This window comes from Trichocoleus sp. FACHB-90 (assembly GCF_014695505.1).
Taxonomy (GTDB): Bacteria; Cyanobacteriota; Cyanobacteriia; order Cyanobacteriales; family FACHB-T130; genus Funiculus; species Funiculus sociatus.
The window spans coordinates 1-57,671 of record NZ_JACJOK010000057.1 but is presented as its reverse complement, the minus strand read 5'-3'; the positions used below and the strand labels follow the sequence as shown (position 1 = coordinate 57,671).

56 protein-coding genes and 4 pseudogenes (1 of these 60 running past the window's edge) are annotated in these 57,671 nt (G+C 44.4%); 39 read left to right on the top strand and 21 right to left on the bottom strand.

The features are described from left to right. A protein-coding gene (locus H6F74_RS16735) for a chlorophyll a/b-binding protein (RefSeq protein ID WP_190443067.1) crosses the window boundary here: on the bottom strand, positions 1–140 show its 5' portion. 52 nt of this gene lie to the left of the window's left edge; the window shows 140 of its 192 coding nt (coding positions 1–140); it begins with the start codon at positions 138–140; the stop codon falls past the left edge of the window. Positions 141–150: 10 nt separating this feature from the next. After that, complete coding sequence (locus H6F74_RS16730; protein WP_190443065.1) at positions 151–1,191, bottom strand: succinate dehydrogenase/fumarate reductase iron-sulfur subunit; 1,041 nt, start codon at positions 1,189–1,191, stop codon at positions 151–153. 451 nt (positions 1,192–1,642) lie between these two features. On the opposite strand from H6F74_RS16730, the gene H6F74_RS16725 reads away from it, so the two are divergent. The 3 genes from H6F74_RS16725 (at position 1,643) to H6F74_RS16715 (ending at position 4,264) form a co-directional block, all read left to right on the top strand. Next, positions 1,643–2,074: an AbrB family transcriptional regulator gene (locus tag H6F74_RS16725; protein WP_190443063.1), complete on the top strand. Its 432-nt coding sequence runs from the start codon at positions 1,643–1,645 to the stop codon at positions 2,072–2,074. A gap of 210 nt (positions 2,075–2,284) precedes the next feature. Continuing rightward, positions 2,285–3,184, top strand: coding sequence for a type II CAAX endopeptidase family protein (locus H6F74_RS16720; protein WP_199301306.1), 900 nt, complete (start codon positions 2,285–2,287; stop codon positions 3,182–3,184). 123 nt (positions 3,185–3,307) lie between these two features. Then, positions 3,308–4,264 carry a transposase gene (locus H6F74_RS16715; protein ID WP_190443061.1) on the top strand — a complete coding sequence of 319 codons (957 nt, stop codon included), beginning with the start codon at positions 3,308–3,310 and terminating at the stop codon, positions 4,262–4,264. A 12-nt stretch (positions 4,265–4,276) separates the two neighbouring features. Here H6F74_RS16715 and cbiE read toward each other — a convergent pair whose 3' ends face one another. The 3 genes from cbiE to H6F74_RS16700 all read right to left on the bottom strand — a co-directional run bounded on the left by cbiE (position 4,277) and on the right by H6F74_RS16700 (position 7,100). Further along, positions 4,277–5,515 (bottom strand): precorrin-6y C5,15-methyltransferase (decarboxylating) subunit CbiE, encoded by a 1,239-nt coding sequence (gene cbiE / locus H6F74_RS16710; RefSeq protein WP_190443059.1) that lies wholly within the window; start codon positions 5,513–5,515, stop codon positions 4,277–4,279. A 114-nt stretch (positions 5,516–5,629) separates the two neighbouring features. Next, positions 5,630–6,247: a cobalt-precorrin-8X methylmutase gene (locus H6F74_RS16705; RefSeq protein ID WP_190443058.1), complete on the bottom strand. Its 618-nt coding sequence runs from the start codon at positions 6,245–6,247 to the stop codon at positions 5,630–5,632. A 70-nt stretch (positions 6,248–6,317) separates the two neighbouring features. After that, positions 6,318–7,100: a DUF1868 domain-containing protein gene (locus tag H6F74_RS16700; protein ID WP_190443056.1), complete on the bottom strand. Its 783-nt coding sequence runs from the start codon at positions 7,098–7,100 to the stop codon at positions 6,318–6,320. A gap of 34 nt (positions 7,101–7,134) precedes the next feature. On the opposite strand from H6F74_RS16700, the gene holA reads away from it, so the two are divergent. The 4 genes from holA (at position 7,135) to H6F74_RS16680 (ending at position 10,108) form a co-directional block, all read left to right on the top strand. Then, complete coding sequence (gene holA, locus H6F74_RS16695) at positions 7,135–8,115, top strand: DNA polymerase III subunit delta (RefSeq protein ID WP_190443054.1); 981 nt, start codon at positions 7,135–7,137, stop codon at positions 8,113–8,115. Between the two features lie 218 nt (positions 8,116–8,333). Next, positions 8,334–8,816 (top strand): DUF4168 domain-containing protein, encoded by a 483-nt coding sequence (locus H6F74_RS16690; RefSeq protein ID WP_190443052.1) that lies wholly within the window; start codon positions 8,334–8,336, stop codon positions 8,814–8,816. A gap of 47 nt (positions 8,817–8,863) precedes the next feature. Then, positions 8,864–9,295, top strand: coding sequence for an urease accessory protein UreE (gene ureE / locus H6F74_RS16685; RefSeq protein WP_190443050.1), 432 nt, complete (start codon positions 8,864–8,866; stop codon positions 9,293–9,295). Positions 9,296–9,442: 147 nt separating this feature from the next. After that, positions 9,443–10,108 (top strand): urease accessory protein UreF, encoded by a 666-nt coding sequence (locus H6F74_RS16680; RefSeq protein WP_190443048.1) that lies wholly within the window; start codon positions 9,443–9,445, stop codon positions 10,106–10,108. A gap of 363 nt (positions 10,109–10,471) precedes the next feature. Here H6F74_RS16680 and H6F74_RS16675 read toward each other — a convergent pair whose 3' ends face one another. Next, entirely contained in the window at positions 10,472–11,602 is a 1,131-nt protein-coding gene (locus tag H6F74_RS16675) for a transposase (protein ID WP_242022150.1), read from the bottom strand. 121 nt (positions 11,603–11,723) lie between these two features. Between H6F74_RS16675 and ureG the strand changes: the two genes are divergently transcribed. The 12 genes and pseudogenes from ureG to H6F74_RS16625 all read left to right on the top strand — a co-directional run bounded on the left by ureG (position 11,724) and on the right by H6F74_RS16625 (position 20,972). Next, a complete protein-coding gene (gene ureG, locus H6F74_RS16670) occupies positions 11,724–12,341 on the top strand; it encodes an urease accessory protein UreG (RefSeq protein ID WP_190443046.1) in 618 nt (205 codons plus the stop codon). Between the two features lie 141 nt (positions 12,342–12,482). Then, positions 12,483–13,811: an urea ABC transporter substrate-binding protein gene (gene urtA, locus H6F74_RS16665; RefSeq protein WP_190443044.1), complete on the top strand. Its 1,329-nt coding sequence runs from the start codon at positions 12,483–12,485 to the stop codon at positions 13,809–13,811. Between the two features lie 410 nt (positions 13,812–14,221). Beyond that, the gene (gene urtB / locus H6F74_RS16660) at positions 14,222–15,382 is read left to right on the top strand and encodes an urea ABC transporter permease subunit UrtB (RefSeq protein WP_190443042.1); all 1,161 of its coding nucleotides are present in this window, start codon (positions 14,222–14,224) and stop codon (positions 15,380–15,382) included. Positions 15,383–15,422: 40 nt separating this feature from the next. Next, entirely contained in the window at positions 15,423–16,541 is a 1,119-nt protein-coding gene (urtC, locus tag H6F74_RS16655) for an urea ABC transporter permease subunit UrtC (protein ID WP_190443040.1), read from the top strand. 98 nt (positions 16,542–16,639) lie between these two features. Then, positions 16,640–17,389 carry an urea ABC transporter ATP-binding protein UrtD gene (gene urtD, locus H6F74_RS16650; RefSeq protein WP_190443039.1) on the top strand — a complete coding sequence of 250 codons (750 nt, stop codon included), beginning with the start codon at positions 16,640–16,642 and terminating at the stop codon, positions 17,387–17,389. A gap of 18 nt (positions 17,390–17,407) precedes the next feature. Then, positions 17,408–18,106, top strand: a complete 699-nt coding sequence (gene urtE, locus H6F74_RS16645; protein WP_190443037.1) for an urea ABC transporter ATP-binding subunit UrtE — start codon at positions 17,408–17,410, stop codon at positions 18,104–18,106. A gap of 346 nt (positions 18,107–18,452) precedes the next feature. Then, a complete protein-coding gene (locus tag H6F74_RS16640) occupies positions 18,453–18,956 on the top strand; it encodes a hypothetical protein (protein ID WP_190443035.1) in 504 nt (167 codons plus the stop codon). Between the two features lie 304 nt (positions 18,957–19,260). Then, positions 19,261–19,414, top strand: a pseudogene (locus H6F74_RS31085) (addiction module protein); the annotation flags it as partial. Then, positions 19,410–19,508: pseudogene (locus H6F74_RS31080) on the top strand (type II toxin-antitoxin system RelE/ParE family toxin); the annotation flags it as partial. The pseudogenes H6F74_RS31085 and H6F74_RS31080, both read left to right, overlap by 5 nt. 180 nt (positions 19,509–19,688) lie before the next feature. Continuing rightward, positions 19,689–20,258, top strand: a complete 570-nt coding sequence (locus H6F74_RS16635; RefSeq protein WP_190443034.1) for an HdeD family acid-resistance protein — start codon at positions 19,689–19,691, stop codon at positions 20,256–20,258. Positions 20,259–20,292: 34 nt separating this feature from the next. Next, on the top strand, positions 20,293–20,508 hold the full coding sequence (locus H6F74_RS16630) for a hypothetical protein (protein ID WP_190443032.1): 216 nt from the start codon (positions 20,293–20,295) through the stop codon (positions 20,506–20,508). A gap of 50 nt (positions 20,509–20,558) precedes the next feature. Continuing rightward, positions 20,559–20,972 (top strand): hypothetical protein, encoded by a 414-nt coding sequence (locus H6F74_RS16625; RefSeq protein ID WP_190443030.1) that lies wholly within the window; start codon positions 20,559–20,561, stop codon positions 20,970–20,972. A gap of 25 nt (positions 20,973–20,997) precedes the next feature. On the opposite strand, the gene H6F74_RS16620 is transcribed toward H6F74_RS16625, so the two are convergent. Together H6F74_RS16620 and fmdA are read right to left on the bottom strand one after the other, a co-directional pair. After that, positions 20,998–21,273 carry a zinc ribbon domain-containing protein gene (locus tag H6F74_RS16620; protein WP_190443027.1) on the bottom strand — a complete coding sequence of 92 codons (276 nt, stop codon included), beginning with the start codon at positions 21,271–21,273 and terminating at the stop codon, positions 20,998–21,000. A gap of 104 nt (positions 21,274–21,377) precedes the next feature. Further along, positions 21,378–22,565 (bottom strand): formamidase, encoded by a 1,188-nt coding sequence (gene fmdA, locus H6F74_RS16615; RefSeq protein WP_190443025.1) that lies wholly within the window; start codon positions 22,563–22,565, stop codon positions 21,378–21,380. 626 nt (positions 22,566–23,191) lie between these two features. Between fmdA and H6F74_RS16610 the strand changes: the two genes are divergently transcribed. From H6F74_RS16610 to ureC, 7 genes are all read left to right on the top strand, one after another. Next, positions 23,192–25,303 carry an ATP-binding protein gene (locus H6F74_RS16610; RefSeq protein ID WP_199301304.1) on the top strand — a complete coding sequence of 704 codons (2,112 nt, stop codon included), beginning with the start codon at positions 23,192–23,194 and terminating at the stop codon, positions 25,301–25,303. 34 nt (positions 25,304–25,337) lie between these two features. Further along, the gene (locus tag H6F74_RS16605; protein ID WP_190443023.1) at positions 25,338–26,162 is read left to right on the top strand and encodes an urease accessory protein UreD; all 825 of its coding nucleotides are present in this window, start codon (positions 25,338–25,340) and stop codon (positions 26,160–26,162) included. Positions 26,163–26,209: 47 nt separating this feature from the next. Beyond that, positions 26,210–26,512, top strand: coding sequence for an urease subunit gamma (gene ureA, locus H6F74_RS16600; protein WP_190443021.1), 303 nt, complete (start codon positions 26,210–26,212; stop codon positions 26,510–26,512). 9 nt (positions 26,513–26,521) lie between these two features. Continuing rightward, positions 26,522–27,304: a class I SAM-dependent methyltransferase gene (locus tag H6F74_RS16595; RefSeq protein WP_206756326.1), complete on the top strand. Its 783-nt coding sequence runs from the start codon at positions 26,522–26,524 to the stop codon at positions 27,302–27,304. A gap of 644 nt (positions 27,305–27,948) precedes the next feature. Beyond that, the gene (locus H6F74_RS16590; RefSeq protein ID WP_242022147.1) at positions 27,949–29,640 is read left to right on the top strand and encodes a CHASE3 domain-containing protein; all 1,692 of its coding nucleotides are present in this window, start codon (positions 27,949–27,951) and stop codon (positions 29,638–29,640) included. A 38-nt stretch (positions 29,641–29,678) separates the two neighbouring features. After that, on the top strand, positions 29,679–29,984 hold the full coding sequence (locus H6F74_RS16585; protein WP_190443018.1) for an urease subunit beta: 306 nt from the start codon (positions 29,679–29,681) through the stop codon (positions 29,982–29,984). A 105-nt stretch (positions 29,985–30,089) separates the two neighbouring features. Then, the gene (gene ureC, locus H6F74_RS16580; protein ID WP_190443010.1) at positions 30,090–31,820 is read left to right on the top strand and encodes an urease subunit alpha; all 1,731 of its coding nucleotides are present in this window, start codon (positions 30,090–30,092) and stop codon (positions 31,818–31,820) included. A 52-nt stretch (positions 31,821–31,872) separates the two neighbouring features. Here ureC and H6F74_RS16575 read toward each other — a convergent pair whose 3' ends face one another. Continuing rightward, entirely contained in the window at positions 31,873–32,304 is a 432-nt protein-coding gene (locus H6F74_RS16575) for a hypothetical protein (protein WP_190443008.1), read from the bottom strand. A 695-nt stretch (positions 32,305–32,999) separates the two neighbouring features. On the opposite strand from H6F74_RS16575, the gene H6F74_RS16570 reads away from it, so the two are divergent. The 3 genes from H6F74_RS16570 (at position 33,000) to H6F74_RS16560 (ending at position 36,113) form a co-directional block, all read left to right on the top strand. Then, the gene (locus tag H6F74_RS16570) at positions 33,000–34,139 is read left to right on the top strand and encodes a hybrid sensor histidine kinase/response regulator (protein WP_190443007.1); all 1,140 of its coding nucleotides are present in this window, start codon (positions 33,000–33,002) and stop codon (positions 34,137–34,139) included. Positions 34,140–34,292: 153 nt separating this feature from the next. Continuing rightward, positions 34,293–35,672, top strand: a complete 1,380-nt coding sequence (locus tag H6F74_RS16565) for an aldehyde dehydrogenase (RefSeq protein WP_190443005.1) — start codon at positions 34,293–34,295, stop codon at positions 35,670–35,672. 234 nt (positions 35,673–35,906) lie between these two features. Beyond that, positions 35,907–36,113: a hypothetical protein gene (locus H6F74_RS16560; protein ID WP_190443003.1), complete on the top strand. Its 207-nt coding sequence runs from the start codon at positions 35,907–35,909 to the stop codon at positions 36,111–36,113. 247 nt (positions 36,114–36,360) lie between these two features. Here H6F74_RS16560 and H6F74_RS16555 read toward each other — a convergent pair whose 3' ends face one another. From H6F74_RS16555 to H6F74_RS16545, 3 genes are all read right to left on the bottom strand, one after another. Further along, complete coding sequence (locus H6F74_RS16555) at positions 36,361–36,978, bottom strand: sulfite oxidase-like oxidoreductase (protein WP_190443001.1); 618 nt, start codon at positions 36,976–36,978, stop codon at positions 36,361–36,363. A 96-nt stretch (positions 36,979–37,074) separates the two neighbouring features. Continuing rightward, entirely contained in the window at positions 37,075–37,248 is a 174-nt protein-coding gene (gene rpmF, locus H6F74_RS16550) for a 50S ribosomal protein L32 (RefSeq protein ID WP_190421102.1), read from the bottom strand. A gap of 140 nt (positions 37,249–37,388) precedes the next feature. Then, positions 37,389–38,354: a hypothetical protein gene (locus tag H6F74_RS16545; protein WP_190442999.1), complete on the bottom strand. Its 966-nt coding sequence runs from the start codon at positions 38,352–38,354 to the stop codon at positions 37,389–37,391. Between the two features lie 194 nt (positions 38,355–38,548). Here H6F74_RS16545 and H6F74_RS16540 point away from each other — a divergent pair, with 194 nt between their 5' ends. From H6F74_RS16540 to H6F74_RS16520, 5 genes are all read left to right on the top strand, one after another. Continuing rightward, positions 38,549–39,097: a DUF2808 domain-containing protein gene (locus H6F74_RS16540; protein WP_190442997.1), complete on the top strand. Its 549-nt coding sequence runs from the start codon at positions 38,549–38,551 to the stop codon at positions 39,095–39,097. Between the two features lie 193 nt (positions 39,098–39,290). Further along, positions 39,291–40,865: a DUF1565 domain-containing protein gene (locus tag H6F74_RS16535; protein WP_190442996.1), complete on the top strand. Its 1,575-nt coding sequence runs from the start codon at positions 39,291–39,293 to the stop codon at positions 40,863–40,865. A 191-nt stretch (positions 40,866–41,056) separates the two neighbouring features. Continuing rightward, positions 41,057–42,259 carry a GNAT family N-acetyltransferase gene (locus H6F74_RS16530; RefSeq protein WP_190442994.1) on the top strand — a complete coding sequence of 401 codons (1,203 nt, stop codon included), beginning with the start codon at positions 41,057–41,059 and terminating at the stop codon, positions 42,257–42,259. Positions 42,260–42,380: 121 nt separating this feature from the next. After that, positions 42,381–42,983, top strand: coding sequence for a Uma2 family endonuclease (locus H6F74_RS16525; RefSeq protein WP_190442993.1), 603 nt, complete (start codon positions 42,381–42,383; stop codon positions 42,981–42,983). A gap of 238 nt (positions 42,984–43,221) precedes the next feature. Further along, on the top strand, positions 43,222–43,605 hold the full coding sequence (locus H6F74_RS16520; protein WP_190442991.1) for a DUF4346 domain-containing protein: 384 nt from the start codon (positions 43,222–43,224) through the stop codon (positions 43,603–43,605). Here the strand turns inward: H6F74_RS16520 and H6F74_RS16515 are convergent. Next, positions 43,602–44,306, bottom strand: coding sequence for a TPM domain-containing protein (locus H6F74_RS16515; RefSeq protein ID WP_190442989.1), 705 nt, complete (start codon positions 44,304–44,306; stop codon positions 43,602–43,604). The two genes, H6F74_RS16520 and H6F74_RS16515, sit on opposite strands and share 4 nt — an antisense overlap. Before the next feature lie 174 nt (positions 44,307–44,480). On the opposite strand from H6F74_RS16515, the gene H6F74_RS16510 reads away from it, so the two are divergent. Then, positions 44,481–44,720 (top strand): hypothetical protein, encoded by a 240-nt coding sequence (locus H6F74_RS16510; RefSeq protein ID WP_190421086.1) that lies wholly within the window; start codon positions 44,481–44,483, stop codon positions 44,718–44,720. Position 44,721: 1 nt separating this feature from the next. Here the strand turns inward: H6F74_RS16510 and H6F74_RS16505 are convergent, their stop codons facing one another. Further along, positions 44,722–44,871, bottom strand: coding sequence for a hypothetical protein (locus H6F74_RS16505; protein ID WP_190442987.1), 150 nt, complete (start codon positions 44,869–44,871; stop codon positions 44,722–44,724). A 107-nt stretch (positions 44,872–44,978) separates the two neighbouring features. On the opposite strand from H6F74_RS16505, the gene H6F74_RS16500 reads away from it, so the two are divergent. Next, entirely contained in the window at positions 44,979–45,968 is a 990-nt protein-coding gene (locus H6F74_RS16500; protein ID WP_190442985.1) for a pentapeptide repeat-containing protein, read from the top strand. Positions 45,969–46,222: 254 nt separating this feature from the next. On the opposite strand, the gene H6F74_RS16495 is transcribed toward H6F74_RS16500, so the two are convergent. From H6F74_RS16495 to H6F74_RS16475, 5 genes and pseudogenes are all read right to left on the bottom strand, one after another. Next, entirely contained in the window at positions 46,223–46,546 is a 324-nt protein-coding gene (locus H6F74_RS16495) for a DUF3140 domain-containing protein (protein ID WP_190442983.1), read from the bottom strand. An 8-nt stretch (positions 46,547–46,554) separates the two neighbouring features. Further along, positions 46,555–46,770 carry a DUF2945 domain-containing protein gene (locus tag H6F74_RS16490; RefSeq protein ID WP_190442981.1) on the bottom strand — a complete coding sequence of 72 codons (216 nt, stop codon included), beginning with the start codon at positions 46,768–46,770 and terminating at the stop codon, positions 46,555–46,557. 357 nt (positions 46,771–47,127) lie between these two features. After that, positions 47,128–47,379, bottom strand: a complete 252-nt coding sequence (locus H6F74_RS16485; protein ID WP_199301302.1) for a hypothetical protein — start codon at positions 47,377–47,379, stop codon at positions 47,128–47,130. Next, positions 47,376–47,692, bottom strand: a pseudogene (locus H6F74_RS31075) (hypothetical protein). Before H6F74_RS31075 ends, H6F74_RS16485 begins: the two are co-directional and overlap by 4 nt. Positions 47,693–47,748: 56 nt before the next feature. Beyond that, entirely contained in the window at positions 47,749–51,489 is a 3,741-nt protein-coding gene (locus tag H6F74_RS16475) for a hydantoinase B/oxoprolinase family protein (protein ID WP_190442979.1), read from the bottom strand. Between the two features lie 162 nt (positions 51,490–51,651). Between H6F74_RS16475 and H6F74_RS16470 the strand changes: the two are divergent. The 3 genes and pseudogenes from H6F74_RS16470 to H6F74_RS16460 all read left to right on the top strand — a co-directional run. Continuing rightward, positions 51,652–51,876: pseudogene (locus tag H6F74_RS16470) on the top strand (sodium-independent anion transporter); the annotation flags it as partial. A 442-nt stretch (positions 51,877–52,318) separates the two neighbouring features. Beyond that, positions 52,319–53,248, top strand: a complete 930-nt coding sequence (locus H6F74_RS16465) for a ribonuclease D (protein WP_190442977.1) — start codon at positions 52,319–52,321, stop codon at positions 53,246–53,248. Positions 53,249–53,527: 279 nt separating this feature from the next. Next, complete coding sequence (locus H6F74_RS16460) at positions 53,528–55,519, top strand: alpha-amylase family glycosyl hydrolase (protein WP_190442975.1); 1,992 nt, start codon at positions 53,528–53,530, stop codon at positions 55,517–55,519. 79 nt (positions 55,520–55,598) lie between these two features. Here H6F74_RS16460 and H6F74_RS16455 read toward each other — a convergent pair whose 3' ends face one another. Together H6F74_RS16455 and H6F74_RS16450 are read right to left on the bottom strand one after the other, a co-directional pair. Next, positions 55,599–56,438 carry a M20/M25/M40 family metallo-hydrolase gene (locus H6F74_RS16455; RefSeq protein ID WP_190442973.1) on the bottom strand — a complete coding sequence of 280 codons (840 nt, stop codon included), beginning with the start codon at positions 56,436–56,438 and terminating at the stop codon, positions 55,599–55,601. Between the two features lie 58 nt (positions 56,439–56,496). Then, positions 56,497–57,354 carry an Rpn family recombination-promoting nuclease/putative transposase gene (locus H6F74_RS16450; protein WP_190442972.1) on the bottom strand — a complete coding sequence of 286 codons (858 nt, stop codon included), beginning with the start codon at positions 57,352–57,354 and terminating at the stop codon, positions 56,497–56,499. Positions 57,355–57,671 lie beyond the last annotated feature (317 nt).

Here is a 57,671-nt window from a genome sequence, read left to right as displayed (position 1 = left end):
ATTAACAAAGCAACAAACCCAATCATAGCGAAGCGTCCGTTAAGTTGCTCGGCGTAGGGTGAAAAGCCAAAAGCAGGTTCTGGACTGTTATAATCTTCTGCTGGCGTTTGTTTTGGTGTCGGAGTAGTTTCAGGATTCATCACTTTTAGTTTAATATTGGTCAGATGTTGGTTGAGATTCCAGACTTTGAACAGATTCAATAAGCGATCGCACTACCAACGCCCCCTCGGACGGCTCAAATCCCAAAGGGAATTTACCCCGAACTAGCATTCTTAAACCCAGTGGCCCCAAGCTGATTAACCCCTTAATATCTCGAAAAGAGTTACCCACCACTTGCAGGCCAAATCGGCGTTCATCAATCCAACCGCCTTCCTTAACCAAATCAATTAATACTTTCCGGTGGCGAACTTGGCGGCTGTCTTGGGCATCCTTCCGGTCAAGAATTTCCTGTTTAATTTTCCCGATTTGATCCATTGGGGCAACATCCATCGGACAAACCGTATTGCACATAAAACAGCGGGTACAGCCCCAAACGCCCTGAGTCCCCTGATTATATTTTTCTAAACGAGATTCTGTTTCAAAGTCGCGAGAATCCGTCACCATCCGGTAAGCTTTAGCTAAAGCGTGGGGGCCTACAAAATCTGGGTTCACTTCACGGGCATTGCATTCAGAATAGCAGGCACCGCATAAAATACAATTGCCTGTTTGATTCAGTTTCTCTCGCTCTTGGGGTGTTTGCAGAAACTCTCGTTCTGGGACTTGCCTTGCACCAGTGCTGACATAGGGTTCAACAGCTTCCAGGTGATCCCAAAAGCTGTGCATATCTACCACCAAATCCTTAATTACAGGCATATTGCCCATTGGGGCAATCGTAATTTCTGGGATGACATCTGAGGTATTTCTCGTCGTATCTGAGGTTGTAGCACTTGCCGCTATCTGTTGCAGCCTTTGCAGTTCACTGCCCACATTTTCCTTGCAAGCTAGCGCAGAACGACCATTGATTCGCATTCCGCAGCTGCCGCAAATTGTGTTACGACAATTCTTGCGAAAAGCTAAACTTCCATCCTGCTCCCACTTAATACGATTTAAGCAATCCAGAATTGTGTTGCCGGGATCAACATCCAGTGTGTAAGTCTGAACTTGAGGAGGAGAATTTTGCTCCTGCCTAATGACCTTAAAAAGGACTTGCATGATTAAAGGCTCTTCATTCTCTCATCTTCTAGTCTAAGACTGAAATCAGCAGTGTGTAGGCAAGCACAACTTTGTTTTACATAGGTTGACTTGGGTGTGCAGCTCTTATTTTTTATGTCAAGAGCAATGAAGACAAAACAGATTAATCCCCGCTTTGTCATCCCAAAGATAGATTTCCGGCAATAATATACTTTACACTTTAGACTTTATAAAATTATAGAGTCTTTAGTCTCTCGTCTCTAGTCGCTCCTTAAATGACTTGACAAGTGGTAGTAAGAACCTCAACTGTTACCGAACAAGCAAATTTTGCACCGAGACATGAACTTGAGGACTCACCTTGTAAAAATCGTTTGTTGGACTGAGTAAGTTAAATATATATTTTTTATGTACTCAAATATTGGCAGAAGACTCTCTTTACTATACTGTAGATTGAAGTGTATTTTGTAAGACGATGACTGAAACCGCAACATCTCCATTGACAGGGAAAGCACTGCTTCAAAAAGTAAAAGAGCTTTCAAACTTACCACGGCGAGAAACAGCAAAACGCTGTGGCTATTACACCGTGACTAAGAACAACCAGACTCGTGTCAACTTAACAGACTTTTATGACGCAGTTTTGGGCGCTAAAGGTGTTCCTCTCGATCCAGAAGGAACAAAAGATGGTCGCGGACGCGAACCAACCTATCGTGTAAGCGTACACAAAAACGGTCAAATTGTTATTGGTGCAACCTACACTGAGGCAATGGGATTAAAGCCTGGTGATGAGTTTGAAATTAAGCTGGGCTACAAGCATATTCATTTAATTCAAGTGGATGGCGATAAAACCCGGGCAGCGGAAGATATGGAGGAAGATACTGAAGACGAGGACGAGGATGAATCTTAGGCAGTAATAGTTACTGGTCTAGGGATGCTTTTGACAAAACAAGCTGTTTCATCTGAAAGAAAATTAACTGGCTTTCCTTAAAGAGGATTGTCTAGTGTTTTGCTAATACATCGGAGGGCTATTGCATAGTAGCTGCGTGGGTTTATGCTCGCCCTCCGAAAGTATACAAGGCAGTGTTTTCGCTTTCGTTAAGATGTTAAGCTTGTGCTAATGAAAGCTGTCTTGACAATGGTTATTTTTGACCAAATAGAGCGGTTGCTGGCGTTACTTGCAGAGGCAGCCGCTGTGTGGAAAGCGATCGCTTTTTTCCTTGTTTGGCTAGTTCTTTGGTTGCCAGTGGCGATTCCTCTGGCAAAATTTCTGAAATGGCAGCCCCCTAAGCCATTGGCAGTAGAGCAAAAGCTACCTTTATTAGCTTCGCTTTACTTAATTGCCCCACTGATTGTGTGGGGTGCTTCTTTGGTGGAGGGGGTGCCTTTTTCAGATTACGGCTTGAATTGGAAAGCTTCAGTTTTAGTTTCACTGGGACAAGGCTTAGGCTTGGCTGTGCTAAGCCTGGTGGTAGTGTTTGGCATCGAAAAAGCCTTGGGCTGGATAAATTGGCGCTGGGAAGAAGATCAAAGTTCTCCAGAGGCAGAGATCCAGTCGCCCAAAATTGGATCGGTAGTGGGATCTATCCTGCTACCGACACTATTAATAGGATTATTGGTAAGTGGAATTGAAGAGTTAATTTTTCGGGGATTTTTGCTTACTTCCCTCCAGCAAGATTATTCAGTTTGGGTAGCGGCAGTAATTTCTAGCTTAATTTTTGCTCTGCTACATCTGGTTTGGGAACAGCAAGAAACTCTGCCTCAGCTGCCGGGATTGTGGCTGATGGGGATGGTATTAGTATTAGCTCGTGTTTGTGATGGTGGTAGTCTAGGTTTGCCTTGGGGACTACACGCGGGTTGGATTTGGGTTATAGCTAGTTTGGATACCGTTGGGTTGATTACTTACACGGGTAAAGTTCCAGCTTGGATGACTGGGTTAGGAGAAAAACCCTTAGCTGGTGGGATGGGAATTTTGTGCGTATTGGGAACTGGAGGCCTTCTCTGGGTGTTATTTAACTGAACCGACAAGCTGAAATAGTCTAGAGCAAACAAAGCCTGAGATTATCGGTATCAGAGGAAGTTTTGGGGGAAGCGATCGCAAATCAGCCACAGTTTATAATTCAGTTTCGGCAGTTGAAAACCTATGACCGAGCAATATACTGATTACGATAGTCCCTGGAAAGAAGTCATAGAGGAATATTTTCCCAGCTTTTTGGAGTTCTTTTTCCCCTTAGTTTATGCCGAAATTGACTGGCAGCGAGATCCAGCCTATGAATTTCTAGATACAGAACTGCAACAGCTAGAACCAGATGCAGAAATTGGGCGGCGTTTGGTAGATAAAGTCGCAAAGGTTTGGCTGCTAGGAGGCGAAGAAGCTTGGGTATTGGTTCATGTAGAAGTTCAAGGTAAGTACGACAGCAAGTTTGCCGAACGAATGTACACATACAATTACCGCTTGTATGACCGCCACAAACAACGAGTCATCAGCTTAGCAATTTTGGCAGACGAAGAGAAAAATTGGCGACCTTCTAGCTACGGTTATCAACTTGGGGGATGTCGCGTTAGTTTAGAGTTTCCCGTAGCGAAACTTTTGGACTACGAGGCGCAGTGGGAAAGTCTAGAACAAAGCACTAATCCCTTTGCTGTAATTGTGATGGCGCATTTAAAGACTAAAGCGACGCACCGAAACCCACAGAGTCGTTTAGAGTGGAAACTAAGCCTGGTCAGAAGGCTGTACGAACGGGAGTATAGCCGAGAAGATATCGTAAAGTTGTTTCGGTTTATCGACTGGGTGATGATGCTGCCAGAGGAGTTGGCGCAAGGTTTTAAAGCAGTAGTAAAAAGTTACGAGGAGGCGAATAGAATGCGTTACGTAACCAGTATCGAGCGGTTGGCAAAGCAGGAAGGGATGGTGGAAAATGCACGAGAGAATGCGATCGCAGTCTTGGAAACGCGGTTTCCAGAAGTGCCAAACTCTATTGTCGAGAGGATTAACGGGATAAACGATCCGTCCGTGCTGAAAACGCTTTTCACAAGGGCGATTCTTATTGGTTCTGTGGAAGAATTCCAGCAAGTCTTGGATGAAGTGGTTTCTGGATGAGCGATCGCGCCTTCAATGAGTTGCAGTTAAAATCGTCACTGGATTAAGAGGCGAAAACCGCGTCAAGTTTCCCACAGGTACGGAACGCGATAGCTGCACTTGCAATAACTGGTAATCCCATCTGTGACGGGAAAGCCAATCCAAAGCTGTATTAAGATGTTCTAAAGTTGCTAGTGCCAGCACCAAAACACCATTAGAAGTTAGCTGATTATTACAGGTATCGAGAATTTCAGTTAAATTGCCGCCGCTACCACCGATAAAGATGCGATTTGGTGGTGGAAGTTGAGATAAAGCTTCTGGTGCATCGCCATGAATAGAAATTACGTTTTCTACTTGGAAGCGATCGCAATTTTTCTCGATTAAACTGGTGCCAGCAGAGGTTTTCTCAATCGCATACACGCGAGACCTGGGGAACAATCGGGCAATTTCGATAGAAACTGATCCAGTTCCGGCACCGATATCCCAGATAATTTGTTTTGGCTGTAGTGCTAATTCTCCTAATACGAGAATACGCACTTCGCGCTTAGTCATCAAGCCAGGGCGATCGCTAAAACTCAGAAAACTCCGATCTGGTAATCCCAGCATCGGCAAAGATTCTAAATTTAAAGGCAATTCATCCGCCTCTACACGTAGTAATACCACCACATTCAGGGGTGCAAAAGTTTTATCCAGCAGGCTGTCTATCGGGAAAGACTCAACCCGTTCATCGACACCGCCGAGATTTTCACATACCCAGAATTGGTAATTGCTGGGTAAATCTAAGGCAAGTAACAGATGTGCGATCGCATTTGGCGTATTCGTCCCATCTGTCAGCACCGCAATCTTCTCCACGCCTTGTTGCAGTGCTACAGTTAACTCGTCAAGCGATCGCCCGTGAGCGCTAATTACCCGCGCATCCTGCCAAGGCACTTTTATTTTATTGAAAGCCAGTTGAATCGAACTTAGATGTGGGTAAAAAGTTAATTGTTCTGCTGGAAGTTCTACAAGTAGCAGCCGTCCCAATCCAAAGAATAGTGGATCGCCGCTGACTAATACCACAATTATTTCTGAATCACCATACAAGCAATTGCGAATTTTGTCAATTGCTGCTTTTAAATCTCCTAGTAGCAAACGTTGGGCTGGATGATGGGGAAAGTAACAGAGGTGGCGATCGCTTCCAATTAGCAGCGTAGCCCGATTCACAATCTGCCGCACAGTTTCTGTTAGTCCTGCTGTGCCATCCAAGCCAATTCCGACAACGTGTACAGTCATAGAAAAGCACAAGGCGATCCCCTATGTCCCCCTTCAAAAGGGGGGAGGAAAAAGCTAAAAAAAGAAACACAGAGCCTATATTGCTTCCCCCTGCGTTCTCCACGTCTCTGTGCGTTAACTCTCATAACCCTCCCAAGCTAAGATTAGCAGAGCATTAACGATAGCAGCAGCGACTGGTGAGCCGCCCTTGCGACCTTCGATGCGAATTTGGGGTACGGGGGTGTTAGCAAGTGCCGCTTTTGACTCTAGCACGGAGATAAAGCCCACAGGTGCGCCGATTACCAAAGCTGGTTGTACTGGTGCTTTTGGCAACTCAGCACAAAGCGCTAGCAAAGCGGTGGGAGCATTCCCGATAGCAAAAATCGCGTTGGGAAATAACTCAAAGCATTGCATCAAACCAGTTTCGGTGCGCGTCTTACCGGGAAGTGGGACGGGTGCTTCTTCAACTGCGGCAATTAGCGGGGTGCCAAAAGTTTTCGATACCATGCCAGCAACTCCCTGTTTTACCATGCCTACGTCTGTGATAATAGGCACACGATGCTGGAGAGATGCGATCGCATTCTCAATTGCCCCAGGACTAAATCGAATCAATGTTGCAAACTCAAAATCAGCTGTAGTGTGAATCACCCGCCGGACAATGGCATACTCAGCGGGGCTAAAGTTATGTTCGCCGATTTCTCGGTCAATAACTGCAAAACTCTGCTCCAAAATAGGATGATTTAAAAGGCTCATTCAGGGGCGGGTCTAAGGAAGATTTGCTGTCGCCAAATGCTAAGGTTATCTTAAAACCCGCCCCGACAACTTAAAATTCTAAAACAGGCCAGTCAGGGCCGCGGTAATAGTGGGTCATATCGTCAAACTTCCTCAGTTCTGCGCGGTGTGCCAAGAGTTCTTGGTAATTTTCTACCCATTGATCGTTAAATTCCGAAAGCTTATTGCATAAAGCTTGGCGATCCAAATCGGGTGAAATATTCCCAAAATATCCTAGTGTAATATGGGCAGTAAAACGGTATTGCTGTTCAACCCTCAAAGCAATCAGACCGGGATTTTGATAAATACAGCGGCGAAACTGCAAAATTCTTTCGTAGGTTTCCTCATCCTTGGGTAGTAAACCCACAGCGATCGCGCGAGGCATCACTATCAACCCCAGCAATTGCCAGCGTAAAGGATGCCCTAAACTGATTGACGGCTTAGACTGCTCAAAGATTTTACCAATTGCAGAGCGCAAATGTTCCTCAAACGCTGGCTTCTGATTCGCGTGTCTGTAAGCACTGTCCCAAATCAAATCCGCTAAAGTTAAGTGAAAGCTTGCCGGAGGTACTGGTACCAAGAAACCGGAGTCAAACTGCTGCAATAGTTGGTCTTGGCACACCTTCAAGGTTTCGTAAAACGTAGAATTTACCGAATCATCCCCCCAAGGTGGTGTGATTACGGTATAGCCTGGGAAAGGCACTGGCTGTCTTTCGCCAGATTCGTCAGGCTTAAACTTCGGAGACTCCTGTATATGTTGTACTTGGGACTGGTAGGTAGCAGGTAGCGGTAGTCGGGCTACCCGATTTAAATAAATTTGATAACTCTCGTCCAATTTTGATATCCTCGCTCTTTTAAAAGATGCTGTAATGCCAATTTACCTTTACTGGGGAGAAGATGATTTTGCCTTAGAAAAAGCCGTTAATGTCCTTTTACATCGATTTGTCGATCCGCAATGGGCTAGCTTTAACTATGACAAAATTTCCCCCGATCAAGCCAATGCTGCCATCACCGGACTGAATCAGGCGATGACACCTCCTATGCTCACCGGTTCGCGTTTGGTATGGTTGACTGATACAACTATATTCCAGCAATGTTCTGAAGACCTGCTGGCTGAGTTGGAGCGTACTATACCAGTGCTTCCTGAGTCGTCAGTATTATTATTGACAACGCGAACTAAACCTGATGGTCGTCTAAGATCCACCAAGTTGCTGCAACAGTATGCTGAGATTAGAGAATTTTCTCTCATTCCACCCTGGAAAACAGAAGAGTTGCTAAAAAGAGTGCGGCAAGTTTCCCAAGAAGTCGAGGTAAAACTGACTCAGGCTGGTGCCGAACTTTTAGCACAGTCTGTGGGAAATGATACCAGGCAGCTTTGGAATGAGCTGGAAAAGTTAAGTTGCTATGCTGGGACAGAAGCAAAAGCACTTGATGTCGATGTTATTGCTGCTCTGGTGACATCAACCACCCATAATAGCTTGAAGTTGGCAGAGGCAATTATTCAGGGAAATGCGGCTAAAGCTTCCGGTTTGGTTGCGGACTTGATCGGTCGCAATGAACCAGCTTTGAAGATTGTAGCTACTTTGATTGGTCAATTTCGCACCTGGTTATGGGTCAAACTTATGATAGAGGATGGGGAGCGAGATGAAAGAGCGATCGCTACTGCGGTAGAGATAGGCAACCCAAATCGAGTTTACATTCTACGAAAAGAAGTCAACCCCTTATCAAGTCGGCAACTTAGTTTAACATTACCCTTACTGCTGGATCTGGAAGTTAGCCTAAAGCGAGGCGCAGATCCCCTCTCGACTCTACAAACTAAAGTTATAGAACTCTGCCTGGTGTATCAGTGAAACGTAACGCACCAAAACCCTTAAAATATCTTTCCATAAAGGTGCGTTACAGCTTTGCCCTAACACGTCCTAAATCTGGCATCTGGAAGTGCATCTGTGAAATTTAGGAAATTATTTATAAATGCTTCCTCTTTACCTGGAACTTCTCACCCTTAAAATAGTTCAGAAAATGTAATGCACGTACTGCTTTAGTTTCCTATTTTTGGCTGCACTAGATCATGATGACTTCCTTCTGTTCCCGCCGTTACGTGAATCGAGTCTTATCCCAATGCCTGAGTGTGGGAACTTTCGCCACCCTAAGCCTGCTATTGGGAATCGCACCGGGTATCTCCGGAGGCTACCATACTGTTGAGTTTAATTCTGTGGCATACGCTCAAGCTTCTAATGTTACTAATGAGGAAGTAACTAAAGTTGCCAGAGCTATCTTGGCGATGGAGCCTGGTCGCCAATCTGCCTATAATGACATTAAGAAACTTGTGGGCAGCCCTCCGAATATTATTTGCGGCAAACCTACTACTTTGCAATCGCTGCCTCGAAATGCTAGGGCAATTGCCAGAAATTACTGTCAGCAGTCGCAAAAGATTATCCAGAGCAACGGTCTGACAAATGAACGATTTAACCAAGTTACCATTGCAGCGCAGAGCGATAAGGATCTACAAACACGGATTCAAAATGAAATGCTTCGTCTGCAATCTAACTAAGGGCGATCTTTGAGGATCTCTTTCTTTTGTCTTTACCTTTTTAAGCGATGCTAAATATAACGCAACGCTTGAGTGGCGAGCCTGATGTAGAAGTTAGTTTTACTCTGGCTCTGACAGCCGAGGAGCGCACCCGCAGCCGCTATCGCTTTGAAACGCCTTCAGGTGAAGCTTTGTATCTGCGTTTACCTAGAGGGACGGTGCTACGCGATCGCGATCTCCTCCAATCTGAAACCTGCGACGTTGTAGTGAGAATTGCTGCTAAACCGGAACCAGTTCTCACGGTGACAGCTAAACAGCCCCTAGATTTGCTGCGTGCGGCTTATCATCTGGGGAATCGGCACGTACCGATAGAAATTGCTCTCACCTATTTAAGGCTATCTCCTGACCCAGTTTTGCAGGCAATGCTGGAACATCTAGGGGTCGAGGTACGAGAGGAAATTGCGCCTTTTCAACCTGAACCGGGTGCTTACGGGCATTAACAAGGGGCTGGGGGCTGGGGGCTGGGGACTGGGGATTAGGGACTGGGAACTAGGGACTAGGTAAGACTTATCCCGAATCCCCAATTCCGAATTCCCAATCCTCAATTTCCGAATCCCCAATCCCCAATCCCCAATCCCCAATCCCCAATGAGCAATTTACTGTGTCTGTTACAACTTGCTAGTCCAGCATTGCCAGTGGGTGCTTATAGCTATTCTGAAGGGTTGGAAACGCTAGTTGAGGCTGGTGTAATTGATAATCGGCATCTGGGAGACTGGCTAAAGCAGGAACTGCGCTATGGGGCAATTCGGTTGGAGGCGGCGATCGCAATCCGCGCCTATCGAGGTGCAGAAGCTGGCGATTTAGCGGCTTTAAGTTACTGGAATGCTTGGTTATCTGCTGCTAAAGAAACCCAAGAATTGCGAGAGCAAAGTTGGCAGATGGGGCGATCGCTTTTGAAATTATTTCTGGAACTACAGCCGCAGGTGCAGTTAATGGCCGATGCTGTGGGAAATCCTTGTAATTATGCGATCGCTTTCGGTATCGCCGCGCAACAGTGGCAAATTGAGCTAAAGCAAGCAATGTTGGGATATTTACACAGCTGGGCGACGAATGCGATCGCGTCTGGAGTGAAACTGATTCCTCTAGGACAAACCGCTGGGCAACAGCTACTCTTTGAACTGCATCCCACTATACGTGATGCTGCCAATGAAATTTTAGCTTTAGAGGATGACGATCTCGGTAGTTGCGGTTGGGGATTAGCGCTGGCGAGTATGGCACACGAAACCCAGTACACGCGACTATTTCGCAGTTAACGTAAATGGCACTGACTTAACGGCAATTGAGTTCTATCGTAGCTTCGGGAGCCAGAGTTCTGCGCGGGGCGTGGCGTTTGAGGTGTGCAATAGCTAATTGCCTTGTTGACATACTCCCCGCCGTAAACGGTCGGGGATTCTAATTCCTGGTTCACAGAAATCCGCTTACTGTAGAAGGTTTCCCTTCTGCAATAGAGGCGGTCTTCTCCCCAGGCTTTCCCTCTTGCGAGGCAGATCCCTTTTGCCCAAAGGTACTGTTTTCCCATGCCCTTCCTAGTAGGGCGACAAGCTTAATTTGCTAGGTTTGCTGAGGGATAAAAAGCTTGAAATGTAACCTTTTCCACACTTGTTCAACCCAGCATTTTAGCCTTGACGCGCTACTAGAATCCCCATACCCTTTTTGAGGATATTAATTGCCGCGTTAGTATCGCGGCATATCTCAACACTACATGAGGGACATGAATGAGTTCTGGTGCTTAATGACTTTTTCACTCTCCAGCCACAACTAGAGCAATCCTGAGATGTATAGTGGGGTGAAACTGCCACTACCGCTTTATCCCAGATTTTCCCGTAGTAGTCTAACCATTGAGTGAACTGATACCAACTAGCATCCTGAATTGATTTAGCCAAGCGATGATTCTTGACCATGTTGGCAATCTTCAAATCCTCATAGACAATCACATCGTTTGAGTGAACTACGCATCGGGCAAGCTTTATCGCCCAATCTTTACGCTGTCTAGAGGTTTTAAGATGAACTCTACCTAGTCGTTGTCGTGCTTTATGGTAGTTGTTTGATTGAGGTTTTGCACCGAGGACAAACTTTTTACTTAACCGTCTTTGAGCTTCTTTTAGTCGGCGCTCAGACTTCCTCAAAAACTGGGGATAGATAACAGCATTATCGTTCTGGTCTTTAGTGAAGTATTTTAACCCCAGATCCAAGCTGACAACATTGCCTGTGTATTCCCCTGCTTCTTTCCGGTCAGCATCAAAGCAGAATTGAGCATAATACCCATCTGCCCTACGCACAACACGCACGCGGTTAATCTTAAGGGTGTGAAGGTCAATCTTTGTTTCATTGTTGCAGTATAGAGATAAAGTCCCAATCTCGAAGCCATCCGTGAAGTTAATACTTTCACAATCTTGGGCTAGCTTCCATCCGGAGACTTTGTATTCTACAGAGCGGCAATGCTTTTTAAATTGGGGATAACCTTTCTTTTTCTCGCCCTTTTTACATCGGGAATAGAAGTTAGAAATAGAAGCCCAAGCACGTTCCGCACTGGCTTGTCTGGCGGCTGAGTTTAACTTTTTGGCGAAAGGAAACTTGGCGGCTAAATCTTTGCACAGTGAGTACAAATCGGCTTTACTTACACCTTGGTTATCCATCCAGTACCGGATTGCCTTGTTTCTAATGAACTGGGCGGTACGAATAGCATCATCAAGAGCTAAGTATTGCTCTTTTGTTCCGTTTTTTAACTTGGCTTCTCTAACTAACATGATGTTATTTTACCGCACAATATTGCCGATAAAACATTAAGATAAATAAAAACCGCCTTGAAAGTGCGGGGCTTTAAACCCATTATTTTGGTAAGATTAGCCATTAGTGATTAGCAATCCCATGAGTGCATTTCGGGTTGGCGTAGCAGGGCCAGTGGGTTCGGGAAAAACTGCCTTAGTTGAGGCGATGTGTAAGGCGATGCGGCAGAGATACCACATTGCTGTCGTCACCAATGATATTTATACCCAGGAAGATGCACAGTTTTTAGTGAAAAGTCAAGCATTGGAAAGCGATCGCATCCTCGGCGTAGAAACTGGCGGCTGTCCCCATACCGCCATCCGCGAAGACGCTTCCATGAACATAGCCGCCATCGAACAGATGGAACAGCGATTTCCAGATTTAGACCTAGTATTTTTAGAAAGTGGCGGCGACAACTTAGCTGCAACCTTTAGTCCCGAACTTGTAGACTTGACAATTTACGTAATTGATGTCGCAGCAGGTGACAAAATTCCCCGCAAAGGAGGCCCCGGCATCACCAAGTCAGATTTGCTGGTAATTAACAAAATTGACCTTGCCCCTTTAGTGGGAGCTGATTTGGGCATCATGGAACGAGACACCAAGAGAATGCGCGGGGAAAAACACTTTATATTTACAAATTTGAAGACTCAGCAAGGATTAGACGCTGTTTTAAACTTTATCCGTTTGAATATGGGAGAAATTCCCCAAACAGCAACCTGACCTTACCCTTCAATGATTGTTAAAAATCAGGATTTTGTATCCAAGACTACAATGTTTTCCTAGACCATCGCTCTAATATCACTCCTTAGCTGTGTATGTTCTCTATCATTGGGCTGATGAAGCCAGGAGTACAGGATTGGTATGGCAAAGCGATTAGGGCGACGTAAATTTCTTCTATACGGTTCTGCCACTCTAGGAACCAGTATTCTTCTCAAGGCTTGCAGTGGGACTTCCACCACTAATCCCAGCAGTCCAACAGCTGCTTCTCCCTCTCCTGGCGCGACTACCGTGGCTGCTGCTGGTGGAGGAGACACCATCAAAGTAGGGATTTTACACTCCCTCAGCGGCACGATGGCAATTAGCGAAAAAAGTGTCGTCGATGCTGAAATGTTAGCAATTGAGGAGATTAATAAAGCTGGCGGCGTACTAGGCAAACAAATTCAACCTATTCAAGAAGATGGTGCCTCTGACTGGCCTACTTTTGCAGAAAAAGCCAGAAAATTAATTGATCAAGATAAAGTTGTTACCGTTTTTGGGTGTTGGACTTCTGCCAGTCGTAAAGCTGTACTGCCAGTATTTGAAGAGAAAAAACATATGCTCTGGTATCCCGTACAATACGAGGGACAAGAGTGTTCTAATAATATCTTCTATACTGGCGCTGCCCCAAATCAACAAATCGAGCCTGCGGTTGATTGGTTGTTGCAAAATAAAGGTAAAAGATTCTTCCTCATAGGTTCCGACTACGTTTTTCCTCGCACCGCCAACACCGTCATTAAAGAGCAATTAAAAGCCAAAGGCGGCGAAACAGCAGGTGAAGACTACTTACCTTTGGGTAATACAGAAGTCACCCCCATCATCACCAAAATAAAAGCAGCACTGCCAGATGGCGGAGTAATTTTTAATACTCTTAATGGTGATAGTAACGTCGCTTTCTTCAAGCAGATGCAAGGCGCAGGATTGAATCCAGATAAATATCCGGTTATGTCTGTAAGTATTGCCGAAGAAGAAGTTAAAGCAATCGGTACAGAATATCTCAAAGGTCATTACGCTGCTTGGAATTATTTCCAAACTGTGGACACGCCTGCTAATAAAAAATTTGTCGAAGCCTTTAAAGCAAAATACGGAGACGACCGGGTAACAAATGACCCGATGGAATCAGCTTACATTGCTGTTTATCTATGGAAGCAGGCTGTTGAAAAAGCAAAAAACGCTGACGATATAGAAGCGGTTAAAAAGGCTGCTGTAGGTCAAACCTTCGAGGCTCCACAAGGCACAGTGACGCTGGAAAATAACCATCACTTAGCCAAGTTTGTGCGACTTGGTGAAGTGGCGGATGACGGTCTATTTAAGATTGTCTACGAGACACCGAAAGCAGTATCTCCTGTTCCCTGGAACCAGTTTGTCGCTGAAACTAAGGGATATGCCTGTGACTGGACTGATTTGAAAAAAGGTGGCAAATATAAAGCCTAACCTGTCTAGTTATTAGCTTGTTGTCCTTTGTCCTTATCTATTGTCTTCAGTAAAAGGATAAAGGACAGCTAAAAAAGCTAATAAACTTAAGCATAGGTAGTAATTGCGCTCGTTTTTCATGAGAATAGGCGATTGTTTAGTCGCATATATTACCCGCTAAAATTTGCATCTGGAATAATATGCTTTATGCAATAGGCTATATGCAATGCAACTTTAAGTAGTAGGTGTACATCCAAGAAAAACTATTCAGCGGTGGAAATAGCTGTAAGTTTTTCAGGCTGGTAATGGGTATAGTCGGCTGATTCTTTATTACCAATTACCAGAAGTGAAGTTAGATACCTATCACCTGCTTATGTAAAAAGGTAAGCTGCAACAAAGGCGATGCAAATCAATTAATTGGGAGAAAGCTAGTGCTGCAAGTAGTGTTAGATGCCATATTTAACGGGATTAGCATCGGTGCTGTTTTACTAATTGCGGCGCTGGGTTTAGCCATTGTATTTGGGCTAATGGGTGTCATAAACTTAGCTCACGGCGAGTTAATAATGCTGGGAGCATACACAACTTATGTTGTGCAAAATGGTTTCAAGATATTGGGGAAACCTTGGTTTGAACTTTATATCTTTTTTGCCCTAATTTTGGCTTTTTTGGTAGCAGCTGCTGTGGGCTTAATTCTGGAACGCGGGGTGATTCGTTATCTTTACGGACGACCTCTGGAAACACTGCTGGCAACATGGGGCGTTAGTCTGATTTTGCAACAGTTTGTCCGCAGCGTTAACTGGGTACTGATAATTGAAATTAGTGTATTTTGTATTTTGTTTTTCGGCGCTTTGAAGATTCTGTCTCGTCGCGCAAATTTTGAAAGAATTCGCCCTTGGGTAATAGTGGTAATGTTACCTGTTTCGTGGGAAATTGCTGCGAGAATAGGTAAACTTTTGGGGGAAACTTATAAACTGGCTGTGACTAAGGCTTGGTTCGGCGCTCAAAATGTTGATGTAACGGCTCCTAGTTGGCTGCGAGGTGGGTTGCCGTTAGGTAGCTTTCAACTGCAATATGCGCGACTTTTTATTATCGTGCTAACAATTCTTTGTATTGCCGGAATTTACTTGTTTTTACAACGTTCTTCTTGGGGTTTGAGAATTCGGGCAGTGACGCAAAATCGCAGTATGAGTGCTTGTTTGGGAATTCCTACAGAGAAAGTGGATGCACTGACTTTTGCGTTGGGTTCGGGATTAGCTGGTGTTGCTGGTTGTGCGATTAGTTTGCTGGGTTCTGTGGGGCCAAATACTGGGCAGAATTATATTGTCGATACGTTTATGGTGGTAGTTGTGGGCGGTGTTGGTAAGTTGGTGGGTAGTATCGTGGCTGCGATCGCTATCGGTATGGCAAACTATCTCATCGGTTCTAATACTCTGGCGCTGTGGCTTGCTCCCATTAAACCGCTTTCAGATTTCTTTTCATTTTTCGCTACAACAAGTATGGCGAAGGTGATGGTTTTTGCTTTGATTATTGCTTTTCTTCAAGTGCGTCCGGGGGGAATTTTTCCCCAGAAGGGACGCACGGTTGATGCTTAGGAAAATCTAAAAAACCGCGAAGGCGCGAAGGACGCGAAGAATGAGAAAGAAAGGAGGCCAGTTAGTATTAATAGAGGTGGGGGTGGTCGTAGCGATCGCTCTTATTTTAATCTTGGTGATGCCAGTGGTTCTTTCTGGGTTTCGTCTCACTTTGCTGGGGCGTTTTCTGGCGTTAGCGATCGCTGCTTTGGGTATTGATTTAATCTGGGGCTACACTGGTATGCTCAGTTTGGGGCATGGGGTGTTTTTTGCCCTTGGTGGTTACGCTTTGGGGATGCACTTGCAATTAGCGCCTTTGAATGGCGGTTTACCAGAATTTATGTCACTCTATGGGGTGACAGAGTTGCCTTGGTTTTGGCAGCCGTTTTACTCGTTTGGCTTGACTGCTTTGGCTGTAGTAATAATTCCAGCTATATTAGCCGCAATTTTGGGATATTTGGTATTTCGCAACCGCATTCGCGGCGTATACTTTTCGATTTTAACTCAAGCAGCAACAATTGTTTTTTTCAACTTCTTCAACGGGCAGCAAAAACTGTTTAACGGCACCAATGGTTTAACTAACTTCAAAACTATTTTGGGAGCAACTGTCAGTGATAGTAAAACGCAGTTTGTTTTCTACACTCTCACGGTGTTGTTTTTAGTGGCATCTTACGTTTTGTGTCGCTGGTTGACAAAAGATCGTTTTGGACGCTTGCTAATTGCTATTCGAGATGATGAAAGCCGCGTGCGTTTTTCTGGCTATAACCCTACTGGATACAAAGTGATTGTATTTGCCATTTCCGCTGCTTTAGCGGGAATTGCTGGTGCCTTATTCACTATCCAAACAGGTTTGATTTCACCGAAAACGATGGATATTGCTTTTTCGATTGAAATGGTAATTTGGGTGGCAGTGGGAGGTCGTGCAACTTTGGTAGGCGCAATCCTAGGAACACTGGTGGTAAACTTTGGCAAGAGTTTTTTGAGCGAAGAATATCCGGATAGTTGGCTATTTTTCCAAGGTGCCTTATTCCTAATTGTGGTGACAGTTCTTCCCGATGGTTTGATTGGCTGGCTGCGATATCAAGGTTTGGATAGAATGCGATCGCTCTTTGGATTCCGTAAACAAGTCGCCACATATCCTAGCCTGGAAGCGGAAATTAGCACTCAGAATGATGAGTAAAGTTTTTACCGCAAAGGACAACAGAGGTAAATGCAAAGTTATTGCTTATTCCCTGTCAACCTCTGCGCCTTCCTTTGCATCAATTTGCGTTAAAAAATATGAACAATAAAATACTAGAAACTGAAAATGTAACTGTTAGTTTTGATGGATTTAAAGCACTAAACCACCTAAATTTCTACATGGATGTTGGAGAATTGCGAGTGGTAATTGGCCCCAATGGTGCAGGTAAAACAACATTTCTGGATGTCATCACTGGCAAGGTAAAACCGACAGAAGGGCGAGTGCTATTCAAGGGGAGAAATGTCAAAGCTTTCTCAGAATATCAAATCGCCCGTTTGGGAATTGGTCGCAAATTCCAAACCCCCCGCATTTACTTGAATCTAACACCACGCGAAAATTTAGAAATCGCTTGCAACCGCAATAAAAATGCTCTCTTTACCCTATTTAGCCGTCCCTCTACTGCTGAACAGAGCAAAGCGATCGCGTTGCTAGAAACCATTGGTTTGACGGCTAAATCAGATATCCTTGCTGGGTTACTTTCTCACGGAGAAAAGCAACGTCTGGAAATTGGGATGTTAGTCGCTCAATCTCCTGATTTGTTGCTTGTTGATGAACCTGTGGCTGGGTTAACTGATGAAGAAACTGAAAATATTGGTAATTTACTTTTAGCTCTAGCTCAAAGTCATTCTATTCTGGTGATTGAGCATGATATGGAATTTGTCCGCCAAATTGCCCGTAAAGTTACGGTACTGCACGAGGGTTCAGTCTTGTGTGAAGGAACCATTGAGGAAGTGCAGAATGATCCTCGCGTAATTGAAGTTTATTTGGGACAGCAATTAGTGTCTTAATGTTGAATAAAAATTCAAATGCTACAAATTACTGGTTTAAATGTTTACTACGGTGAAAGCCATATTCTCTGGGATGTAGATTTGAGCGTACCTGCGGGAGAAATGGTTTGTTTAATTGGTCGCAATGGCGTTGGTAAAACTACTTTACTCAAGACAATTATGGGGTTGATAAAGCCCCGCACAGGCACGATTACTTTTGCAGGTAATCTGATAAATGCTAACTCGACCGATCAAAGAGCAAAGCTGGGGATTGGCTACGTTCCCCAAGGACGGGAAATTATCCCGCGTTTGACAGTGAAGGAAAATCTGTTGCTAGGTTTGGAAGCTAGACGCGATCGCGCACGCAGTCAAGAAATTCCAGAGGAAATCTTTGCCCTTTTTCCAGTCTTAAAATCCATGCTTTCGCGGATGGGTGGCGACTTGAGTGGAGGACAACAACAACAACTAGCGATCGCACGCGCTTTGATGGGAAAACCGCAGTTACTCGTATTAGACGAACCCACCGAAGGCATCCAACCATCTATCATTTTGGAGATAGAAGCAGCAGTACGCCGCATTGTTAAATCTACAGGAATTTCTGTTTTATTAGTAGAACAACACTTGCATTTTGTGCGCCAAGCAGATCGCTATTATGCAATGCAAAAAGGCGGCATTGTTGCCTCTGGTTCTACTAGCGAATTGAGCCAAGATGTGATTGAGAGATTTCTCGCAGTGTAACGGCGCGGCCAGCTTTGCACAGAATAGGACAGCTAGATTATCTGAAAAGGATACTATTGACTGGTAATACATTTCGGTTTATGTCAGTAACAGACGGATCTGTTGCTCTTGGTTCTCGTTTCGGTGCTGTGGGTGAAGGTTACTTCCGCAGTTCGGCATTTAATAGACGGAAAAATGTGAATTAGGTAATGAAGCCAATTACCGAGAAATTTAACGTGTAGGCGCGATTTTTGTTGATATAATCGAGTGATTGGGTTGAAAAAAAACTCGCCTCTCAATAATCAAGAGACTTGTTACATTTATTCATATAAACCCAATATACTAACTTAATAAGCAGAGAATAAAAATGACAGAAACAAGTGACGAGCCATCTCTAAATCGTAATTGGAGAGTTCGTAATCTAAAAGGGGGCGATGTTTGGGACGGTGCGATCATAGCGTACTGGGAGGCAAGTTTTGACCCGATTAGTGATGACTATACCCCTGAAGAAATTGACGCTCACGAGTTATTTAAAAAATGGGTCAAAAAGGTTCAAGAGAAATACCCAAATGGTTTAGTCCCTATCTACTGGTTTGTTAAGTGCAAAGAACACGCTATGTTCGAGTCTATGCCTTTCCAGTTCAAACACTCAGCAGAGGTGTTTAGCGAAGATTTCCTGACTTTCTATAGTTGGCCTGTCAGCTCCATGACAGGTGAGCAGTTGAATTGGCTTACGCTTCCAGTAGCAGATAAGTTGTGGGATTCTCAGCGTGCTGATAAGGGCGGATTTATTCAGCAAGCTACAGGATGGAAACCTGCTGTCCTTCAGCCCTATATTTATCTGCCTGCGCTAATGAACATATTGCAGTAGTAGCAAATAGGGTAGACAATGCCTAGCCCTGTTACGGTGCAAATCAACAAATTTTTGTGTCATAAATCCTAGCTAGCGATTGCTCCTGAAAATCCAACTTGTGCTTGCTGTGTGCGAACTGATGGCAGAGCTTGACCATTACTTGGTGGCTGTCTATCCTCCCGAAAGTAACCAACCGGAGGCTATCAATTTATACAAGAAGTTTGGCTTTTATCAAATTCTCTCATTTTGTGATTACAAACCAAATTCATTAAGTCTTTTCTTCGAGAAGACGTTTAACTAAGATTAACTAAGATAATTTATATCTAAGAAATTTGACGTAGACGTAACAATTCAAACACTTTGGAAAACTGAAGCCAAAAATCGTAGGGACGAAATCCGAAGTGGCGCAGGCAGTTAAGGCAATTTCTGGGGAAGAAGTATTGGCTGAAGTAAGGCGGCTCCAAGAGCAATATTAAGCAGGATTTTATTCTAATTGTGGCAGTGATGCACTGTAGTCGAGAACCTGGGTACTGGAAAGATCGAGTTATACAGAAACCACTGGATGTTTGAAGAGTTACTACAACTTTGATATATGCGATCGCTCCCATGAATTGACGGAAAAATGCGATCGCATATATCAGCAGGTAGAGCTTGATATAGCAGAGTAGTCTACCTTAAGGCTCTACCCGGTTCTTGAGAAATTTTCTAGCGTGAAGGTATAGCCCACTCACGCATAGAAAAAAGATTTTTATGACAACCGACGTTTCTACTGACATCAACAAGAACAAAAATATTAATGGATCGCTCTTAACTGGCGCTCTCTTGATTGTTTTGGGGATAGTTGCGATCGCTGTGCCTAACGTATCGACAATTGTCGCTGAGACTTGGATTGCTTTGATCCTATCTAGCGCAGGAGTTGCCAAGGGAGTCTACGCATTTCAAACCCGCGATCAAGGAGCTTTCATTTGGAAACTCTTATTGAGCGTCCTCTACATTGCCACAGGCGTGATGCTATTCTTTTACCCCTTAACGGGTGTCCTGACACTGACCCTGTTGCTAGGTAGCTTTTTGCTGACAGAAGGTGTATTCAACCTAATCCTGGCATTCCGGGTGCGTCCGCAACAGAATTGGACATGGGTGCTGACAGACGGGATTATTACGCTGGTGCTGGGTGCAATGATTTGGTTCCAGTGGCCCTTCAATGCGTCTTGGCTGATTGGGACGCTAGTTGGTGCAAGCGTTCTCTCCACAGGGGTTTCCCGCGTGATGCTGTCGCTTAATGCGCGTTCTGCCTTGAATCAGTCTAACCAAGCTGCTTGAGTCTAAAACTCTGTAATCTGGCGTAAGGCGGGTAATGCACTGCAAGAAAATTACCCGCCATCTCGATAGAAGCGATCGCATCCTGATTAACTTCTCATTCTCAACCAGCCAAAAATTTGCTCGGCTGTCAATTGAAGAGGAATACTGTCTAGCACAGCTAAACAATCGCTTCCCTGACACAATTCTGGTTGTTGGTTTGGTAGGAAAATTAGTACAGAGCGATCGCCTGCGAAGCAAATCCCGCAGATGAGTAGCGCCTATATGCCAAGATCAACAGAGTAGCGATCGCAAACCTGATCAATGTCTTCAACTCATCCTCCTCTCGATATTCGATTCCAACGCCTGCGCGAGGTACGCGCTGCACTACTGCGCCTTCATAAGAGACTACTCGACTCCGAACGTGAGGGTTACGAGCAGTCTCACGGACGCATTCGGTCAAACGGGGAGTTTCTTCGGCTTGTTCTCGAAGATGAATGGTTTACCTGGCTGCGTCCGTTCTCTCAATTTATCGTCAAGATTGACGAAGCCTTGAGTCCAAAAGAGTCTATAACATTACAAAAAGCTGACGAGCTGTTAAAGGAAGCTAGTTCCTTGCTTACTCCTTCCGAAGAAGGAAGCGACCGAGAGCAGCGTTACTATCAAGCCATTCAACGCGATCCAGACATTGCATTCATGCACGCACAAATATCAAGCCTATTAGCGACTGAGAGTTAACTAAGCTGCTTGCCTTTTGTCTAAATTAATGACCTATCATCCAAGGGCGTGCATGATGATGATTGTGGTACTTAGAGGATGATGGTTCTGTTGCTTGCGATCGCTTCGCTATTGTTGGTTCTGCACTTTGCTCTACTCGCCGCCGTAAAGCCGCAGGTGTTGTAATCAGGCCAGGTGCTGAGTAAACCCGTTTGGAGATGCGATCGCAAGTAGGACACAACTTAGGATTAAGCGTTTCACTCATCTTCAACCATGCCTCAAAAACACCGCAGCTTTCACATCGAAATTCGTAAAGTGGCATAACTTTATAATCTCCATATTAGACATTTTTAGCCAATTAGAACAGACTTGAAAGTTGAAGGTTAAAAATTATAACTTTCAACCTTCCAATCTTCTAACCTTCAACTAAGTTGGCAAAACATTCCGTTCAAAAATTGCCGTTGGAACCGCAATCGTACAACAAGCATTTGGAATATCTACAATCCTACTAATTCGACCTTCACAGGGTGCCGAACCCAACAACAAATAAATCTGTTCACCCGTGTAACCAAACTTTTTGAAATACTCAATAGCATTTAAACAAGCCCGCCTATAAGCAACGTGAGCATCCAGGTAGTATTGTTTGCCTGTAAATTCGTCAACTGAAATTCCCTCAAATACTAAATATTCTGAGTAACGAGGTTCAACTGGCCCCGGCTTAAAAATAGGGTTAGTCAGCGCGTACTTTTCTACACCACCCTTAATTAATTCCACATGAAGATCGATGTACCCAGCCATCTCAATTGCGCCACAAAATGAGATTTCACCGTCACCTTGGGAAAAGTGAATATCTCCCATTGAAAGTTTCGCGCCTTCAACATAAACCGGGAAGTAAATCCGCGAACCTTTTGACAAATTTTTGATATCGCAGTTTCCGCCATGTTCGCGGGGTGGAACAGTGCGTGCTGCTTCTTTCGCCACTCGGTCATATTCTGCACCTTTCAACGATCCAAGAATGGCATTTTTCGGGTTAGGCAATTCTGCCAAAGCAGGAATTGCCGGTTTCCAAACCGGGCCCCCACTTGCTACCAGTTCAGCTTCTCGCTTGTTCCACTTCGCTAACAGTTCGTGGGATGGGGCGCAACCAATCAAACCAGGGTGCGGAATTCCGGCAAATTTCACATCCGGAATATGGCGGGATTTTGTATAAATTCCTTGAATATCCCAGATTGCTTTCTGTGCTATTGGATAGTGATCTGTGAGGAAACCGCCGCCGTTTTCTCGGGCAAAAATACCGGTAAAACCCCATTCGTAATCGGGAAGTGTTCCCACGTCCAACAGGTCAACTACAAGAATATCTCCCGGTTCAGCACCATTAACATGAATTGGCCCGCTCAAAACATGAACAACTGACAAATCTACATTTCGAACATCGTCAGAACTATCATTGTTTCCAATTTGTCCGTCTGTCCAGTCTTTGCATTCTATGCGGAATACATCACCAGGATTAACAGAAACTACTGCCGGAATATCCGGATGCCACCGATTATGACCAACTATATCTTGTTCTGTAAATGGCTTTTTTAGGTCTACTTTGAAGAGAACTTCAGGCATTGTCTTTCCCTTTTATTTTGTATGGGTTTAACCTGAGAGAGTTAACGATTTTGGAGCTTATATCATGTTTCAGATATCTTTTGTGCTACTTGTGTTTTTTCTTAAGCACAAAAAATATAAAACTATGTATTGCATCAACTTTTATTAGTGCTTAGCTGGTAAGCTGACACGAAATATTTAAAAATAAATTTTTTGGGCTAGCTGTAGTAAAATATACAAATGTATTTTATACTTTTTATATTAATAAAAGTAAAGAAATTGAGTAAACATATAAAGAAAAGGTTGTTTTTCCGCTAGTATGCAGGGAAATAGTTTAATAGAAAAATTTTCGGTTAAAGTTAGTTTCCAGGGAGCCATAGTCCCGGTATTTTTGAAACCTTAATAAGAATATTTTTTGGCTAAAGCTTGAGTTGGTATTAGGAAATCCGGATACTCAAAAGTATTGTGTGAAAAATTTTACCTAGTATGGCATAGAAGAACAAGATGGTTCACAATCGAGGAATAAGCGATCGCCATCGTTCGTTAAAATGCTATAACCACTTCACCCCTACAGAAGCTAAACTGTGGAAAGCCTTCAAAGATATTACCCCTCGTGCGACATCACGCGGCACCCAGTTAAATCGAAAATGTTACAGCGGCTGCAAAAGCTTAAACCAAAGCTGCTAATTTTTACCTTTGGAGCATCATTACTGCCAGTCATGTTCCTGAGTGCTGTGGCGTGGCGATTTGTGCAGCAGCCGCTCATCGACTTAGAGAAAACCAGGCTCGACGATCAAGTATTAGCCTTTCGCGGATACACAGCTGCTACTGAAAAAGGGTTACAAAATTTATCCTCAGGCTATGCGCTCTGGAGCGATCTGTTTAATGCCATTAGACAGAAAGATCGGAATTGGATCAAAAAAGAGGTATCAGATCAACTTCTGCTGTCTACCGATGTAGATGCGGTGGAAGTGATTAGTAGTTCTGGAGAGGTTTTGGGAGAGCGGGGTGACGCTTTGCGGATTCCTACTGTGGTTGAACGAGTCAGAGCCTTAACCACAACTGGCAAATTTGAGACGGAATTGATTGATACTAGATGGAATCAAATGTTGCTGCTATCAGTAGCGCCCATCTATCGCAGCGACGCTACAGGCAAATCACCCGGAACTTTGATTTTGGGTCAGAATTTAGATGAAACCTGGTTGCGTAAATTTCTCAATTTCTCCCAACCAACTACTAAGCTAAAAATCATTTCTTTAGATGGTAAGCCGCTGGTTTCTAGCTATGCCCAAGCCAACATCGACTCTTGGGAAACGACTAACTTAAAGTCGCAGGTGTTACCGCAAATTAAAAAAGGCGAAGCAGTTTATCGAATTGAACCGGGGTCGGGTTTGAATACGATTTATGCTCCCATCACTTCGGGAGATAAACCTATAGCAATTGCCAAAATTCAGATTGTCTCCAAGTATTTTAATCAAGCATCCATCAATCTCAGCCGCGCGATCGCGGTTGGGTTGGGTTTGGCTGTTATGCTTTCAGTAGCGATCGCGCATCTACTTTACAAACAAATCGGCAAACCGATTATCCAACTAGCAGAACGTAGCAAAACCCTAGCCGCTGGCGATTTGAGTTCCCCAATTCCCGGTATTCATGCAGGTGGAGAACTCAGTCAACTTGCTAATGCCTATCAAGAAATGGCCCAAGCGCTCAAAACTCTAATTGACAACCTAGAGCATCGAGTTGCAGAACGTACTCAGGAACTAGAGCAAGCGCGTCAAACATTAGAAGACCGAGTGCATAAGCGAACGCACGAGCTTTGGAAAAAGAATTACCAATTGCAGCAAACTCAGGATCGACTAGAGCATCTTAACAAGGAATTAACTATCAAAGCTGAACAATTAAGCCAAGCTTTATCGCAGTTAAAAAGAGCGCAATCTCAACTGATTCAAACTGAAAAAATGTCTGGTTTAGGTCAATTGGTTGCGGGAATTGCTCACGAGTTTAACAATCCTATTAATTTTATCTACGCGAACCTAGTTTATGTCAATGGTTACACAGAAGAGTTACTTGAACTCATACACCTATACGAAAAACGCTACCCAGATCCGGAAATTAAAGAACATACAGAAGCAATTGATCTGGATTTTTTAACCACCGATCTGCCTAAAGTAATAGGTTCAATGAGGTCAGGCGCTGACCGAGTTCGGGAGATTGTCCAGTGCTTGCAAAACTTCTCCCGCCTCGACCAATCCGGTATCAAGCGCGTTAATATTCACGAGGGAATTGATAACACATTGCTGATTTTGCAGCATCGCTTGCATTCTTCAGGCGACAGCATAGAAGGCGACAGTCTCAATATTGAAGTAATTAAGCAATACGGTAACTTGCCATTAGTGGAATGTTATCCGGCGCAGCTAAATCAGGTCTTTATGAATATCCTCGTCAATGCCATTGATGAATTAAAAAATCTCAAACCCCACCCTAATAAACAAATTACTATTAATACGGAAGTTGGGGAAAGGAACCAAATCTTAATTACAATCAAAGATAACGGTTCTGGTATTCCTTTAAAAATTCAGTCGAAGGTGTTTGACCCATTCTTCACAACAAAACCTGTCGGCAAAGGCGTAGGTTTGGGATTAACTGTTTCCTATGAGATTATCGAACAGCATCAAGGAAAAATTAAAATAATTTCTGAACCAGGACAGGGAACAGAGGTGGTAATTGAGTTACCCCAGGAAATTAAACAATACAGTTGATGATATTAAATCTATCAGCAATCAGCAATTAATAATGAACGCTGGATGGCATGGCAAACTTAACTTAGTGTACGCTCAGCGGGGAGGTACTACCCAGCTAATCCACTCTCAACATCAAGCGCCCCTGAAGGTGCAGCGACCGTTTTATCCTGAAGGAGAACAGGTTTGTCATAGTGTGATTTTGCATACAGCTGGGGGAGTTGTGGGAGGCGATCGCTTATCTATCAACTTGCACCTCGAAGACAATGCACGAACCTTAATCACCACCGCAGCCGCAGGTAAAATTTATCGCAGCAATGGACTACAGGCAAGACAAAATATTGAAATTGAGGTAAATGCTGGTGCTGGCGTGGAGTGGCTACCCCAGGAAACTATTATTTTTGATGGCGCGATTTATCGACAAGACTTGAGAGTAGAATTAGCTCTAGGAGCAACCTGGCTTGGCTGGGAGATTACGCGGTTTGGTCGCAGTGCTAGGGGAGAAAGATTTTGCTCTGGAGAGTGGCGATCGCATACCGAAATCTGGCAGCAAGGACACCCCCTCTGGATCGAACGGCTTTGGCTACCCGCAAGCGAAGAAATCTTCAACAGTCCTCACGGCTTGGCAGGGCAGCCAGTTGTCGCCAGTCTCGCTTGGGTGGGACAATCGGTGTCATCGGAAATTGTAGAAAAGGCGCGAAACTTGTGGCAAGGACAACCCTACCAAGCGGGTGTCACCCGGTTACCGCTTGGGTTATTGTGTCGCTATCGTGGTAGTTCTACCGCCCAGGTGCGAAAATGGTTTACAGACATCTGGCATTTACTGCGCCTATCTTTTAGCGAACGTCCTGCCTGTATACCTAGAGTTTGGCAGATTTGAACGAACCACAGAGGCATAGAGAACGCAGAGGAGTTTGAGGGGAATTAATGCAACTCACGCCACAGGAAAAGGACAAGTTATTGATTTTTACGGCGGCGTTGTTAGCAGAACGCCGCAAGGAAAGAGGCTTAAAGTTGAATTATCCAGAAGCTGTTGCCTATATTTCTGCGGCAATTTTGGAAGGTGCCAGAGATGGACGCACTGTTGCAGATTTAATGAGTTATGGTACAACGCTGCTAACGCGAGAAGATGTGATGGAAGGTGTATCAGAAATGGTGCATGAAGTGCAGGTGGAAGCAACATTTCCTGATGGCACAAAACTGGTTACAGTTCACAATCCAATTTCTTAGAAGATGTCTGTGAGTAATTTAAGAAGCAATTTATATTCAGCCTTCTACTATACAGATCCGGCTCCCATAGTTGAGTTTCTGCAATGGTTAGCTGTTTCCTATAATGTATCAAATCCGCCACGAATTCTAGATATCGGTTGTGGCCCAGGCAGAATGTTGCCTGAGTTTGCAAAATTAGGCTGGGAAACAACAGGGATGGAACCCGATCCAGATTATTTTTTTCAAGCTACTCAAGTAGCAGAATCTTGGGAAAACATATCCGTACAGTCTGGTGGTTTTGGTGATATTGATGCAGAAAAAAGATTCGATATTGTTGCTGCCATTAATGGCCCTTTTTACTACTTGCTAAAGCTTGAAGACAGAATTGATGCCTTACAGCGAATATTTCAATCGCTGAAACCTGGGGGTATTATGTTTCTGGCCATGGCTAATTTTTTGTGGATTCTTAAAAATTTTAAACCGCAAATTAAGAGAACAACAACTGTCAACGGCAAAAAAATTCAACTGGTGGTAAATCACTCTATAGACTTTCATAATAGTATTTTCATTGCTGAAGATATCTTTAGCAATGATATAGAAGAAGAAATGTTTAACATTTTTAACGACAATCCTGAAGAAATAGTTGACATCGTTGAAGTTAGTAAATTTGCCATAATTCAACCTTCAGAGTTGTTGTATTTTGTTCAAAAAACAGGCTTTGAAAATATCCAAACTTATAACAGTTACAAGGCTAGAAAAAGCGAAAAATTAACGAGTTCGCATATGATGCTTTCCGCTCAGAAACCTCTATAGAAAATTGAGAGTGGTAGGTTGAGGCGTGGCGTTTGAGGAACGAAACCCAATCTAGAAGCTATTTGTAACTAAATTATATTAGTTAATACTAATTTACCTTTGTGATGCCAACGCATAAAATATCCCCAACCTGTTTAAGAAGGGGCTAATTAACTGATTTTTGTAGGTATAAACTGAAACCGTGTCACGGGTAATGATTTGTTTTAAATTTCATATTACCTAACACCTATTTTTAGAAGTTATGGCTAACAAATAAATTAGCCTTGCTATAGTAAATTGACGCTATTTAGAAAGAAATCATTCTATGAAAAGGGCAAATGGAAATTAATGTGCCTTATGCCACGGTAGGAATGAGCGTAGCAAATACAAGTAACGCTCTCACCCCAGAGATTTGAAAAAAATCCGGAATAATCTGCTGACGGAGGAATATCTGATAAAAGTATTACAGAAATGATACATAAGGTAAACGCATGAGCAATATTCACCGCTAAACTAAACTAAATTAGTCAGAACACATATAATACCTATTTGCTAGAAATCTTCTAGCGTTACAACTGTGCAGGGTGCTAAGAAAATCTCCAATAGGGAAGGCAATTTTTTGTATTGTTCTTTACGTATCGAATACTGCACCGGAATAATTACTCATGAATTTTTTTCTAATTAGAGGGTTGCGCTCTGTCTGGCTCAATTTGCCAATTCGCTGCCGAGGAGCTATCATCCTGGCTATTCCAGTGAGCTGTCTGCTTTTTTCGCTTGGCCCGTTGTCGTGGCTACAAAAGAATACAGTGCAGGCTCATTACCATGTCCAACAAGCGCAGCAGATACGTTTTGAAACTCATCGCCTGCTCAATGCGTTGGTGGATGCAGAAACAGGTATTCGAGGATACAGTCTCACTCGTCAGCCGGAATTTTTAGAACCTTATTCAGCAGCGATCGCAACTATTCCTAAATCATTGAACAGACTAAGCGATCGCGTTAAGGATCAACAGCAGCGTCAACGACTCCAGAAGGTTAAAATTCAGGCGCAGCAACGGATGGAGATGTTAAAGAACACTCTCAACGCTATCAACGATGAAACAACGTCCCCATCCACCCTGAAGAACTTGCTTTTCCAAGGCAAATCCTTAATGGATGAGACTCGTCGGCAAATCAGTATTTTTCAGGAAGAGGAAGAGCATCTGCTAAAAGAACGCAACCGGCTTTTAACGCGCCAGCAGAGCCTCACTCAGGCGACACTGGGTTTATCCGCCATTATTGGCATTATTGGCGCAGTTACAGCAGCTTTTCTGTTTGACCGTCTCGATCGCGAACTAAAATTTCGGGAAGCTGATTTACGCGAACGAGCGATCGCATCTCAAACCCAAGCCGAACAACTTAATATAACTTTGCAAGAACTACAAGAGGCTCAAGCTCGACTGCTTGAAACCGACCAACTAATTCAAACAGAAAAGATGTCCAGCCTCGGTCAAATGATTGCAGGCGTTGCTCATGAAATCAACAATCCAGTTACATTTATTCACGGCAATTTATCCCACGTTGCTCAATACACCCAAGATTTACTCGACCTTTTAGAACTCTACCAGCGCTATTATGACCAATCAAATCCTGAGATTATCGAGCTGGCGGAGGCAATTGATTTAGAATTTCTTGCCGAGGATTTACCCAAAATTCTCATATCAATGAAAGTTGGTGCTAATCGTATCCGTCAAATCGTTTTGTCATTACAAAGCTTCTCCCGGCGAAATGAAACTATTCGGAGAGTTGTTGATATCCACCAAGGCATTGACAGCACACTACTAATTTTGCAGCATCGTTTGAACGCTACCGCCTCGCGTCCCTCTATTGAAATTGTTAAAGAGTATGGCACACTCCCTTTTGTAGAGTGTTATGCCGGATACCTCAACCAAGCGTTTATGAATATTTTAAGTAATGCGATTGATGCTGTTGAGCAATACGAGGTGGAGTTTTCCCCAGACCAAATGAAGCAGCATCCCAGGCGAATCGTCATTCATACACAATTGAATCCGGCTAATAGAGACGCTGATGGCGATCGCGTAGCGATTCGGATTATTGATAATGGGCCTGGAATACCAGAAGAGATTAGAGGTCGGATATTTGACCCGTTTTTCACAACCAAACCAGTAGGTCAGGGGGTGGGATTGGGGCTATCCACTAGCTACCAAATTGTGGTAAATAAGCATGGCGGGGAGCTAAAGTGTTTTAGCCAACCTGGACAAGGCACAGAGTTCTGGATTGAAATCCCAGTGACACCTCCGGCAAATTTATCCGTTGACGATATTAGCTCGTTACATCATTTACAAACGTCGTCCATGTAGCTTTGCAAATAAAAAACCTTAAGTAATTGGAGTTTAATATGATTCCAGGGGAAATGGTTGTACAAGACGGAGAAATTGAACTCAATGCAGGTCGTCCCACCGTCAGAGTAATAGTTGCTAATTCAGGAGATCGCCCGATTCAAATTGGTTCCCACTATCACTTTTTTGAAGTAAATGAAGCTTTAGAATTTGATAGAGAACAAACAAAAGGAATGCGGCTTAATATCCCAGCCGGGACAGCAGTACGCTTTGAACCAGGAGATGAAAAAGAAGTAGAATTAGTACCCTTTGCAGGTAGCCGTCAAGTTTACGGTTTCAATGCGAAAATCAACGGTTCGCTATAAACTTATGAAACGCTTTCGTAACGCCAAAGATATCGGCAAGAAACTGCGCGTACCTTTGCGTTAACCTCCCTTGTACCTTTGCGTTAAAAATAAAAGGAGTGAAGCATGAGTTACCGCATGGATCGCCGCGCCTACGCCGAAACCTTTGGCCCCACTGTAGGCGATCGCGTTCGTCTCGCTGACACAGAATTATTTATCGAAGTCGAACAAGACTTCACCACCTACGGGGATGAAGTGAAATTTGGTGGCGGGAAAGTTATCAGAGACGGGATGGGACAATCCCCAATTTCTAACGCTGCTGGTGCTGTAGATTTAGTCATAACCAACGCCCTAATTCTAGATTGGTGGGGAATTGTTAAAGCCGATATTGGCATTAAAGACGGGCACATTTTCAAAATTGGTAAAGCGGGAAATCCCTATATTCAAGACAACGTAGATATTATTATTGGCCCCGGAACCGAAGCACTTGCTGGCGAAGGGATGATTCTCACTGCTGGCGGAATTGACAGCCACATTCACTTTATTTGTCCGCAACAAATTGAGGTAGCGATCGCATCCGGCGTCACCACTATGATCGGCGGCGGTACTGGCCCCGCCACGGGTACAAATGCTACCACCTGCACTCCCGGCCCCTGGAACATTTACCGAATGCTGCAAGCCGCCGATGCCTTCCCAATTAACCTGGGTTTCTTGGGCAAAGGCAACAGCAGCCAGCCGGAAGGATTGGTAGAGCAAGTTTTAGCCGGAGCGATGGGCTTGAAGCTGCACGAAGACTGGGGAACCACACCAGCAACAATTGATACCTGCTTAAGTGTTGCTGATGAATATGATGTACAAGTAGCAATTCATACCGACACCTTGAACGAAGCTGGTTTTGTGGAAACCACCATCAATGCCTTCAAAAATCGCGTTATCCACACATACCACACCGAAGGTGCTGGGGGAGGTCACGCCCCGGACATCATCAAAGTTTGCGGCGAAGCCAACGTACTACCTTCTTCCACCAATCCTACACGTCCTTACACCGTCAACACCTTAGATGAACACCTGGATATGCTGATGGTCTGCCATCACCTCGATCCCAGCATTCCCGAAGATGTCGCCTTTGCCGAGTCCCGAATTCGGCGCGAGACGATTGCGGCTGAGGATATTCTGCACGATTTAGGCGCATTTAGCATGATTGCCTCAGATTCTCAGGCGATGGGACGAGTGGGCGAGGTGATTATTCGCACATGGCAGACGGCGCACAAAATGAAAGTACAGCGGGGGAACCTCTCCCCAAGCGCTATCCTGCAAGGAGAGGGGAAAGACAGGGCAGACAATTTTCGGGCGAAGCGCTATGTCGCAAAGTACACTATAAATCCAGCAATCGCTCACGGAATTTCTCAGCACGTCGGTTCAGTAGAAGTGGGGAAACTGGCTGATTTGTGTCTCTGGCGACCAGCATTTTTTGGCGTGAAACCAGAGATGGTGATTAAAGGGGGAGCGATCGCATACTCGCAGATGGGAGATGCCAACGCTAGTATCCCCACCCCGCAACCAGTGCATATGCGTCCGATGTTTGCCAGTTTTGGGGGTGCGATCGCTGCCACCTCCCTCACCTTTATTTCCCAAGCTGCCTTAGAAAAAAACATCCCCACTCAACTTGGGTTACAAAAGCCAGCAGTTGGGGTATCGGGTACGCGCCAATTGAGCAAGCGGGACATGAAGCTTAATGATGCTCTCCCTCGCATAGAAGTAGACCCTGAAACCTACGAAGTTAGAGCCGATGGAGAATTACTCACCTGCGAACCCGCAACCATTCTACCTTTAGCGCAACGCTACTTTTTATTTTGATTTTTTGTCTGTTGTGGGTTGTCACCCAATTGCCAAGCGTCAAGACAACCGATCAATCTTTCAAGACCAAAAGCCCTTGCGCGTTTACACTATATTGTTCGCCCACATAGCCAGTGCGTTCATAAAGAATTTGATGAATGTGCTGGTCTAGCTTTGCTTCGTCAGGAATTTGGGGGCGATAAAAGTTTTTCATTTGTTCTTCAATACCCATATCATCAAGGCGATCGTGGAGTTTAGTTTTTTTCCCTGAAAAGTAAGCATCTCGCGCAGTTTGATCGTTCAAAAAGCTGATAACAATCGGTAACGGAACGCCACCAACCGTCATTCTACCGCTGCTTAGCATTACTAACCCAATGGTGGTACAAATAAGCACAGAAAAGTAGATGCCCGTTACAAGTTTTACAGGGCCTTTGGGGGAAGGACGGCGATTTGGAGCTTTTTTGTTGCCGATGGTTGGACTTGATTGAGAAGCAGATCGACCCATAGAGATTAACTTTAAATTTTGCTTAAATCTACAACACTGGGTTATGCTGTCAATCTATCGATAGTTATATACAGATTTAATTGGGCGGATGTGTCAACCCGAATAAGGCCTATTAATAGTTAGCTACTTACTGAGAATTATGCAAAATGGCAGAGAAACTTATTTGCTGCTGATGGTTGCGATCGCTTCTTAAACAACTTTTACAAAACTTATTACAATTTACAGTTTACGAAAATTGAAATCCCCAGAGGGCAAAAGATTGTATTCTTCGAGTTTTATCTTTATAAAATTGGAAATACAGCATAGTTTGGCGGCTTTTTCCCAGTTAACAGCCAGATGTATAGGACTTAGAAAAATTTACTGAAGATTAATAATTGGTGAGGAAGAGAAAAGAGTTGTATTATTCTGTTTCCCAGTCCCCAGTTGATAACATAGGTGTTTCACCCATGAATCCCAAGTTGCTTCATCAAACATACGTAAGCTTTTCAGCTAGGTCACTGTAGTAAAAATTACTAATCTGTTACCGATGGCAGGTAAAAGCTAAAAAAGCTCAGACTACTTGCTTAAAAGGATTCTTAAGAATCCTTCCTGGGAATGAGGCAAAATGATACCTTAGGCGTAAAGAATGATACGTGATAGCTGAAAATTTGAGAAGATTGAATTTTTGATAAGTTTTGTTGTAAACCTACCGTTTCATGAAGAATCATTCGAGTATCACTCAAGCCTCTAAAACTGACCGTATTCTAGTTGTGGATGATTCTCCGGATAATTTGTTTCTCGTTCAAACCATTCTGGAAGAAGAGGGATATCAAATTACATTAGCGGAGAATGGTCGTTCTGCCCTAGCTGAAATCGAACAAGGCCCACCAGACTTAGTATTGTTGGACGTGATGATGCCAGGGATGGATGGCTATGAAGTCACCAAACGAGTACGAGACAATACTAAGTTGCCGTTTATTCCGATTTTACTAATCACCGCTCACGATCACGCCAGTGTCGTAGAGGGATTGGATACAGGCGCCGATGATTTTATTCGCAAGCCAGTGCAAGTAGATGAATTACTGGCACGGGTGCGATCGCTACTGCGGCTAAAACACAGTGTAGACGAACGCGACCAAATTGCTCGTCAGCGAGAAGATTTTGTCTCCTGGCTCACCCATGACTTGCGGACACCGATAGTCGCAGCTGAGAGGATGCTGGCTTTATTTCAGCAAGGAGCCTTGGGAGAACTCGCGCCAGGGATGCAGGAAGCAGTCGTTACAATGGCTCGTAGCAACCGCAACTTACTGGCAATGGTCAACACCTTGCTAGAAGTTTATCGCTATGAAGCAGGTCGTAAGACCCTGACTTTTTCCCCCATTGATCTAAAGCAACTGCTTCAGGAAGTTATTGAAGAACTTACTCCCTTAGCTGGGGAAAAACATTTGTCTTTGGTGCTGGATGTAGGAGATAAGGACGCTCATAATAAACTTAATAGCAAAGTGGTAGGAGATCGCCTAGAACTTCACCGAGTTTTTACCAACTTAATTGGAAATGCTATCAAGTTTACAGATAAAGGCTCAGTCGTTGTCCGAATGGTGCCAGATACTAACATTGTTGACTCTGATACTCCTTCCCTCATTATGGAAGTCCAAGACACTGGCCCTGGTATCCCAGCAGAAGACCAAGCAGTATTATTTGAGCGATTTCGTCAAGGAAACCACAAGCGTTCCGGTAGTGGTTTAGGGCTACATTTATCTCGTCGGATTGTGGAAGCTCATCAAGGTGCAATTGAGGTTAAATCAGAGTTGGGGAAAGGTAGTTTATTCAGAATTCGCCTTCCTGTTCAACACTGACATGAGAGCCTATTGCGGGGGCAAAGGAGTTTCTTCGCCTCCGTTGGCGATCACATGGCTTATACTGTTGCTATAGCCAGCGCGTAAGCGTTAGCCCTTTTGATTTTATAGTAACTAAAATCAAAAATATAAAATCAAGTACAAGAAACCAAAATGCTAAAAGTACCAAAATTTAGTGATGTCATAGATAAACAGCGCAATTTTTTTGGGACAGGTAAAACCAAAGATATATCTTTTCGGATTGAGCAATTAAAACTATTAAAGAAAGCGATTGTAGATAATAAAGAAGCTATATTAAAGGCTTTGCAATCTGACTTAAACAAACCAGAATTTGAAGCTTATGGCTTGGAGATAGCATTTTGCTTAGAAGAAATAAATAATGTTCTAAAAAATATTAATAACTGGACAAAGCCAAAAAAAATAAAGGCACCAATTACCCAGTTTTTATCCACAGCAAAGATATATTCTGAACCTTTGGGCGTGGTTCTGATCATTGGCCCCTGGAACTATCCATTTCAACTGGTAATTGCTCCTTTAGTAGCAGCGATCGCATCTGGGAATTGTGCAATTTTAAAACCTTCCGAAATTTCCCTAAACACATCCCATCTGCTAGCTGAAATTATTCTAAAATACTTTAATCCAGAGTTTGTTGCTGTAGTTGAAGGCGGCGTAGACACCAGTCAGCAGCTACTAGAAGAAAAATTTGACCATATCTTCTTCACGGGTAGCGGTGAAATTGGAAGAATTGTCATGGCGGCGGCGGCAAAACATTTGACACCAGTAACGCTAGAACTAGGTGGAAAAACTCCTTGTATTGTTGATGCGAAAACTCACCTGGAATATACAGCTAGAAGAATAGTTTGGGGTAAGTTTATGAATGCAGGTCAAACCTGTGTAGCTCCAGATTATCTTTTAGTAGATAGAAAAATTAAAAAAGATTTATTAGAGCAAATCAAAAAATGTATTAGCGAATTTTATGGAGAGAACCCGGAAAAAAGTCCTGATTATGCCAGAATTATTAATCAAAAACACTTTAATCGTCTTTGTAAATATTTAGACAGTGGGGAAATTGTAATTGGTGGAGATACAAATCCATCTGAGAAATACATTGCTCCCACACTGATCGAAGGGGTTGACTGGCAAGATGCAGTGATGCAAGAAGAAATTTTTGGCCCCATTTTACCAGTAATCGAATATACAGAATTAACGGAAGCGATCGCGCTTGTCAACGCCAAACCCAAACCTCTAGCCCTCTACTTCTTCTCAACAGATAAACAAAAGCAACAGAGAGTCTTACACCAGACATCATCCGGCGGTGCCTGCATCAATGATACAGTCATGCACCTTGCTGTCCTAGATTTACCATTTGGCGGTGTCGGGGAGAGCGGTATCGGTCGTTATCACGGCAAAGCAGGTTTTGATACATTTTCCCATCAAAAAAGCGTTCTCAACAAATCTTTCTTGGTGGATGTGAAGTTAAGATACGCTCCCTACCTTGGCAAGCTCAAGTTACTCAAGTGGCTGATTAAATAGTTATCCCTTGTCCGTTGGCGTTTGAGAGTTCTCAAGTTGTCAGGTTGGATTGTTATAACCTGACAACTCCTTGCTGAGTGCTGACAGCGGACAACTTGTGATTTAGCTCACTCAAAAAGTAACCACTCCATCACGAAAGTTTCCCATAGAACATCACAAATTTCCAGCCGAAGCATCACCAGAAGTTGTACAGCCAAACGGAATACTACTTATAGCGCACAAAAGGTAGATTCTATGACCCAAATCTGTGAAGTAGTTAAACGAGTGATTCAAAATGGCTGTTTGACAATTGAAGCCGAAGATCAACTGCGGCAGCTTTTAGCGATTGACCATGACTTAGAAGACATAGAAGCTTTGACAAAATTGCAGCGCGCAGCAATAGCTGGCTTTGTCAAGCAAGAGTCACGACAATTAATGAGTACGGCAAAAAAGCTTGCCTAGAGAGGTTATCTGTAACGTCTCTACGCAGTCAGCGAACATACCCGGCGACTTTTGGCGTACCCTGCGCGTTAGAGCTTATTCAAGGGCGAGCAAACAAAGTTCGGATGATGCGTTATATAAATAAAGCCTGCTTGAAGCAGGCTTTATTTATATAACGCAAGGCTGAAGTTATGTTAAGGAAGCGGCACGAAGTGCGCTTTTTAGTTTCTAGCCCTTCGGCTCTAACTAATGACTAATCACCAATGGCTTAATAGCTATATCTCTCTTCCGCCCACGGCTCCCCCCGGCGATGGTAGCCATTCCGCTCCCAAAAACCCAACTCTTCCTGACTGAGAAATTCCAAACCATTAATCCATTTAGCGCTTTTCCAGGCATAGATGTGAGGGACAACAAGCCGCATCGGGCCACCATGTTCGGCGGGTAATGGCTCTCCAAATAGGGTGTGAGCAAAAAAGTTTTCTTCCCGCACAAAGTCGTCCATAGAGATATTGGTGGTGTAGCCGCCATAGCAATGTTCCATGATATAGGCAGCTTTCGGGTCAACCTCCACCAGCTTCATAAAGTCTGTAACCTTAACGCCAGTCCACTGCACATCGAGTTTAGACCAGCGAGTGACGCAGTGGAAATCAGCAGTAAAGTCATGTTGGGGCATAGCCATAAAGTCTGCCCAACTGAAAGTTTTTTCTTTTGCCAAACCCCAGACGCGAAACTGCCAGGTATCAGCGTTGACGCGGGGAGTATTGCCGTAAGTTAGCACTGGGAAGCCTTTTGTCAGATATTGACCAGGAGGAGTGCGTAGCGAAGCGGCTGCGTTAGCAGCATCGCTATCTGGCGATTCTGGTTTTTTGAAAAATTTTCCTAGCATGAGTCAAGTAGAAAAGCGTTTTAGGTACTATATCTACTATGCACAACAGCTAAAAAAATAGCGCCCAAAGGCGCTCGGACATCCCAGCAGGTCGAATTATTCTTCTTCGGCTTCTTCTTCTTGTGTCGGATACACGAATTTAGAACGCCCGCTCAGAATTGACTTGCCCAACGAGAGGGCTTTCTGAGCCTGAATCGTCGCCTTGTGCTTCCAGGTAGCTTTGCGTTTATCGCGCTTGGATTTTGACGTTTTCTTCTTTGGAACAGCCATGATTGTTAATGAGGCAATCGGTTACAGCCTTCCCATTGTAGAAGATTCCTTGACAAGTGCAATCTAGTTAACCTCTCAAGTTTGCTGGAAACCAATTGGGCAACGACAACTTCATTCTCTAATTACCGTTGTCCATTCGTTCAGGTTCCAGGCACAGGAGTAATTGGGCTGTTAGTTGGTGGCGTAATTGGGCTGTTAGTGGGTGGCGTAATCGGACTGTTAGTGGGTGGCGTAATTGGGCTATTAGTTGGTGGCGTAGCTGGATTAGTCGTGGGTGGCGTGGCCGGATTAGTAGTTGGTGGTGTAGCCGGATTAGTAGTTGGTGTTGTGGGTAGTGTGTTTGTAGCACCACCAGGAGATGTTGGTGTAAACGGAGCCCCCTGAGCTGGACTTCCCCCCCCACCGGGTGTTGGCACAAACGGGGTGGGTGTTCCTGGTGTTTGAGGAACATTCTGGCGGTTATCTCTCCTAATAATCGGTTGAGTACCTCCAGCAGGTGGTCGTGGGATATCTCTAACGTTACCTGGAGTTATAGTTGTTGGGGGAGTTGCCCGTGGTGCGGCTGCTGGCGCGGCTGCGGGTGCTTGTTGGGGTGCGGCTGCTGGCGCGGCTGCGGGTACTTGTTGGGGATCTGGTATTACATCATCTCTAAAGCCGAGTAAAGCCTTGGTACTAGGAAAGTAAGTTGCCCAACGAGAGACATCAGGGCGGCTTCTCCATGCTCCGCGATTGACTTTAAGAGCCAGAATTGGCGCGATCGCACCTTGATTTTGCCCCATAATCATCACCGCAACATCTGTTACTAAGATGTCCCGGTCAAAGCTACGCTGTGCTGCGGCTCTCGCAACCGCCTCGGCTCGGCGAATTAAGCCTTCGTAGGTTTCGTTTGGCTGACCGACCATGCGAAGGTCAATACGAGCGGTGTAAGCTTGGGCAATCTGGGGTGCAAGAGCGCTTGACACTAACCACGTTACTCCCGTACAACCCAAGATACCAACTAAACTCAACGGTGCAAGGAATCTGTGTGCAAAAGACTTTCGCGATCTTTTGACTTGAAACTTGATTCCTGGTAGAGCCTTGAAATTAAAAGAGATAGATTCGCCCACAATCGCCACCTACTTTTTACTCACAGCGTGAAATCGCCAACTTTAAGCGTTATTCTTACTAAAGATAATGCCTTACAAAAATGCAATTTACCTCTATCGTGGCGGAGAACTACTCCAGACTGTAGAGAGATTTTACCGGGAAAGCGATCGCTTTCATTAAAATAACAACACTTCTTGTCGTTGATCTTGAAGCAATGCGCCTTTCATTTCTTTTCGGCTCCACCCTAGCTGTAGCAGCAAGCATCTGGGGAATTGCCAATCCCTCGGCTGTCGCAATCCGACTCGCAGATGGAACAGTTTCTTTTGACAAGTCGCCTCGCCTGGTTAATGCTTCCACCACTTTTGAAACTGTTAATGTGTGGGGAGCTACCTATTATTTCACCGTCAGCTTACCAGAAAATGCTGGTGAACCGCTCCAACGGATTGCGATCGCTCAAAATCAAGGATTTGATGACATCCGATTTCAACTCAAAGATAGCGTGGCATTTGAAGGCACCCCTGAACGCAAAGGTGAGAAGCTAAGGCTTAAAGCAGTGACAAAGGACGACAAAACAGGCACCATTACTGTCACCTTCGATCCCCCAGTACCTCCGGGTAAGACTGTTACTGTTGGACTCGATCCAGTACGCAACCCTTGGACTAGCGGTGTCTACCTCTTCCGAGTTACAGCTTTTCCAGCCGGGGAGAAAGCTTATGGTTTAGATTTGGGTGTCGGACGCTTGCACTTTTATCCGCCCTTCTAGAAAAAAATTGTCCTCTTTGCGATCGCGTCAAAAGCAGATTTCACTAACAAAACTCTCAAAATGTAGCTTTTAAAACCAATTGCCCTATTTTCCGGATACGCTCTTATTGGCAATGTAGCTGTTTGAATTACCTGCATAAAATGGGTAAAATTGCAAGCGGTTAATGCTCTTATTACCATATTTCAAGATCACTATGGCTCAAATTTACGTCAATCCAGCAACTGGCAATGATAACGCTGCTGGCAGCCAGTCAGCTCCTTTCAAAACGATTAGCAAAGCTGTCACTCAAGCTCAATCAAACACCACAATTCAACTGGCAGCAGGAAATTATAATGCAGCCAACGGCGAAGTCTTTCCCCTCAGAGTGCCATCTGGCGTAATAGTTATCGGTAATGAAGCTAATAAAGGCAGCGGCATTTTAATCGAAGGTAGCGGAACCTACAGCAGTCCCAACTCCTCTGGCGGACAAAACGTGACAATGGTTTTAGGCAATAATGCCCAACTGGTAGGAGTAACCGTTACCAATCTTTCTAGCCGTGGCACTGCCGTCTGGATTGAATCGACTACCCCTACCGTGAAGAATTGCACCTTTATTAATAGCAAACGCGAGGGAGTTTTTGTTACAGCCAATGGCACTCCAGTAATCAGAGGTAATCTGTTTACGCAAAACCTGGGCAATGGTATTTCCTTGGCAGGGGATGCCAGAGGCGAAATCCGAGGTAATACCTGTAAGAATACAGGTTATGGAATTAGCATTGCTGAACGTGCCGCACCCCTAGTTATAGATAACCAAATTTCGGAAAATCGCTCTGGGATATTCGTTTCTGGTGATTCTCGTCCTAAACTACGGAATAATCTTAGTGAACGAAATACTGACGATGGCCTAACAGTAATTACTACAGCTTTACCAGATTTAGGTACTAACTCCGATCCTGGGGGAAACATTCTGCGGTATAACGATAAATTTGATTTGCAAAATACCAGTTCTAACAAGCTGGTTGCTGTGGGAAATCAGATGAATCCGGCTAAAGTTCAGGGAAATGTGGAGTTAGTTAATAATCAAACTCCCCCCGTCGATACAACAGGCGGTGGTGGTGGAGCAGGCGACGGAGCAGGCGACGGAGCAGGTGGTGGAGCAGGTGGCGGAGCAGGTGGTGGAGCAGGTGATGGAGCAGGTGGCGATACTGTTGTTGAGTTAACCGACATTGCCGGACATTGGGCTGCTGCCTTTATTCAGGAATTAGTCGAGCAGAATATTATCAGTGGTTTTCCCGACAAAACCTTTAAGCCTAATGCGAGTATGACACGGGCGCAGTATGCCGCCTTACTGACGAAAGCCTTCAACCCACCTGCGAAACGAAATGCGATCGCTTTCGTAGATGTATCACAGACTTTCTGGGGCTTCAACGCAATTCAACAAGCTTATCGCGGCGAATTTCTCTCCGGTTTCCCCGACAGAACTTTCAAGCCAAACCAGAATGTTCAGCGCGTACAAGTGATTGTCTCTCTAATTAATGGGCTAAAGCTAACTGGTGGCGCTGCTACTGCCCTAAACACCTTTGACGACCGCGCTAGCATTCCTGACTATGCTAAAGATGAAGTAGCAACAGCCACACAAAAACGGATAATTGTCAATCAACCAAACCTTAAAAAACTCAACCCCACCCGTGATGCTACCCGTGGGGAAGTAGCAGCGATGGTTTATCAAGCTTTGGTAGATGCCAATCGTCTACAACCGATTGACTCACCCTTTATCGTTACTGGTTGATTCTTTCTCCCCTGCGTTCCTGGGCTGCGGCCTGGGAACGCCATAAGGAGGTTCTGCCTCCCTTTCTTGAATGAAACGTAGGCATTCCCAGGCTCAGCCTAAAACGAGAAATGGTGCCAACACTTTGATGCGATCGCAAAAATTGACTTAACCTAGAGAAGGCTTTCTCATCCAGCTCATCAATTTCTGAAATGGTGGAACAACTCAAACCCCGCTATTCTGTTGCCTGGATTAACAAAATCTCTGAAGTGCCTCAAGCCGAGTGGGATGCGATCGCTATGCCGCTGTTGACACCTTTCCTAGAATGGGATTGGCTCAACAATATGGAAACATCTGGCAGCGCTACGGCAAAAGCAGGATGGCTACCCAACCATCTAACTGTGTGGCGAGACAGAAACTTAATTGCTGCTGCACCCCTATATCTGAAAGGGCATAGTTACGGCGAATTTGTCTTCGATCATCAGTGGGCAGATTTAGCTCAACGCTTGGGTGTGCAATACTATCCAAAATTACTTGGTATGTCTCCGTTTACCCCAGCGGAAGGCTATCGTTTTTTAATTGCACCAGGGGAAGATGAGGATGAGCTAACAGAGTTAATGGTAAATGCCATTGACCATTTTTGTTCTCAAAACCGCATTTCTGGCTGTCATTTTCTTTATGTAGATCCTCAATGGAAAATGGTGCTAGAACGTCACGGTTTCATGCCTTGGCTACATCACAGCTACATCTGGCAAAATAATGGGTTTAATACTTTTGATGATTACCTAGGCGCATTCAATGCCAATCAGCGCCGCAACATCAAGCGGGAACGCAAAGCTGTGGAGAATGCAGGTTTGCAAATGAAAACTCTGACTGGCGATGAGATTCCTAAACAGATGTTTCCGTTGATGTACACCTTCTACGCTGATACTTGCGACAAGTTTGGCTGGTGGGGGAGTAAGTATCTAACAAAGCGCTTTTTTGAGCAACTGCATTCTAACTATCGGCATCGGGTGTTATTTGTAGCGGCATACAACGAGCAGGATAACCGTCAGCCAGCGGGAATGTCTTTTTGTCTTACCAAGGGCGACAAACTTTATGGACGCTATTGGGGAAGCTTACAGGATATTGACTGTCTGCACTTTGATGCTTGTTACTATACGCCGATTGAGTGGGCGATCGCGCACAACATCCAATCTTTTGACCCAGGTGCAGGTGGGCGACATAAAAAACGTCGCGGTTTCCCAGCGACACCCAATCACAGTATGCACCGATTTTACAATCCGCGTTTTGCTCAAATTCTACGCAATCATATCAACGAAATTAACGACTACGAACAACAAGAAATTGACGCTATTAACCAAGAGTTACCATTTGCACAGCGCGATACCGACAAGCAAATAACTTTTGATTGAAAGGACATCTTGCATCTAAAGCAATCCTAGATCATTTATAAACTTCTCTCCTTGCTCTTGCTCTGCGTCCTCTGTGCCTGAGCGGTTCGTTTAAAAAAGTAGCTGTCATAAGTCAAAAACGATGACACAAGTCAACTTACCCCAAGCCATTGCCGTCAATATCCCACCGACACTAACCCTTACACTCACCCACGAACAGTTCGTTCAGTTGGCGATCGCTAACCGAGATTTACAATTAGAACGCACTGCTACAGGAGAGTTAATTCTTATGCCACCAACAGGAGGCGAGACGGGGCATAGAAACCTGGATATGGAGGGGCAACTCTGGTTGTGGAACCGTCAGACTAAACTCGGTAAGGCGTTCAACTCTTCAACTGGCTTTCATCTCCCCAACGGCGCGGATCGCTCTCCTGATGCAGCTTGGGTGAGTCAAGACAGATGGGATGCTCTTAGCCCCAAAGAAAGAAAAAGCTTTGTTCCTCTTTGTCCTGACTTCGTGCTGGAACTACGCTCTGAAAGTGACAACATCAAACCCCTGCGAACCAAAATGAGGGAATACATGGAAAACGGAGCGCGTTTAGGTTGGTTGATTGACCGAAAAAACACGAAGGTGGAAATTTACAGGCAAGGCCAAGATGTGGAAGTGTTGGATAATCCTATAACTTTGTCAGGTGAAGATGTTTTACTTGGGTTTGTTCTAGATTTAACCGAAGTTTGGAATTGACAATACTAAGTTGCGTAATTTGTGGATAAACTTTTACCACACATAAAATAATAAGTCAAAACACAGAGTATGAGCAATTAACTAAGTTTGCTGTAGAGCAATAGAAGGATTTAGAGGAATCAGTCGCTAGGCGTTAGCATCAGATGTTAGGTAATAGCCGTTAGACCACAAAAAAAGAGAGAAGGCATTAAACTGAAAATAGGTGGAAAAATAGTGTTGGGATGATGCCTGATTTTGTATGAATCAAACTGATTTAACTTTAGCGGCAATTGATGATAAGCTTTCCAAGCGTTTTATTAACTTAGATCCGGGCGGATATTTTATTATTTACCTGGATCGGGAAGCTGGACAAATTTGTACCAAACATTTTACCAATATAATTAGCGATCGCGGTTTAGCCGTCGATCCAGAAACAGGGAAACCCATCCCCGTAAGAGGCAAGGTGGAACGTACCCACGCAGCGCTATTTACTGGCAGAACCGCTAAGGAACTTTGCGTCAAAATTTTTGAGGAAACTCAGCCCAGCCCGGTGACAATGCTGGATCATGCAGCTTATCTGGGGCGAGAATTTGTTCGGGCTGAGTTGGCTTTAGTTAATCGGCAGGAGTACGTTCAGGATTAGCCGGAGAAGCCTTGATAGAAGAAGTAAGTTGCCATCGGAATCACGGTAGCGGCAATCAGTAAGCCAATTACCCAAACGGTAGCGTTGTCAGTGTCAGTTTCTTCTGCGGTTTTAAAAGTTCTGGCTACATTAAGCGTATCTGTGACTTGAGGGGGGCCTGGATCTGGCTCTCCTGAGAGTACAGCAACTAAGCGATCGCTTGCATCTGCTAAAGCTTGATTGTATTTATTGCCTTCCCGCAATGGCACCTGTACAGTTTCAGAAGCAACACTTTTGGCAATCTCATCTGTCAGCACAGACTTTACCTTGTCGCCACTGCGAATCGCAGCATCGTTAGTCAGGCTATCGATAACCAGTAAGGTTTGATTAGCTTGCGCTTCTTCGGTGGGAAACCATTTTTCAAACAGCTGATTAGTGAAACTTTCCACTGTTTCGCCGTAGTCGAGGCGGTGGATAGTCACAAATCTCACCTGATTTCCAGTAGTTTTAGCTAAATCGTCTAGATTCTTGCTAATTGCGCCTTCGTTTAGACGGCTGAGGACTTCAGCTTTATCGAGAATCCAAGCGCGATCGCCTGCGGTAAGATTAGGAATTTGATAAACGCCTGTAGCGTTTGCTGGTGCCGCAACCAGCCCCAATACCAAAACCATTAGGGCGATAGGCAGTATCCGCCTGAAGATTTGCCTGAGGAGTTGTCTCATTTGATGAAATTACAAAAGTAACGTTTAACAAAAATATTACATAAACGCCTGTAAAACTCACTATAAATTAGTCGGACGTGTTACGTTTAAAAAAACCTTTTGAGCGCTATTGTCTGGTATGAGCGTGCTAGGTTAAGGAAAATATTCTTGTAGTCGCTCTGGATGGTGTCAGTTATGAGTTCGCCAGAAATTTACAAGGGTTGGCTCATCGAAGCAAGACCAGTGTTCTGCGTCCAAGTTTGGAGTGCTGGCGGCGAGTGTATTATACCCGTTCATAACGCTAAGACAGAGGAAGAAGCCCTCTCCTTGGCAAAGCGCTGGATTGATATGCAATCACAACCGGAAAATACTCAGCCGAACCCGTTCGATCCTTTTTCCACTGATAGCGACTACGACGACGATATTCCATTTTGAGCTAGAGAGCAACGCGATCGCGCTTGAGAATATTGGCTACGGCATCGGTGCCGTTTGCTACACGCGACGCTAACCATTGATAGAACCTCCACTCAGGATAATGCAAGCGATCGCCTGTTTTCGCCGCAGCTGTAAAGATTTCTTCATGCACCTTAAAGTATTTACATCAAAAAAAGATTAAAAACTTAACGCATTTTTAACGCTTAATTTGGGAAATCTATAACTAGAGAGTATTGATTAAACCAATGAGGAAATAATATGGATGCTGAAGAACTGAAACGGCGTTATGCAGCAGGAGAAAGAGATTTTAGCGGGCAAAATCTCATCGGGGTAAACCTGGAAAAAGCAAACTTGGAAAAAGCAAACTTTTCCGGAGCGTATCTATTAGCTGCAAACCTTAGTAGAGCATTTCTTACAGGAGCAGACTTCACAGGAGCCTTCCTGCAACGAGCGGATTTAAGTTTTGCTAAAGTGAACGAGGCAAAACTAACTGAAGCCGACCTGACAAAAGCTAACCTTAGAGGAGCCACCCTTGTTAAGTCGCTGCTGGTAAGAGCAAAGCTGAGCGGTGCCATCCTCACAGCAGTAAACTTACGTTTATCTAACTTATCTGGAGTTAATCTTTGTGGCGCAGATTTGCGCGGAATTAACTTGCGTTCCGCTAACCTAATCGATGCAAACTTGAGTTGGGCAAACTTGAGTGGAGCCAGATTGAGTGGTGCCTTGTTGCGGGGCGCTATACTCAACGGAGTGCAACTGAAATCTGCGTTTATGAACGGAGTCGATCTCAACAGTGTAGACTTGGATGGAGTCAACCTCAGCGAAACTAAACTGAGTGGAGCCAACCTGAGTGGAGCCAACCTGAGTGCAGCAAATCTATCTTCCGCCCAGTTGCGCGTAACACTCCTGTCCCGCTCAAATTTGCACGCAGCCAATCTAAATGGCGCATCGCTCAATAAAGCAGACTTATGCGAAGCTAACTTGAGTAAGGCAGACTTGACTGGAGCAAACTTAAGCGAGGCAGACTTGACTGGAGCTATCCTGAATATGGCAAGTCTGCAAGAAGCCGATTTATCGAACGCTGCTTTGCGGGGAGCTTACCTGTGGGGAGCTAATCTCAATGTTGCACAATTGCATGGCGCAGACTTAACAGGAGCCAGCCTGCGCGGAGCATATCTGGAAGCCACAGACTGGCGTAAGGCAACTCTTACTGGCGCAACCCTGCCAGATGGAACCATTCACGAATAGAGACATTTTCCGAAGACGGTCTAATGTAGAGCGTTTCTCACTTGGGTGGAATATATCGTGGTTCTGACGTTAGGGCCGCCTTGGTAGGGACATGGCATTGCCATGTCCTTACAGATGTATCCCACCCAACCCTTTAATTGCTAATTGCTATAGAGACGCGAAATTAAAGCGTCTCTACAGCCGTTGGATTGGGTTTGTTCGCCGTTGGCTAAGCCCTAACGCACAGGCGCCAACAGTCGTCGAGGATTCTTCAACTACTTTAATGGGTCGTGTCCCCAATTCATCAGCGAGTAGCGCCAGCGCGTATCCTCCACATCACCTGATGGTTTTTGAGCGCTGTGGCGATGAACGTAACTGATGACTTTTTTCATGTGTGCTAAGTCATCCTCGCTGTAGTCATTCTTCTGCAACAATTCAATGATGCGCTTACCAGACTTGTGACCAGTTGATTCCTCATCGCCATCCTTTTGTCCAACAGCTTTGGAATCTTCCGTCTCTAGCCAAGATTCCAGTTCCTTTGCTGTCATGTTGACGGCTTCTTCAAACTCGCCAATTACCGTTTTTGTATCTTTACTCATAATTGGCTTTACTCCTCTATCTTTTCTAAAGCATCAGGTTTGTGGGCAGCTTCTTTTCCAGTTTTGTCGCTCTCAACCAAGTATTCCGGGTTATCTTTTGATGCCGCAACGTGATGTCCTTTAATTTCTGTAGGGGAGGTAAGCTTTTTTTTCACTTCGCCTGTGGTTTCACCTTGAGAAGTCTTCCACTTCACCTTGTCGCCTTTCTTAAATTCGTCAGCCAATGTTTTGCTCCTGCTTAATATTCCTTTACTTGCTTAATTATGTTTGTGGCTGAAAACAAATTAATCAGTCTAGTTACAGATTAGTAACTTAGAAATTACCCGCCAGAAATACGCCTTCTGTGCGTGGCTAGTTGAGTGTTAATTTATTAAATAACCCTAGTTAGCCTAAAGGTTGTATGTACCACAGAAGTCAAAACTTTTCAAATCGCATATTTTTCTTTTAGCGCGATCGCATTCTCACTTTTACCCCGGCGTCAACGCTCCCCTCGAAAAGTTAACCGATAGTGGCAGCATTTTCAACTACTGTAAACCTAGTAGAGATTCAGCAATTCTTGCCTCTGCCAAAACTGGGATAATCTACTCAACTTCATCTATTACAATTACCTCATATATATCAAAATATTCCTCACCTCTTGCTGTCTGCATTGTCCAATTATGTTCCCTTAAAGACCAACCCAAGCTGTCAGCATTTTGAGTATCAAGTGCTAGCCAGCCTGTTGTAAACCTCGTATCCAATAACACTTCTATGGGTAATCTTTCTCCATCAGCGGCAATCAAATCAATTTCAAAAATTAGCTCTCCAATCTCGCCGAACTTCCCTAAAATCATATCCTGCCACAAGTGCCTGTCTCATTAAGACGAAAAGTCACAAGCCAGCCACCAGGGTACTTTAGACGCGCTTTTTGATAAGCTAATTCCTCACTAGCATCGATAAAGTAATCGCCGCTATTAGGCTCAATGATAATGAACCAGCTGTAATGATCGTCGATCAGTTGAGAGCAAATCTTATCAAAAAATCCGCGAGCTTTTTGACAACGAGCATTTTTTCGGCTTCTCGTTTGGCTAATTCTTCTGGTGGTATTGTGTATTCTGGAAATAATCTGCCTCTACCAGGAGGACGAGTTGGTTTTGTTTGAGTCATAGCTTGACTTCCTTATTAAAGGATGAGCGTGATTTTTATTATTTACTAATTATACGTTACATATTATTAGCAATTCCATAACCTCCACCTCCAGGTGTTTCTATTACAAAGACGTCCCCAGGTTGCATTTCAACAACAGAGGTACTTCCTAATTTTTCTACAGTTCCATCACCGCGGCCAACGCTATTTTTCCCTACTTCTCCCGCTTCGCCACCGTGCAAACCAAAGGGTGAAATAAGGCGATGATTTGAGAGAATTCCTGCTGTCATTGGTTCGAGAAAACGCAGACGACGAATAACGCCATTACCACCGCGATGATGTCCATTACCACCACTATTAGGACGAATAGTAAAATTTTCTAGGAGAACGGGAAAGCGCCATTCTAAAACTTCCGGATCGGTGAGGCGGGAATTTGTCATGTGAGTTTGTACCGCGTCAGTACCATTAAAATCTGCGCTAGCACCAGAACCGCCGCAGATTGTTTCATAATATTGATAGCGATCGCTTCCAAAGGTGAAGTTATTCATCGTCCCTTGGGAAGCTGCCAGAACGCCCAGCGCACCGTACAGCGCATCGGTTATAGATTGCGACGTTTCTACATTTCCCGCAACTACAGCAGCAGGATAACGCGGATTCAGCATACAACCTTCAGGAATGATGATTTGTAAAGGTTTGAGACAACCAGCATTTAGAGGAATGTCGTCATTTACCAAAGTGCGGAAAACGTATAAAACTGCTGCTTTGCACACTGCTGCTGGTGCATTAAAATTAGTATTTTGCTGTCCAGAAGTGCCAGTAAAATCAATCTTAGCGCTGCGACTATATTTGTCAATGGTAATTGCAACTTGAATAGCACTACCATTATCCAGAGAATAGGTAAAACTGCCATCATTGAGAACCTCAATAACACGACGCACTGATTCTTCAGCATTATCTTGCACAAAGCCCATGTAAGCTTGTACAGTTTCTAAGCTGTAGTGTTCTACCATTTTTTGCAGTTCCTGCACGCCGCGTTTATTTGCCGCAATTTGTGCTTGCAAATCTGCAATATTCTGAGTTATATTCCTTGCTGGATAAGACGTTTGCGAAAGCGCTTCAATTAGTTCTTTTTCCCGAAATATTTCTTCAGCAACTAGCTGGAAGTTATCTAGTAAAATGCCTTCTTCTTCTACACTTGTACTGTTGGGAGGCATGGAACCGGGAGTGATACCGCCGATGTCTGCATGGTGTCCCCGCGAGGCGACGTAGAAGAGGGGAAGAGTCGCAGAAGCAAAAACTGGTGTAATAACTGTTACATCTGGCAGGTGAGTGCCACCGTTGTAGGGGTTGTTGGATGCAAACACATCGCCGGGTTTGAGAGTGTTGCCACGCGCTGCAATCAGGCTTGTGACACTTTCACTCATTGAACCCAGATGCACGGGAATATGTGGGGCATTAGCGACTAGCTGTCCGTGGTGGTCAAAAATAGCACAAGAAAAATCTAAGCGTTCCTTGATGTTAACTGAGGAACTGGTGTTTTGCAGAGTGATGCCCATTTGTTCAGCGATCGCGCGAAACAAATTATTGAAAATCTCCAGCATCACCGGATCTTGCGATTTTAGATTTTGGATTTTGGATTTTGGATTGATATCGGCAGAACGCTGCAAGATAAGATGGTTGCGATCGCTTAATTCTACTTGCCAACCAGGTTCAATAACATTCGTCCCCGTTGCTTCCATAATGATCGCAGGGCCAGAAATACAGTCTCCCGGTTGCAAATCTTCCCGCCGATACACCGGAGTCGAGTGCCACGCATCAGCAGCATACATTTGCACAGTATCAAGCGGCACAGGTGCATCCTCTGAAGTACGCGAAATAACTGCCTCCTCCAGAACTTGACTCTTACCCACCACCTCAACCGAAACCGACTGAACAATCAGCGCCTTCTCCGGGGAAACAAAACCATAACGCTGACGGTGCGCCTCCTCAAACCGCCCCCGCATCGCCCCAACATCCCCAAAATCCACCACCAGAGACGAATCACTTCCCTCATACCGCAAATGCACCCTCCAAAAAACCTCTTCCTTCTCTTCCTCAGCGTCCTCAGCGCCTCTGCGGTTCGTTTCCTCCCTTCCCTGCGCCTCCAACTGAGTTAAAACCTGACTCAGCGCCAACTCCTTACTCAGTTTCGCCTCCACCGCCCGTTCCCGAATAGTTCGGACATCAGCCAAACCGATACCATAAGCAGACAAAACCCCAGCATAAGGATGGATAAACACCTGCTTCATCCCCAACGCATCAGCAATCAAACAAGCGTGTTGCCCACCAGCACCGCCAAAACAACACAAAGTATATTCCGACACATCGTAACCGCGCTGAAGAGAGATTTTTTTAATCGCACTTGCCATCTTTTCGACTGCGATCGCTAAAAATCCAGCCGCAACCGCCTCCGGTGTCCGGTTGTCCCCAATAGACACCGCTAGTTGAGTAAACTTTTGCCGCACCACTTCTGCATCCAACGGCAAATCCCCATTTGGGCCAAACAACTTCGGGAACAACGCAGATTGCAACTTACCCACCATCACATTGCAATCCGTCACCGTTAACGGGCCACCTTTGCAATAACACGCAGGCCCAGGATTCGCGCCAGCTGACTCTGGCCCCACCCGATACCGCGATCCATCGAATTGCAGAATCGAACCACCACCAGCAGCAACCGTGTGAATTGCCATCATCGGCGTTCGCAGACGCACACCAGCAACTTCCGTCTCAAAGGTGCGTTCATATTCGCCTGCGTAGTGGGCGACATCGGTGGAAGTACCGCCCATGTCAAAGCTGATAATTTTGTTAAATCCTGCCATCCGGCTTGTTTGCACCGCCCCAACAATTCCCCCAGCAGGGCCAGAAAGAATGCTATCTTTACCTTGAAAAGCTTTGGCATCCGCAAGTCCGCCGTTGGATTGCATGAATTGTAAGGACGGGGAAAACCCACTACCGTTCGGATCGGGCAAACCTAACCCCTCTCCCCCTTCCCTACTAGGAAAGGAGGAGTGGCCCCTCTCCTCATAGGAGGGTTGGGGAGAGGTTAACCCAGATATATTGTTTCCGCCCGTACCACCCAACTGACTTGCAACTCGATCCACATATCGCCGCAGAATGGGCGACAAATAAGCATCAACAACAGTGGTATCGCCGCGACTCACCAATTTCATCAACGGGCTGACTTCGTGAGATACGGAGACTTGAGTAAACCCAATTTTTCGCGCCAATGCTGCAACTTGTTTCTCGTGTTCCGGGTAGCGATAACCGTGCATGAAAGCGATCGCGCACGAACGAATGCCGTCATCGTATGCTTGTTGTAAAGATGTTGCATACGTCTCTACCAGCGGAATTAACTCTTCCCCTTGGGCGCTGTAGCGTTCCTCCACCTCGATTGTTCGCTCATACAACATCTCTGGGAGTACAATGTCACGGGCGAAAATATCGGGACGGTTTTGATAACCAATGCGGAGGGCATCGCCGAAACCTTTGGTGATAATTAGGAGAGTGCGATCGCCTTTGCGTTCCAGCAGCGCATTCGTCGCCACCGTCGTTCCCATCTTCACCACCGCAATCTGTTGGGAGGGAATCGGTGCATCAGCAGCAATACCCAAAATATCCCTAATTCCCTGCACAGGCGCATCAGCGTAGCGTTCCGGATTCTCCGACAGCAGCTTATGAATTACCAACTGCCCATCGGGACGACGCGCCACAATATCAGTAAACGTACCACCCCGATCGATCCAGAATTGCCAGCGGTTATCAAAGGTGGTATTCATCGCTATTGCTCCTCAAAATAAAAGGATTTCTATAGCAATCCTAAGCGATTTGTAAAATGCTGCTCAGAGGTCATTGATCAAGAAAATTTTATCGTCCCAACCCTCCATCAATGGCGAGGCTTTTAATAGTATCCAGTTCCGCCTTGTTAAACAGGGAACAGGATGGATATTCTGGACTGGAGTTTCCTGAAACGCTCACATCAGGTTTCCGTCAAGGGTTCACTGATCATGTACGGCGTGTTGCTTCTGACTGTGTTTGTTGACTTGATTGTGGCAGTCGGCGTTGCCATGTTCATTGCCAATATCTTGACAATCGAACGTTTGTCGAGTGTGCAATCTCAAGATGTGAAGACGATTACCGATGCAGACGATGCGATTTTGCTTCATCCCACGAGATCATCTGGTGCGGAATCGTGTTGACGCATTACGCCAAGCGGTGGCGTTAGTAAATGGACAACCAGCGATGGCGAGAAATACAGCCCAGGGTGACATTGGTGATATTGGATACCAGCCTGCATAAAGCGGAATCCACCTGTTAAACTGAAGTTTGCTTTTAAAAAATCGCCCTACCTCACAGCGTCTATGAGGTAGGGCGATTTTTTAGGGCGGAGTTAGTGGGTTTATTAAGCTGAATGCGCTTTGAATTCAGCCTCTTTCTGGCGCTAAGGTTAAATTGCTGGCTGTTATAGCACTGATTAGGAGTAGAACAGCCAAACTGCGATTAAGATACATATATTTCCCGATTGAATAAATAAGCAATCTGCGTCATTAGACTAAGATTTTGCTTTCATTGGTTTAATCTGACATTTAATATCCACTCCTTCCGACAATGCCATATATCACCAACCCTAACGATATCAGTTCACAGATTGCAGCATATACTCAGGCGAAAACTCTCTGGGTTGATACAGAAGTTGCTGACTACAAGACCAAAAAACCGAGATTATCTCTGATTCAGGTATTAGATGAATCCACAGATTTGAGTGGCGATCGCGTCTTTATCTTAGATGTCTTAGAATACCCGGATATTGCCGATATATTTATAGAAAAAATCATGTTAAATCCGGCAATTGAAAAGGTGTTTCACAATTCCAGCTTTGACCTGAAATTCTTGGGTAAAACTAAAGCTAAAAATGTAATCTGCACTTTAGAAATAGCCAAAAAAATTCCCTACTATCTGCTACCAGTCCCGAATCTACAACTGAAAACCTTGGCAGAAAACCTATGTTATTTTCCTAATGTGGACAAAACCCAAAGCCAAAGCGATTGGGGACAGCGACCTTTGACAAAAAGCCAGTTACACTATGCAAAAATGGATCCAGTTTATCTGGCTCACGTACATCATCGGCTGTTGCAATTAACTCAGCTAATTAATCCAAATCCATCAGATGAAGATTTAACAGCACTCGGTCAACGCTATCGAGAAATTGAGCATGATTGGAAATCGCTAGATACAGAAATCAACCATATTAAAGACCGAATTAAAGCAGCAATGCAGGCACAGAATTTAGCAGAAAGCGATTATTTTAAACTCTCTAGCTATGAGAAAACTACTAAAAAAGTATCTTTTGACGAGTTGGCAAAATTTGCACAACAGCGAGGTATCAACTTAGATTTTCCGATAACGCTGACGCAAAATTTACAAAAACAATTAGGCTTAACAGATGGATTGCCGATACAAGAGGAGAAAAGCATTAACTCACGGCTGAATTTCAAAGAAAAAGAACAAGATGAGGCGGATGATGATATTCCGTTTTAGAAAATACAAATTTGCAAAAATACTACTTTCTTATGTGGGGCAGTCATCGGGACTGCAATAGCCATAAATAGTAGCTTGGGTTAAGCGATCGCGCAACCCAACGCACGCCTTAATGAAACTTACGCGAGGTTCCTCCAATCACTCTACACAGATTATGGGTTGAAGATCGGGCTTGATATGATGGGTAACACCCACCATACTAACTTTTATCCGGAATAGCATAATACTCTCTTGTAAGCAACCTCCATAACTCACCAAATTCTTAAAGAGGTGTATATTATGCTTCCAGATTTATTGAACCGCAAACAGACTCACTTTGTATTGTGGCGACCAGGAAAAATTGACCCACCACCAACGCTTTACATCGGCAATTTTCAAAAAAATAGTTCAGATGAATTTGCAAATTTTCAAGAATTCGACCTCATTCAATCGAAAGAATTTCCCGAAGTGTGGGAAATACCAGCCGCAGATTGCAATCTAAAAAACGGACAAGTGTACTTTTACTGGTTCAAAGTACGCGATACCGATGCTTATCATGGTAAAAATGAAATTTATTATTGCCCCGATCCCACAGCTTACACAGTTGATCGGCGTTTTATTGCTCCGAAAGGATTATCAGGAGAAGGTAGTAAAGACCCAGCCAGCGTAATACTTTATCAGGATGAAATGCTGATTCCCTGCGATCCAGAGGGTCAAACTGCGAATTGGCAAGGAGATACTACAGAAAAGCTGCAACCAAATAATCGGCTAGTTATTTACGAGTTGCCAACGCGCTGGACTAAAATTAATTCGGATGGGGAAATTCCCGAAGGAAATGGCACTTTTCGCGATGTACTGGCGCTAGTAGAAAAACAAGCGATCGCACCCGGTTTTATAGAAGTTGAAGAACTTCAGCAAGGTCATGCCCATTTAGTTGAATTGGGTGTCAATGCTTTAGAACTTTTGCCACCGCAAGATAGCGATGATAAAACAAATTGGGGCTATGGTACAGCTAACTATTTTGCCGCAGATTTTGATTTAGGTTGCCCGGATAGTCAGAATGCACCCACCGCTTCTATCGATTTAGTCAATTTAATCAAAGTTTGTCATCAGTATGGAGTGCGGTTCTTCCTTGATGTTGTGATGGCTTTTTCGCGCAACAATCCTTACCACAACGTCAATTTTCTGGATTTTCACATCAAGTTTGGTAGCGGCGATCCCGAACAAGGAAATCGGGATGGATTTGGTGGAGATTTATTTAAGTACAATTATTGGGTGGAAGGCTATCACCCAATTACAGGCAAATTTTCCCGATTCGTTCCGGCGCGTGAATACATGAAAGCCCACATTGCCCACTGGATAGATTATTATCGTGTGGATGGTTTACGTCTGGATAGTGTTAATAATGTTGCCAATTATGACTTTTTGCAAGAATTCAAGGATTATGCGCGATCGCTTTGGCAAGAAAGAGGCGGAAAGGGCGATGAATTTACCGTAATTGGCGAAGAACTAAGCGTACCACTGGATTTAGTTTATCAAAATCGTCTCGATGGACTGTGGAACGAAAAGTTTAAGCAGATTATCCGCCGGGTAATTTTAGGGAATAGTGCTTTTGATGAGCCCAGCTTTGAATGGAGTGTCCGGAAACTCATTGATTGTAGAAACTTAGGTTTTACAGATGGTTCCCAAGCTGTTAACTATCTAACTTCTCATGATGTGGGAGGATTTGGAAACGAGCGAATTTACAGCTACTTGACTAATAATGGAGTTTTTAACACAGAAAATCGCATCAAATTAGCCTTTGTTTGTCTTCTCACTGCTGTAGGAATTCCGATGATTTTAGCAGGAGATGAATTTGCCGATCAAAATGACTTGTCTACTTCAGATGACCATAAAAAACAAGTCGATCCAGTTAACTACAGCCGCATGGATGATGATTGGCGAAAGCGTATTTTCGACTACGTTTCCAGATTAGTAAAGTTCCGCACTACTTCTGACGCATTAGCAGTAAACGACACGAACTTTATCCATGTTGATTTCAATGAAGGTAAGCGGGTTATTGTTTGGCAGCGAGGTAAAGACGATAACTTAGTAGTTGTAGTGGCGAATTTTTCCGAATATGGCACGCCTGATCCTAATAATCCTAACGCTAAGTATGTTGTACCAAATTGGCCTGCAAAGCCCCCTGGCAAGCAGTGGAAAGAAATAACGCAAGATCGTATCGTTCCCGGAGAATGGGCTGGGAAAGAGCCAATTTTTCCGTGGGAAGCTAAAGTGTACGCGCTAGTTTAATAAAACCCAAAGGGACGCAAAGTAGAATTTTCCTCTGCGTCCCTTTGCGATTACCTTTGCGTTAAAAATTATTCCCTGTTTACAGACGGCGAATGCCCTCGCTTAAACCGCGACAAACTCCGGTGAGGAAGTCTAAATCGAGGGTGTCGATGCGATCGCTTGTCTGATGGTAGTGGGGATTTCGCATAAAAGCCGTATCCGTCACCATCATCGCCCGATAACCATTGTCCCAAAAAGGAGCATGGTCACTTAGTCGCGTCTGACGTACAATTAAACCTCTATTAGGGACAGGCAACCACTCAGCTGGCGTGCCAACTTTACGAATATTACTGCTAAGGCGAATCAAGTCAGGAATTGCCGTTAAATTGCCAATTAAAGCAATGAAATCACCCCGATTCGGGTAAAAGCGTTCTAAACCAGCCGGATAGCGTTGCGAACCAGGCGTATAATCGCAATATCCCAACATTTCTAAAGACAGCATCAAGCGTATTGGTTGCCCTTGTTTCTTCAAATCAGCTGCATATTGCTGACTACCTAATAAGCCGTATTCTTCCATATCAAATGCCACAAATTGCATTGGATATTTTATTGGTTCTGCCGCGAAAATTCTCGCCAATTCCAACAGTGCGGCGACACCAGTAGCATTATCATCTGCACCAGGAGTTCCGGGTACAGCATCATAATGAGCGCCGATTAAAATCGGTGGTTTTTGATTCTTGGTACTAGCTGGTAAGTTCAGGATTAGATTTTGATGGGTTTTACCTCTTATCTGGAATTCATGGTTTTCTACTGTTCCCCACTGTGCCAACTGTTCGCGGATGTATTGCTGGACGTAGAAATGTCCTGAACTTGCCAGATAAGGATCGCGATCGCGTACTATCTGCTTAAGATGTGTATGTAGCTGCTCTTTTAAATCCACTTTCCTATCCCTCCTGATTTTCCCACTAGGTGACTAAAATAGTCTCCGCTGTGAGTGCTTATGAGGAATGAACCTCTAGCCAATTAATTAAATCGGTTACATTGGAAAATTCTAAAAATGCTTCTGCCAAATCTTCCAATTGGGAGATAGATAGAGTACGAATCTGTTCTTCTAATTGAGGGGTAATACTACCAAACCGACGAATAAGCTGACGCAGTAGCAATGCCACCTCTCCCTCTTGGATTCCCTCTTGGCGTCCCTCTTGACGTCCCTCTTGGCGTCCCTCTTGGCGGATGTATTGATAGAACGTAGATTCTCGCATAATGTCCTCTCTCAATAATTGGCGAATTAAATTATCGTTAAACCGCAAGCCCGCGAGAACCCCAGCACAAGCTGACAGATTCGCTCGTTCTTCGCGTGACTCAATCCTAGCGACTTGTGCGGCGACTTGCTCTAGTAAAGTGTTAGGTGAGTCACTTTGAGCTAAAGTAGCGAACGGTAAAAGCGCAGGGTTTGCCAGGAGTGGCGCGGAATCTTGTTCCCACAGACGAATTACTCGATAGCGATGTCTGGTATTGACAGCTTCAAACTGTTCGGTAAAAGCCACTTCTGAGGTAGTACGCTTTAAAAATAGGACAACCTGCTCAATGTTACAACTGTACTGGCGATGAAGTCTCATCCAGTAGTCAAGCATCCGCAGTGGTAATGGCGGATTAGATACTGGTAGGGTTTGAAATTCTACGTGCAGAATTTGGTTGCCGGTTTGCAGAAATGTCAGAGAATCAGCGCGAATTGGTTCTAGACTCAGTTCAGTTTTAAGTACCTGGATATCGTCAGTGTCAACTGAGAGTAGCCAGCGGGCAAATTGACGCGGATACTTTTGGGCAAGATATTTACAAGCGTTGTCGTAGTTCAAGAAAGATTCAGTGTAGATAGAGGATTTAAAATATTATTTTCTCACCGAGGGTAACTGATGAAAGTACACAATATAAAGTAGCAGGAGTAGCGTAGATTGGGACTGAGGATGGGAAACCCAACTATGCCAGTCAAATTGGCGTTGGGTTTCTTTTGGACTTAAGACAACCTACAAACTTATTAATCCTACGCAATTTCTGCTGGCAATAGATCTCTTGCGGAATTACGATTATTTGGCTATTTTTAGCTCATAATTATAAATTCCTGCAATTAGGTTTACTCGCAATCCAAATCGCTTCCTTCGATTTCTATAACGGC

Coding starts and splice junctions, on each gene's coding strand:
- H6F74_RS16730 (WP_190443065.1), bottom strand. CDS start 1,191: ATGCAAGTCCTTTTTAAGGTCATTAGGCAGGAGCAAAATTCTCCTCCT.
- H6F74_RS16725 (WP_190443063.1), top strand. CDS start 1,643: ATGACTGAAACCGCAACATCTCCATTGACAGGGAAAGCACTGCTTCAA.
- H6F74_RS16720 (WP_199301306.1), top strand. CDS start 2,285: ATGAAAGCTGTCTTGACAATGGTTATTTTTGACCAAATAGAGCGGTTG.
- H6F74_RS16715 (WP_190443061.1), top strand. CDS start 3,308: ATGACCGAGCAATATACTGATTACGATAGTCCCTGGAAAGAAGTCATA.
- cbiE (WP_190443059.1), bottom strand. CDS start 5,515: ATGACTGTACACGTTGTCGGAATTGGCTTGGATGGCACAGCAGGACTA.
- H6F74_RS16705 (WP_190443058.1), bottom strand. CDS start 6,247: ATGAGCCTTTTAAATCATCCTATTTTGGAGCAGAGTTTTGCAGTTATT.
- holA (WP_190443054.1), top strand. CDS start 7,135: ATGCCAATTTACCTTTACTGGGGAGAAGATGATTTTGCCTTAGAAAAA.
- H6F74_RS16690 (WP_190443052.1), top strand. CDS start 8,334: ATGATGACTTCCTTCTGTTCCCGCCGTTACGTGAATCGAGTCTTATCC.
- ureE (WP_190443050.1), top strand. CDS start 8,864: ATGCTAAATATAACGCAACGCTTGAGTGGCGAGCCTGATGTAGAAGTT.
- H6F74_RS16680 (WP_190443048.1), top strand. CDS start 9,443: ATGAGCAATTTACTGTGTCTGTTACAACTTGCTAGTCCAGCATTGCCA.
- H6F74_RS16675 (WP_242022150.1), bottom strand. CDS start 11,602: ATGTTAGTTAGAGAAGCCAAGTTAAAAAACGGAACAAAAGAGCAATAC.
- ureG (WP_190443046.1), top strand. CDS start 11,724: ATGAGTGCATTTCGGGTTGGCGTAGCAGGGCCAGTGGGTTCGGGAAAA.
- urtA (WP_190443044.1), top strand. CDS start 12,483: ATGGCAAAGCGATTAGGGCGACGTAAATTTCTTCTATACGGTTCTGCC.
- urtC (WP_190443040.1), top strand. CDS start 15,423: ATGAGAAAGAAAGGAGGCCAGTTAGTATTAATAGAGGTGGGGGTGGTC.
- urtD (WP_190443039.1), top strand. CDS start 16,640: ATGAACAATAAAATACTAGAAACTGAAAATGTAACTGTTAGTTTTGAT.
- urtE (WP_190443037.1), top strand. CDS start 17,408: ATGCTACAAATTACTGGTTTAAATGTTTACTACGGTGAAAGCCATATT.
- H6F74_RS16640 (WP_190443035.1), top strand. CDS start 18,453: ATGACAGAAACAAGTGACGAGCCATCTCTAAATCGTAATTGGAGAGTT.
- H6F74_RS16635 (WP_190443034.1), top strand. CDS start 19,689: ATGACAACCGACGTTTCTACTGACATCAACAAGAACAAAAATATTAAT.
- H6F74_RS16630 (WP_190443032.1), top strand. CDS start 20,293: ATGCACTGCAAGAAAATTACCCGCCATCTCGATAGAAGCGATCGCATC.
- H6F74_RS16625 (WP_190443030.1), top strand. CDS start 20,559: ATGTCTTCAACTCATCCTCCTCTCGATATTCGATTCCAACGCCTGCGC.
- H6F74_RS16620 (WP_190443027.1), bottom strand. CDS start 21,273: ATGCCACTTTACGAATTTCGATGTGAAAGCTGCGGTGTTTTTGAGGCA.
- fmdA (WP_190443025.1), bottom strand. CDS start 22,565: ATGCCTGAAGTTCTCTTCAAAGTAGACCTAAAAAAGCCATTTACAGAA.
- H6F74_RS16610 (WP_199301304.1), top strand. CDS start 23,192: ATGTTACAGCGGCTGCAAAAGCTTAAACCAAAGCTGCTAATTTTTACC.
- H6F74_RS16605 (WP_190443023.1), top strand. CDS start 25,338: ATGAACGCTGGATGGCATGGCAAACTTAACTTAGTGTACGCTCAGCGG.
- ureA (WP_190443021.1), top strand. CDS start 26,210: ATGCAACTCACGCCACAGGAAAAGGACAAGTTATTGATTTTTACGGCG.
- H6F74_RS16590 (WP_242022147.1), top strand. CDS start 27,949: ATGAATTTTTTTCTAATTAGAGGGTTGCGCTCTGTCTGGCTCAATTTG.
- H6F74_RS16585 (WP_190443018.1), top strand. CDS start 29,679: ATGATTCCAGGGGAAATGGTTGTACAAGACGGAGAAATTGAACTCAAT.
- ureC (WP_190443010.1), top strand. CDS start 30,090: ATGAGTTACCGCATGGATCGCCGCGCCTACGCCGAAACCTTTGGCCCC.
- H6F74_RS16575 (WP_190443008.1), bottom strand. CDS start 32,304: ATGGGTCGATCTGCTTCTCAATCAAGTCCAACCATCGGCAACAAAAAA.
- H6F74_RS16570 (WP_190443007.1), top strand. CDS start 33,000: ATGAAGAATCATTCGAGTATCACTCAAGCCTCTAAAACTGACCGTATT.
- H6F74_RS16565 (WP_190443005.1), top strand. CDS start 34,293: ATGCTAAAAGTACCAAAATTTAGTGATGTCATAGATAAACAGCGCAAT.
- H6F74_RS16560 (WP_190443003.1), top strand. CDS start 35,907: ATGACCCAAATCTGTGAAGTAGTTAAACGAGTGATTCAAAATGGCTGT.
- H6F74_RS16555 (WP_190443001.1), bottom strand. CDS start 36,978: ATGCTAGGAAAATTTTTCAAAAAACCAGAATCGCCAGATAGCGATGCT.
- rpmF (WP_190421102.1), bottom strand. CDS start 37,248: ATGGCTGTTCCAAAGAAGAAAACGTCAAAATCCAAGCGCGATAAACGC.
- H6F74_RS16540 (WP_190442997.1), top strand. CDS start 38,549: ATGCGCCTTTCATTTCTTTTCGGCTCCACCCTAGCTGTAGCAGCAAGC.
- H6F74_RS16535 (WP_190442996.1), top strand. CDS start 39,291: ATGGCTCAAATTTACGTCAATCCAGCAACTGGCAATGATAACGCTGCT.
- H6F74_RS16530 (WP_190442994.1), top strand. CDS start 41,057: ATGGTGGAACAACTCAAACCCCGCTATTCTGTTGCCTGGATTAACAAA.
- H6F74_RS16525 (WP_190442993.1), top strand. CDS start 42,381: ATGACACAAGTCAACTTACCCCAAGCCATTGCCGTCAATATCCCACCG.
- H6F74_RS16520 (WP_190442991.1), top strand. CDS start 43,222: ATGAATCAAACTGATTTAACTTTAGCGGCAATTGATGATAAGCTTTCC.
- H6F74_RS16515 (WP_190442989.1), bottom strand. CDS start 44,306: ATGAGACAACTCCTCAGGCAAATCTTCAGGCGGATACTGCCTATCGCC.
- H6F74_RS16510 (WP_190421086.1), top strand. CDS start 44,481: ATGAGTTCGCCAGAAATTTACAAGGGTTGGCTCATCGAAGCAAGACCA.
- H6F74_RS16500 (WP_190442985.1), top strand. CDS start 44,979: ATGGATGCTGAAGAACTGAAACGGCGTTATGCAGCAGGAGAAAGAGAT.
- H6F74_RS16495 (WP_190442983.1), bottom strand. CDS start 46,546: ATGAGTAAAGATACAAAAACGGTAATTGGCGAGTTTGAAGAAGCCGTC.
- H6F74_RS16485 (WP_199301302.1), bottom strand. CDS start 47,379: ATGATTTTAGGGAAGTTCGGCGAGATTGGAGAGCTAATTTTTGAAATT.
- H6F74_RS16475 (WP_190442979.1), bottom strand. CDS start 51,489: ATGAATACCACCTTTGATAACCGCTGGCAATTCTGGATCGATCGGGGT.
- H6F74_RS16465 (WP_190442977.1), top strand. CDS start 52,319: ATGCCATATATCACCAACCCTAACGATATCAGTTCACAGATTGCAGCA.
- H6F74_RS16460 (WP_190442975.1), top strand. CDS start 53,528: ATGCTTCCAGATTTATTGAACCGCAAACAGACTCACTTTGTATTGTGG.